The sequence below is a fragment of the Sphingomonas sp. SFZ2018-12 genome (genome assembly GCF_022496715.1).
In the GTDB taxonomy this organism is placed as follows: Bacteria; Pseudomonadota; Alphaproteobacteria; order Sphingomonadales; family Sphingomonadaceae; genus Sphingomonas.
This window is the reverse complement of sequence record NZ_WTFM01000005.1, coordinates 60,001-115,481: the sequence shown is the minus strand read 5'-3', so window position 1 is coordinate 115,481 and position 55,481 is coordinate 60,001. Positions and strand designations below refer to the sequence as shown.

Annotated in this window: 56 protein-coding genes, 3 tRNA genes and 2 pseudogenes (2 of these 61 only partly in view); 35 read left to right on the top strand and 26 right to left on the bottom strand. The window is 66.7% G+C overall.

Annotation, left to right across the window (positions count from 1 at the left end):
* Positions 1–213 carry the 5' portion of a chorismate mutase gene (locus GO308_RS15915; protein WP_240886133.1) on the bottom strand. Its footprint begins 90 nt before the window's first position, so only the first 213 of its 303 coding nucleotides appear in the window; its start codon is at positions 211–213; its stop codon lies off the left edge, out of view.
* A gap of 245 nt (positions 214–458) precedes the next feature.
* On the opposite strand from GO308_RS15915, the gene rpsD reads away from it, so the two are divergent.
* Positions 459–1,073 (top strand): 30S ribosomal protein S4, encoded by a 615-nt coding sequence (gene rpsD, locus GO308_RS15910; RefSeq protein WP_066483737.1) that lies wholly within the window; start codon positions 459–461, stop codon positions 1,071–1,073.
* A 92-nt stretch (positions 1,074–1,165) separates the two neighbouring features.
* Here the strand turns inward: rpsD and GO308_RS15905 are convergent, their stop codons facing one another.
* Positions 1,166–2,197 (bottom strand): hypothetical protein, encoded by a 1,032-nt coding sequence (locus tag GO308_RS15905; RefSeq protein ID WP_240886132.1) that lies wholly within the window; start codon positions 2,195–2,197, stop codon positions 1,166–1,168.
* A gap of 63 nt (positions 2,198–2,260) precedes the next feature.
* Here GO308_RS15905 and GO308_RS15900 point away from each other — a divergent pair, with 63 nt between their 5' ends.
* Positions 2,261–3,232 (top strand): TauD/TfdA family dioxygenase, encoded by a 972-nt coding sequence (locus tag GO308_RS15900; RefSeq protein ID WP_240886131.1) that lies wholly within the window; start codon positions 2,261–2,263, stop codon positions 3,230–3,232.
* 39 nt (positions 3,233–3,271) lie between these two features.
* On the opposite strand, the gene GO308_RS15895 is transcribed toward GO308_RS15900, so the two are convergent.
* Entirely contained in the window at positions 3,272–5,242 is a 1,971-nt protein-coding gene (locus GO308_RS15895; protein WP_240886130.1) for a S9 family peptidase, read from the bottom strand.
* A gap of 210 nt (positions 5,243–5,452) precedes the next feature.
* Here GO308_RS15895 and GO308_RS15890 point away from each other — a divergent pair, with 210 nt between their 5' ends.
* The gene (locus tag GO308_RS15890; RefSeq protein WP_240886129.1) at positions 5,453–7,087 is read left to right on the top strand and encodes a M28 family peptidase; all 1,635 of its coding nucleotides are present in this window, start codon (positions 5,453–5,455) and stop codon (positions 7,085–7,087) included.
* 30 nt (positions 7,088–7,117) lie between these two features.
* Here GO308_RS15890 and GO308_RS15885 read toward each other — a convergent pair whose 3' ends face one another.
* A complete protein-coding gene (locus GO308_RS15885) occupies positions 7,118–9,139 on the bottom strand; it encodes a S9 family peptidase (RefSeq protein ID WP_240886128.1) in 2,022 nt (673 codons plus the stop codon).
* A 181-nt stretch (positions 9,140–9,320) separates the two neighbouring features.
* Here GO308_RS15885 and GO308_RS15880 point away from each other — a divergent pair, with 181 nt between their 5' ends.
* On the top strand, positions 9,321–10,298 hold the full coding sequence (locus GO308_RS15880) for an agmatine deiminase family protein (protein WP_066483745.1): 978 nt from the start codon (positions 9,321–9,323) through the stop codon (positions 10,296–10,298).
* On the top strand, positions 10,295–10,744 hold the full coding sequence (locus tag GO308_RS15875; protein ID WP_240886127.1) for an AAC(3)-I family aminoglycoside N-acetyltransferase: 450 nt from the start codon (positions 10,295–10,297) through the stop codon (positions 10,742–10,744). The genes GO308_RS15880 and GO308_RS15875 overlap by 4 nt, the downstream gene beginning before the upstream one ends.
* Before the next feature lie 25 nt (positions 10,745–10,769).
* Here GO308_RS15875 and GO308_RS15870 read toward each other — a convergent pair whose 3' ends face one another.
* Positions 10,770–11,168: a low affinity iron permease family protein gene (locus GO308_RS15870; RefSeq protein WP_240886172.1), complete on the bottom strand. Its 399-nt coding sequence runs from the start codon at positions 11,166–11,168 to the stop codon at positions 10,770–10,772.
* Between the two features lie 85 nt (positions 11,169–11,253).
* Here GO308_RS15870 and aguB point away from each other — a divergent pair, with 85 nt between their 5' ends.
* Entirely contained in the window at positions 11,254–12,108 is an 855-nt protein-coding gene (aguB, locus tag GO308_RS15865; protein ID WP_240886126.1) for an N-carbamoylputrescine amidase, read from the top strand.
* Positions 12,108–12,548, top strand: coding sequence for a VOC family protein (locus GO308_RS15860; protein WP_240886125.1), 441 nt, complete (start codon positions 12,108–12,110; stop codon positions 12,546–12,548). The genes aguB and GO308_RS15860 overlap by 1 nt, the downstream gene beginning before the upstream one ends.
* Before the next feature lie 4 nt (positions 12,549–12,552).
* On the opposite strand, the gene GO308_RS15855 is transcribed toward GO308_RS15860, so the two are convergent.
* Positions 12,553–12,789 (bottom strand): hypothetical protein, encoded by a 237-nt coding sequence (locus GO308_RS15855; RefSeq protein ID WP_240886124.1) that lies wholly within the window; start codon positions 12,787–12,789, stop codon positions 12,553–12,555.
* Positions 12,790–12,845: 56 nt separating this feature from the next.
* Positions 12,846–13,496 carry a uracil-DNA glycosylase gene (locus GO308_RS15850; protein ID WP_240886123.1) on the bottom strand — a complete coding sequence of 217 codons (651 nt, stop codon included), beginning with the start codon at positions 13,494–13,496 and terminating at the stop codon, positions 12,846–12,848.
* Positions 13,497–13,518: 22 nt separating this feature from the next.
* Between GO308_RS15850 and folK the strand changes: the two genes are divergently transcribed.
* The 7 genes from folK to GO308_RS15815 all read left to right on the top strand — a co-directional run bounded on the left by folK (position 13,519) and on the right by GO308_RS15815 (position 16,502).
* Positions 13,519–14,013, top strand: coding sequence for a 2-amino-4-hydroxy-6-hydroxymethyldihydropteridine diphosphokinase (folK, locus tag GO308_RS15845; protein ID WP_240886122.1), 495 nt, complete (start codon positions 13,519–13,521; stop codon positions 14,011–14,013).
* 15 nt (positions 14,014–14,028) lie between these two features.
* Positions 14,029–14,104 (top strand) — tRNA-Lys (locus GO308_RS15840).
* Positions 14,105–14,267: 163 nt separating this feature from the next.
* The gene (locus tag GO308_RS15835; RefSeq protein ID WP_240886171.1) at positions 14,268–14,765 is read left to right on the top strand and encodes a helix-turn-helix transcriptional regulator; all 498 of its coding nucleotides are present in this window, start codon (positions 14,268–14,270) and stop codon (positions 14,763–14,765) included.
* A gap of 52 nt (positions 14,766–14,817) precedes the next feature.
* Positions 14,818–15,138, top strand: a complete 321-nt coding sequence (locus GO308_RS15830) for a hypothetical protein (protein WP_240886121.1) — start codon at positions 14,818–14,820, stop codon at positions 15,136–15,138.
* A gap of 16 nt (positions 15,139–15,154) precedes the next feature.
* Positions 15,155–15,664: a hypothetical protein gene (locus GO308_RS15825; RefSeq protein ID WP_197418074.1), complete on the top strand. Its 510-nt coding sequence runs from the start codon at positions 15,155–15,157 to the stop codon at positions 15,662–15,664.
* Between the two features lie 8 nt (positions 15,665–15,672).
* On the top strand, positions 15,673–15,999 hold the full coding sequence (locus tag GO308_RS15820; protein ID WP_066478764.1) for a JAB domain-containing protein: 327 nt from the start codon (positions 15,673–15,675) through the stop codon (positions 15,997–15,999).
* Positions 15,996–16,502, top strand: a complete 507-nt coding sequence (locus GO308_RS15815; RefSeq protein WP_240886120.1) for a hypothetical protein — start codon at positions 15,996–15,998, stop codon at positions 16,500–16,502. Before GO308_RS15820 ends, GO308_RS15815 begins: the two co-directional genes overlap by 4 nt.
* Before the next feature lie 113 nt (positions 16,503–16,615).
* Here the strand turns inward: GO308_RS15815 and GO308_RS15810 are convergent, their stop codons facing one another.
* Together GO308_RS15810 and GO308_RS15805 are read right to left on the bottom strand one after the other, a co-directional pair.
* Positions 16,616–17,227, bottom strand: coding sequence for a hypothetical protein (locus tag GO308_RS15810; RefSeq protein WP_066478769.1), 612 nt, complete (start codon positions 17,225–17,227; stop codon positions 16,616–16,618).
* Positions 17,228–17,816: 589 nt separating this feature from the next.
* Complete coding sequence (locus tag GO308_RS15805) at positions 17,817–18,128, bottom strand: hypothetical protein (RefSeq protein ID WP_240886119.1); 312 nt, start codon at positions 18,126–18,128, stop codon at positions 17,817–17,819.
* Between the two features lie 262 nt (positions 18,129–18,390).
* On the opposite strand from GO308_RS15805, the pseudogene GO308_RS15800 reads away from it, so the two are divergent.
* Positions 18,391–18,618, top strand: a pseudogene (locus GO308_RS15800) (IS3 family transposase); the annotation flags it as partial.
* Here the strand turns inward: GO308_RS15800 and GO308_RS15795 are convergent.
* The 4 genes from GO308_RS15795 to GO308_RS15780 form a co-directional block, all read right to left on the bottom strand.
* Positions 18,580–18,786 carry a hypothetical protein gene (locus tag GO308_RS15795; protein WP_197417206.1) on the bottom strand — a complete coding sequence of 69 codons (207 nt, stop codon included), beginning with the start codon at positions 18,784–18,786 and terminating at the stop codon, positions 18,580–18,582. The pseudogene GO308_RS15800 and the gene GO308_RS15795 overlap by 39 nt on opposite strands.
* A gap of 143 nt (positions 18,787–18,929) precedes the next feature.
* On the bottom strand, positions 18,930–20,876 hold the full coding sequence (locus GO308_RS15790; protein WP_240886118.1) for a prolyl oligopeptidase family serine peptidase: 1,947 nt from the start codon (positions 20,874–20,876) through the stop codon (positions 18,930–18,932).
* 76 nt (positions 20,877–20,952) lie between these two features.
* Positions 20,953–21,750 carry an ATP-binding cassette domain-containing protein gene (locus GO308_RS15785; protein WP_240886117.1) on the bottom strand — a complete coding sequence of 266 codons (798 nt, stop codon included), beginning with the start codon at positions 21,748–21,750 and terminating at the stop codon, positions 20,953–20,955.
* A gap of 150 nt (positions 21,751–21,900) precedes the next feature.
* Positions 21,901–21,976 (bottom strand) — tRNA-Thr (locus GO308_RS15780).
* Between the two features lie 167 nt (positions 21,977–22,143).
* On the opposite strand from GO308_RS15780, the gene GO308_RS15775 reads away from it, so the two are divergent.
* Both GO308_RS15775 and GO308_RS15770 read left to right on the top strand, forming a co-directional pair.
* Positions 22,144–23,436 carry a hypothetical protein gene (locus GO308_RS15775; protein WP_240886116.1) on the top strand — a complete coding sequence of 431 codons (1,293 nt, stop codon included), beginning with the start codon at positions 22,144–22,146 and terminating at the stop codon, positions 23,434–23,436.
* 70 nt (positions 23,437–23,506) lie between these two features.
* The gene (locus GO308_RS15770) at positions 23,507–28,138 is read left to right on the top strand and encodes an NAD-glutamate dehydrogenase domain-containing protein (RefSeq protein WP_240886115.1); all 4,632 of its coding nucleotides are present in this window, start codon (positions 23,507–23,509) and stop codon (positions 28,136–28,138) included.
* 25 nt (positions 28,139–28,163) lie between these two features.
* On the opposite strand, the gene GO308_RS15765 is transcribed toward GO308_RS15770, so the two are convergent.
* From GO308_RS15765 to GO308_RS15735, 7 genes are all read right to left on the bottom strand, one after another.
* On the bottom strand, positions 28,164–30,344 hold the full coding sequence (locus tag GO308_RS15765; RefSeq protein WP_240886114.1) for a hypothetical protein: 2,181 nt from the start codon (positions 30,342–30,344) through the stop codon (positions 28,164–28,166).
* Between the two features lie 137 nt (positions 30,345–30,481).
* Positions 30,482–30,748 (bottom strand): ribbon-helix-helix domain-containing protein, encoded by a 267-nt coding sequence (locus GO308_RS15760; protein ID WP_197417205.1) that lies wholly within the window; start codon positions 30,746–30,748, stop codon positions 30,482–30,484.
* Between the two features lie 4 nt (positions 30,749–30,752).
* Positions 30,753–32,585 carry a cobaltochelatase subunit CobT gene (gene cobT, locus GO308_RS15755; protein ID WP_240886113.1) on the bottom strand — a complete coding sequence of 611 codons (1,833 nt, stop codon included), beginning with the start codon at positions 32,583–32,585 and terminating at the stop codon, positions 30,753–30,755.
* A complete protein-coding gene (locus GO308_RS15750) occupies positions 32,585–32,971 on the bottom strand; it encodes a type II toxin-antitoxin system VapC family toxin (RefSeq protein ID WP_276616616.1) in 387 nt (128 codons plus the stop codon). The genes cobT and GO308_RS15750 overlap by 1 nt, the downstream gene beginning before the upstream one ends.
* Before the next feature lie 3 nt (positions 32,972–32,974).
* Positions 32,975–33,253: a type II toxin-antitoxin system prevent-host-death family antitoxin gene (locus tag GO308_RS15745; RefSeq protein ID WP_066478793.1), complete on the bottom strand. Its 279-nt coding sequence runs from the start codon at positions 33,251–33,253 to the stop codon at positions 32,975–32,977.
* A gap of 49 nt (positions 33,254–33,302) precedes the next feature.
* Positions 33,303–34,307 (bottom strand): cobaltochelatase subunit CobS, encoded by a 1,005-nt coding sequence (cobS, locus tag GO308_RS15740; RefSeq protein ID WP_240886111.1) that lies wholly within the window; start codon positions 34,305–34,307, stop codon positions 33,303–33,305.
* A gap of 82 nt (positions 34,308–34,389) precedes the next feature.
* A complete protein-coding gene (locus GO308_RS15735; RefSeq protein WP_240886110.1) occupies positions 34,390–35,046 on the bottom strand; it encodes a winged helix-turn-helix transcriptional regulator in 657 nt (218 codons plus the stop codon).
* A 363-nt stretch (positions 35,047–35,409) separates the two neighbouring features.
* Between GO308_RS15735 and GO308_RS15730 the strand changes: the two genes are divergently transcribed.
* The 6 genes and pseudogenes from GO308_RS15730 (at position 35,410) to GO308_RS15705 (ending at position 38,613) form a co-directional block, all read left to right on the top strand.
* Complete coding sequence (locus GO308_RS15730) at positions 35,410–36,078, top strand: glutathione S-transferase family protein (RefSeq protein ID WP_240886109.1); 669 nt, start codon at positions 35,410–35,412, stop codon at positions 36,076–36,078.
* Positions 35,969–36,403: pseudogene (locus GO308_RS15725) on the top strand (DUF1428 domain-containing protein); the annotation flags it as partial. The gene GO308_RS15730 and the pseudogene GO308_RS15725, both read left to right, overlap by 110 nt.
* Before the next feature lie 18 nt (positions 36,404–36,421).
* Positions 36,422–36,823: a DUF1428 domain-containing protein gene (locus tag GO308_RS15720; RefSeq protein WP_240886170.1), complete on the top strand. Its 402-nt coding sequence runs from the start codon at positions 36,422–36,424 to the stop codon at positions 36,821–36,823.
* Positions 36,824–36,837: 14 nt separating this feature from the next.
* Positions 36,838–37,644 (top strand): VOC family protein, encoded by an 807-nt coding sequence (locus tag GO308_RS15715; protein ID WP_240886108.1) that lies wholly within the window; start codon positions 36,838–36,840, stop codon positions 37,642–37,644.
* Between the two features lie 3 nt (positions 37,645–37,647).
* A complete protein-coding gene (locus GO308_RS15710) occupies positions 37,648–38,127 on the top strand; it encodes a VOC family protein (protein WP_240886107.1) in 480 nt (159 codons plus the stop codon).
* A 12-nt stretch (positions 38,128–38,139) separates the two neighbouring features.
* Positions 38,140–38,613 carry an SRPBCC domain-containing protein gene (locus GO308_RS15705; RefSeq protein WP_066478817.1) on the top strand — a complete coding sequence of 158 codons (474 nt, stop codon included), beginning with the start codon at positions 38,140–38,142 and terminating at the stop codon, positions 38,611–38,613.
* Here the strand turns inward: GO308_RS15705 and GO308_RS15700 are convergent.
* Positions 38,596–39,135, bottom strand: a complete 540-nt coding sequence (locus GO308_RS15700; RefSeq protein ID WP_240886106.1) for a J domain-containing protein — start codon at positions 39,133–39,135, stop codon at positions 38,596–38,598. The genes GO308_RS15705 and GO308_RS15700 overlap by 18 nt on opposite strands.
* A gap of 111 nt (positions 39,136–39,246) precedes the next feature.
* On the opposite strand from GO308_RS15700, the gene GO308_RS15695 reads away from it, so the two are divergent.
* The 9 genes from GO308_RS15695 (at position 39,247) to dacB (ending at position 47,632) form a co-directional block, all read left to right on the top strand.
* A complete protein-coding gene (locus GO308_RS15695) occupies positions 39,247–39,558 on the top strand; it encodes a BolA family protein (RefSeq protein WP_066479037.1) in 312 nt (103 codons plus the stop codon).
* An 18-nt stretch (positions 39,559–39,576) separates the two neighbouring features.
* A complete protein-coding gene (locus GO308_RS15690; RefSeq protein WP_240886105.1) occupies positions 39,577–40,476 on the top strand; it encodes a pirin family protein in 900 nt (299 codons plus the stop codon).
* Positions 40,477–40,556: 80 nt separating this feature from the next.
* A complete protein-coding gene (locus GO308_RS15685) occupies positions 40,557–41,438 on the top strand; it encodes an alpha/beta hydrolase (RefSeq protein WP_240886104.1) in 882 nt (293 codons plus the stop codon).
* On the top strand, positions 41,435–41,908 hold the full coding sequence (locus GO308_RS15680) for a DUF523 domain-containing protein (protein ID WP_240886103.1): 474 nt from the start codon (positions 41,435–41,437) through the stop codon (positions 41,906–41,908). The genes GO308_RS15685 and GO308_RS15680 overlap by 4 nt, the downstream gene beginning before the upstream one ends.
* Before the next feature lie 52 nt (positions 41,909–41,960).
* Positions 41,961–42,845 carry a LysR family transcriptional regulator gene (locus GO308_RS15675; RefSeq protein WP_066478834.1) on the top strand — a complete coding sequence of 295 codons (885 nt, stop codon included), beginning with the start codon at positions 41,961–41,963 and terminating at the stop codon, positions 42,843–42,845.
* A 68-nt stretch (positions 42,846–42,913) separates the two neighbouring features.
* On the top strand, positions 42,914–43,948 hold the full coding sequence (gene dgcN, locus GO308_RS15670; protein ID WP_066479040.1) for an N-acetyltransferase DgcN: 1,035 nt from the start codon (positions 42,914–42,916) through the stop codon (positions 43,946–43,948).
* Entirely contained in the window at positions 43,906–44,931 is a 1,026-nt protein-coding gene (dgcA, locus tag GO308_RS15665) for an N-acetyl-D-Glu racemase DgcA (protein ID WP_240886102.1), read from the top strand. The genes dgcN and dgcA overlap by 43 nt, the downstream gene beginning before the upstream one ends.
* On the top strand, positions 44,931–46,175 hold the full coding sequence (locus tag GO308_RS15660) for a dicarboxylate/amino acid:cation symporter (protein ID WP_240886101.1): 1,245 nt from the start codon (positions 44,931–44,933) through the stop codon (positions 46,173–46,175). The genes dgcA and GO308_RS15660 overlap by 1 nt, the downstream gene beginning before the upstream one ends.
* Positions 46,172–47,632, top strand: a complete 1,461-nt coding sequence (gene dacB / locus GO308_RS15655) for a D-alanyl-D-alanine carboxypeptidase/D-alanyl-D-alanine-endopeptidase (protein ID WP_240886100.1) — start codon at positions 46,172–46,174, stop codon at positions 47,630–47,632. Before GO308_RS15660 ends, dacB begins: the two co-directional genes overlap by 4 nt.
* 18 nt (positions 47,633–47,650) lie before the next feature.
* On the opposite strand, the gene GO308_RS15650 is transcribed toward dacB, so the two are convergent.
* Positions 47,651–48,670 carry a serine hydrolase gene (locus GO308_RS15650; RefSeq protein WP_240886099.1) on the bottom strand — a complete coding sequence of 340 codons (1,020 nt, stop codon included), beginning with the start codon at positions 48,668–48,670 and terminating at the stop codon, positions 47,651–47,653.
* Positions 48,667–50,190: a permease gene (locus GO308_RS15645; protein ID WP_240886098.1), complete on the bottom strand. Its 1,524-nt coding sequence runs from the start codon at positions 50,188–50,190 to the stop codon at positions 48,667–48,669. The genes GO308_RS15650 and GO308_RS15645 overlap by 4 nt, the downstream gene beginning before the upstream one ends.
* A gap of 328 nt (positions 50,191–50,518) precedes the next feature.
* Here GO308_RS15645 and GO308_RS15640 point away from each other — a divergent pair, with 328 nt between their 5' ends.
* A complete protein-coding gene (locus tag GO308_RS15640) occupies positions 50,519–51,730 on the top strand; it encodes a beta-lactamase family protein (protein ID WP_240886097.1) in 1,212 nt (403 codons plus the stop codon).
* 27 nt (positions 51,731–51,757) lie between these two features.
* Here GO308_RS15640 and GO308_RS15635 read toward each other — a convergent pair whose 3' ends face one another.
* Together GO308_RS15635 and GO308_RS15630 are read right to left on the bottom strand one after the other, a co-directional pair.
* Positions 51,758–52,942 (bottom strand): MFS transporter, encoded by a 1,185-nt coding sequence (locus tag GO308_RS15635; RefSeq protein ID WP_240886096.1) that lies wholly within the window; start codon positions 52,940–52,942, stop codon positions 51,758–51,760.
* Positions 52,943–52,992: 50 nt separating this feature from the next.
* Positions 52,993–53,469 (bottom strand): cupin domain-containing protein, encoded by a 477-nt coding sequence (locus tag GO308_RS15630; RefSeq protein WP_240886095.1) that lies wholly within the window; start codon positions 53,467–53,469, stop codon positions 52,993–52,995.
* A 171-nt stretch (positions 53,470–53,640) separates the two neighbouring features.
* On the opposite strand from GO308_RS15630, the gene GO308_RS15625 reads away from it, so the two are divergent.
* The gene (locus GO308_RS15625) at positions 53,641–54,822 is read left to right on the top strand and encodes a patatin-like phospholipase family protein (protein ID WP_240886094.1); all 1,182 of its coding nucleotides are present in this window, start codon (positions 53,641–53,643) and stop codon (positions 54,820–54,822) included.
* Positions 54,806–55,306 carry a DUF302 domain-containing protein gene (locus GO308_RS15620; protein ID WP_240886093.1) on the top strand — a complete coding sequence of 167 codons (501 nt, stop codon included), beginning with the start codon at positions 54,806–54,808 and terminating at the stop codon, positions 55,304–55,306. The genes GO308_RS15625 and GO308_RS15620 overlap by 17 nt, the downstream gene beginning before the upstream one ends.
* 169 nt (positions 55,307–55,475) lie before the next feature.
* Here the strand turns inward: GO308_RS15620 and GO308_RS15615 are convergent.
* A tRNA-Met gene (locus GO308_RS15615) sits at positions 55,476–55,481 on the bottom strand (it continues 71 nt past the right edge of the window).

Genomic DNA, 55,481 nt, shown 5'->3' with positions numbered 1-55,481 from the left:
TGCCGCCGCCGCGCTCGCCCGCGCGTTAGCGATGACTTCGGCCTTGCGCGCTTCGTCGCGGACGAGGGCGCGGTCGGGTTTGATGCGCGCGGCGGCGTCCATATAGCCGAACCGGCGGGCGAGCAGCGCAATGAGGTTGCGGTCGACCTGATCGACGCCGGCGCGCACCTGCGCCATCGTCGTGCAATCGGCCGGGTCGAGAATATCGGTCATGGTCGCCGCCCATGCCGCCCGGCGTGCGCGCTGTCCAGCGTCGGCGTTCGACTTGACTCGGTGGCGCACCCCCGCTAACCGCCCCACCTTCGCAATTGGCCCCGCACCCCGGTGAAGCGGCGGCCCTGCCCGATCGACCCGATCCTCGGTTCGATCGGCGTCAGGCGATGACCGGGATCGCGATCAGGGCAATCATTCGTGCCTGCCCCGGTCAACGTTGTTGGCAATTGAATTGAGGAATTATCATGTCGAAGCGCTCCAGCGCCAAGTACAAGCTCGACCGCCGGATGGGCGAAAACATCTGGGGTCGCCCGAAGAGCCCGGTCAACAAGCGTGAATATGGCCCCGGCCAGCACGGCCAGCGCCGCAAGGGCAAGATGTCGGACTTCGGCATCCAGCTGCGCGCGAAGCAGAAGCTGAAGGGCTATTATGGCGACGTGACCGAAAAGCAGTTCAAGCGCGCCTATGAAGAAGCGTCGCGCATGAAGGGCGACACCAGCCAGAACCTGATCGGCATTCTCGAGCAGCGGCTCGACATGATCGTCTATCGCGCCAAGTTCGCGCCGACGATCTTCGCCGCGCGCCAGCTGGTCAGCCACGGCCATGTCCGCGTCAATGGCGTCAAGTGCAACATCGCGTCGCGCCGGGTGAAGCCGGGCGAGGAAATCACGCTGAGCGACAAGGCCAAGGAAATGGCGCTGGTCATGGAAGCGCAGAGCCTGGCCGAGCGCGACATCCCCGACTATGTCGCGCCGGACGGCACGGCAAAGGTCACCTTCACCCGCGTGCCGACGCTCGATGAAGTGCCCTATCCGGTGAAGATGGAACCCAATCTGGTCGTCGAATTCTATTCGCGCTGATCGGACCCGATCCAGACCGACAAGAAGGGGGTGCCCGGCCGGGCGCCCCCTTTTTTCATGCACTGATCCGTTTTCGTTCTGGCAAACTGCAGTCAAAGCAGCGCGGGTGCATTGCCGCCGACCGGGCGGGGCAGCGCAGACGGCAGCGGAAATTGCGCAAGCCGTCCCGCCACGATCTCGTGCGCGCGCGCAATTTCGGTCGCGATTGCCGACCTGACCTGCGCTTCGCGATCGATGCGCATCGCATTGTCGAAGGCGACGCCCTCCTTCTTGGAATAAGTCGAGAATAGCGGACCGTTTACGACCGTCTCCGGAAAGCCCTTTCCCGGATCGATGCCGAAATGCTCGGCGATCATCGTCAGGCAAGGTGCCGGCGCAGCGAAGAAGTGCTGCGCGTCGAGCGACAGTGTCGCGGGGTGACGCACGAGCACATCGGCAAAGACACGCAGCTGAGCCAGCCACAGCATCGCGGCGCGGCCGACGACATCCAGCCAATCGAGCGGACCTGCGAGCGCCGCGATCGGCGCGGCCAGTTCGGCGGTGATGCGGCCGACCCATTGCCGGTGCCCTTCGCTGCGCAGGACGGCGGCGAGATAGGCGTCGAGCGGGAAGTAGAGCAGGATCGCGCGGCTGTCCGGCACGCGCATCAGATCGTCGATCACGAAGTTGACCGGGACATTCGCCTTGATGATCGTCGCGTGATCGTGCGGGTGGCGACGGGACACCAGACCCAGGACCGACCGCCTTAGCGGCGCAAATTGCGCCATGGCGGCGGCGCTCTGGGCCGATGCCGCTGCCACCTGGCGCAGTGCAAAGGGTTCGCGCAGAACCAATGGGCCGTGGTCGACATCGAGCGCGCGAGCCAGCAGGGTCGACCCGCAATGCGCGATATGAAAGATCCAGCACACCCCCTCGGCCGGAGGCGAGTGATCGATCACTGCGTCGAGCTTCACCCGCGCCTGGCGGGGTGAGGCCGTCACGATCCGCTGATCCAGAAAGATCGACCGGCGGTACGTGTCGCGCGTCATCGGCGCGAACACCATCTCGTCGGCATCGATCGCCTGCGGATAATGGTCGGGAGAGGCCAGCATCGCCCGCAATGGGTCCGGAGAATAGGTCGGCATCGAGGCAGGCTTTCAACGGCGCCGCGGACGCGGCTAAGATATGGACAGAGCGCGGAGAATAGTGTGGCGAAACTCAGCCCGCCCGGAAAGGGCAAACCATGGGCGTTGATCGAACGGTCGGATGAAGGGTCGATCCTCGAGGTCTTGCCGGAAATGGTGCGGAGCGCCTACCGCGCGCATGGCGCGATCCTGTTACGCGGTTTCGCGGCCGATCTGGACGCATTCCGACGCTTCACCGGCCAGTTCATCGCAACCTCGGTTTTCAACGAAAGTCCCGATCGCAGGCTGCTCGAGCCGGGGGAGAATATCCAGACGGTGAACGGCGGGCAGGCCCCCTTCCCCCTGCATCCGGAATTGGCGCGTGAGCCGTGGAAGCCCGATGTCTGTTTTTTCCATTGCCTGACGCCGCCGCGGGCGCAGGGTCAGACCACGATCTGCGACGGAACCGCGATCGTCGATGCGCTGCCCGCATCGCTGGTTGCCGAGCTCGCGCGGCGACGGCTGCTTTACATTCGACCCGCAACACCGGAAACCCTCGGCTTCTGGCTAGGCACTGAGGACCCCCGCGACGACCAGCTTCGGTCGCCGCCGCCGCATGTCCCCTATCAGTTTCGGCGGACGCCACAGGGCATCCTGCGGATCTTCGTCCGGCCTGTTCTGCACGTCCCCATGTTCACGCCTGCGCTCGCTTTCGGCAATTTCCTGCTGTTCGCGCACGATTATCTGGGGCTCGACCGCTACCCGGTCCTGGACGACGGCAGCACCTTTCCGGCCCCCTGGCTCGACCAGATCCGCGTCGTCGGTCAGCGATTGAGCGTCGCGTTGGCGTGGCAGGCCGGGGACCTGCTGATGATCGACAACACCCGCTTCATGCACGGCCGAACCGCCATCGTCGATCCCGACGACCGGCTGATCGCAACCTGTTTCGGCTATCTCGATTTCGCCGAGACCAGTGGATGGGAACGCGACCACGCGCCCTGGCGGCGCGCGAATTTCCGCCCGCCCCAGCCCCGACACGCAAGGTCGGAAGGATGATCGGTCCACGGCGCATATCCGGCGCCGCGGACCCCGCGATCACTCCTTCAAGGTGCGCTCGAGGAACGCGTCGGCGCGGTTGAGCATGTCGATGCGAACCGCGGAATCCGCCAGCTGGTGCGCGATGTCGGGATAAACCACCAGCTCCACCGGCTTGCCCGCCCGTTTCAGCGCCCTTTCCATCGCGCGTGCCTCGTCCACGCGCACGTTAATGTCCTTGTCGCCGTGGAACAGCAGCACCGGCGCCTTGAATGCGGCCGCGAAGCGCGTCGGCGAACCTTCCTGGAGCTGCGGCCCTTCGCCGATATAGTCCTGAAGCAGGCGGGTGTTGACGAAGCCGGTCTGCTCAGACCGCAGCATTTCGAGATCGGTCACGGGCGCGATGGCGACCACCGCCTTGAACAGGTCCGGCGCCAGCACATTCGACTGGAGCGCCGCATAACCGCCATAGGACCAGCCGACGATCGCCAGCCGGGCGGGATCGGCAATCCCCTGCTTGACCAGCCAGCGGCCGGCGTCGTTGACGTCGCCGATCGCGACCTTCCACGATCGGAAGCCGTTCTCCTGGAACCAGCCTTCGCCATAGCCGGACGATCCGCGATAGTTCGGCTGAAGCACCGCATAGCCGCGGTTGACGAAGAACTGGGCGAGCCAGTCAAAGCCCCATTCGTCGCGCGCCGCGGGGCCGCCATGGGGCAGCACGATGGCCGGCAGGTTCTTTGCCGGCACGCCCACCGGAAGCGTCAGATAACCCGGCACCTGCGTGCCGTCGGCGGCGGGATAGACGATCGACTTCTGCTCGCTGATCGCGACGTCGGCGAGCTGCGGCCGTTCGTCGGCGATCTGAAACAGCTGGCGCTTGTCCTGATCGAAGAAGAAGAAACGGCCGGGATCGGTGTCGCTCGCTGCAAAGACCAGGTGCTTGCGTTCGTCCGCGCTTGAATCGACGATCCGGATCAGCGGTGTCCGCGGCAGTGCCCGCGCCAGCTTCGCCGCCAGGTCGGCATATTCCGCATCGAAGAAATGGGTTTCGGTCCGATCGAGCGTGTACTGCGCGCCGACGATACGACCCTGGCGACCGACCCGAACGATGCCGCTGACATCCACCTTTGGGTGCGCGAATGCAACCTCGGTCTTCATCGACCCGTCGAGCGCGACGCGGTACAGCGCCTCGCGGCCATCGAGCTTTTTCAACGCATAGGCGACGTTGGCCTTGCCATCGACGGCAATGGGATAGAGCCCTTCGTCGGTCGACGAATCATAGGTCGAGAACGGCGCCCACTGCTTGCTTCCCGGGCGGCGATAGAAAAAGGCGCGCTTGCCCTTCGATTCGAAGTTGAGCTTGAGCGATGGATCATTCCCCATGATCCGAACCGCTCCAGTCCCGTCGCTCAGATAGGTCGATACGGTCGAATCGGCGCTTTCGACATGCTCGACCTTACCTGTGATCGTATCGAGCAGGTCGACCCCCAGCCCTTGCGCGAGCGAACCGATCGAATTGAGGCGGGTCTTGGTCGGCACATAATTACGCGCAAGCAGCACCTTGCTGCTCGTGCCGTCGCGCCAGTCGATGACATAGCCGTCGGATTGCTGGATATATTGCTGATTTCGCTCGGTCGCCGACAGCGAACGAACATTCTTGCCGTCCGCGTCGAGTGCAATCAGCCGCTGATAGCCGAGCAGCGGGCCGTTATAATTGGCGACGCCATAAAGCGTGCACAGCAGGCGCTTGTCCGACGCCCAGCCGCATCCACCCAGCGTCATCGGCTTGCCGTCGGCGAAATTCACCGGCGTTGCGACATTGGTCGCCAGGTCGAGGACCTGGACCACCGTCGACTGCTCGGGCCCGGGCGAGACCAGCGCGATCCGCGTGCCATCGGGCGAGATGCTGGCGTCGAGCACGCGCTCGCGTGCGCCGAACGCGCTCGCCGCCTGTTCCCGGGACAGCGTCTGTGCTGTGCTTTGGGCAAAGGACGCGGTCGGCGCACAAGCCAGCACGGTGCCCAGCAATAAGGATGAACGAAGCAACGGACGACCCCATGTCTTTTGTCCTGCGCAGGCGATGCCCCGGCAGCCATCCTACCCTGCGGGGCAGCCCGACAATTCGCAAGTCCCTGTCGCAGTGCCGTTTATCGCCGGGACCTCGCGGTCGCGCAATTGCAGAAGGGGCGGCAAGCTGGCACAGCACGGCACGATGCCATGTCACACGAGTGTCTGCCGATGATCCGCCCGCTTGCCGCCTTGACCCTCATCGCAGCGCCGCTTCCCGCGCTTGCCCAGACCCCCGCCCCGCCGTCGGTCGACACGATGCGCGAAGTGACGCGCACGCTGTCGTCCGACGCGTTCGAAGGGCGCGCGCCGGGCACGGCGGGCGAGGAAAGGACGATCGCCTATCTGATCGAGCAGTTTCAGAAAGCGGGGCTGAAGCCTGGCAACAACGGCCAGTGGACGCAAGACGTGCCGCTGGTTGAATTGCAGGCGAAGAATGTCAGCCCGCTGACCTTCACCGTCGGCGGCAAGACGATGGCGCTGGCCTATGGCCCGGAAATGGTCGTCGGCACCTATCAGGTCACGCCGCGCATCGACGTCGCCAATTCCGACGTCGTGTTCGTCGGCTATGGCATCAACGCGCCCGAACGCGGCTGGAACGACTATGCCGGCGTCGACGTGCGCGGCAAGACGGTGCTGATCCTGGTCAACGATCCCGATTACCGCACCCCGACGCTCGACGGCCCGTTCGGCGGGCGCGCGATGACCTATTATGGCCGCTGGACCTACAAATATGAGGAAGCGGCGCGCCAGGGCGCGGCCGCGGCGATCATCATCCACCAGACCGAACCCGCCGCCTATGGCTGGAACGTCGTCCAGTCGAGCTGGACGGGCGCGCAGCAGGTGCCCGACGCCGCAAACGGTCATATGGACCAGTCGAAGGCGATCGGCTGGATCCAGCTCGATCAGGCGAGAGCGCTGTTCGCCGCTGCGGGGATGGACTTTGCCGAGGCCGAGCGCGCGGCCGGGATCAAGGGGTTCCGGGCGATGCCGCTGAAGGGCGCGAAGGCGTCGGTCAGCTTCGACAATGCGGTGCGCAAGCATGCGTCGAAGAACGTCATCGCGATCCTGCCGGGCAGCCAGCGCCCCGACGAGATCGTGCTGCATTCGGCTCATTGGGATCATCTCGGGCGCTGCGAGGCGGCGCCCGACGGCGATGACATCTGCAACGGCGCGGTCGACAATGCGACCGGCACCGCGGCGCTGGTGGCGCTGGCCGAGGCACATGCCAAGGCCGGCCCGGCCCCGCGAACGCTGGCCTTCGTTGCGGTGACGGCGGAGGAATCGGGGCTGCTCGGTTCGGCCTATTACGGCGCCAATCCGGTCTTTCCGCTGGGCAAGACGGTGGGCGGCGTCAACATGGACGCGCTGTCGATGGCGGGGCCGGCGAAGAACGTCGTGGTGATCGGCCGGGGCAAGTCCGAACTCGACGGCTATCTCGACCGTGCTCTCGCCGCACAAGGCCGGGTCGCGACCAACGAACCCACGCCCGAGAAAGGCTTCTACTATCGCTCCGACCATTTCAGCCTGGCAAAATACGGCGTGCCGATGCTGTATTTTGAAGGCGGCGACGACCTCGTGAAGGGCGGGGTCGCGGCGGGAGAGGCGGCCGCCAAGGATTATGAAACCAACCGTTATCACGGCCCCAAGGACGAGTTCGATCCCGCCTGGGACTGGACCGGCGCGATGCGCGACGTCCAGCTCTATTACGATGTCGGCCGCGCGCTGGCGACGACCGACGCCTGGCCCAACTGGGTCGCGGGCGACGAGTTCCGCGCCATCCGCGACCGGAGCCGCACGCGGTAATTCGCGCCCGCCCCCGGCGCGCCGCGGTGCCTAGCGCTTGAACGCGGCTTCGAGGAACGTGGCGCTCTTTGCGAGCATCTTCGTGCGAGCGCTGCTGTCGTCGAGATAGTGGTCGAGCCCGTCATAGACGACGAGTTCCGACCGAGCTCCGGCGGATTCTAGCCGCGACTGCATCAATCGCGCCTGCGAAATCGCGACGTTGCGATCGAGATCACCGTGGAACATGAGGACGGGCACCTTGATCCGGTCGGCGTGGCGCGCCGGCGAGCCCGCGTCGATATGCGGCCCGCTGCCGACAAATTGCGACACCATCCTGTAGTCGCTCCAGCCGCGGCGATCCTCCTTCAGCCGTTCCAGATCGGTGACCGGCGCGACGGCGACGATCGCCTTGAACAAGTCGGGCGCGACCACGCCCGATTGCAGCGCCGCATAGCCGCCATAGGACCAGCCGAAAATCGCCAGGCGCTTGGGATCCGCGATCCCCTGCGCAATCAACCAGCGACCGCCATCGGTCACATCACCGATCGCGATTTCCCAATTCTGGAATCCGTTCCGCTGAAACCAGGCATCGCCATAGCCGGTCGATCCGCGAAAATTGGGCTGAAGCACGGCATAGCCCTGGCTCGCGAAATATTGCGCCAGCCAGTCGAAACCCCAGACGTCGCGCGAACCAGGGCCGCCATGCGGCATCACCAGCGTCGGCAGGCTGCGCGCCGCACCGCCCGGCGGCAGCGTCAGATAGCCCGGAATCATCGTGCCGTCGGCGGCCGGATAGCTGACCGGCTTAACGGTCGCGAGCGGCAGCTTGGACAGCATCGGTCGCGCCAGCATCAATTCCTCGAGCTTGCGGGCGTCCCGGTTGAACAGGTAGTAGCGGCCGGGATCGGTATCGCTGCCTGCCCAGATCAGCAGTTTGCGCTCATCCTCGCTGCTGTCGACAAACCGGATCAGCGGCAGGTTGCCCAACGCCTTGGTCAGCGACGCGTGAAGTTTGTCGAGCGCGGGATCGATATACTGGACCTGCGACACGTCGGTCACGTACCGCACGCCAATGACACGCGAGCGGCGCCCGACACGGGTAAAGCCGGAGACGTCGACTTGCGGGTGGGCGAACAGCAGCTTTTCCGCGCCCGACCCGTCCAGCGCGACGCTGAACGCCGCCAGCCGGCCTTCGTGGCGCTTCAGGCCATAGGCGACGTTGAGGTCGGGGTCGACGACGTGGGGATCAAACCCCTTCCCGTCAGCGGTGACGGTGCTGAGCGGTTTCCACTCGCGCGAATCGATCGTGCGGTAGAAATAGCGCGTTTCACCGGTGGGTAACCCGGACGCGCTGTCGACGATCCTTCGACCCTTGACGCGCACAACGCCGCGCCCGTCGGTGATGAATTCACTTGCGTCACGGTCGGCGCGTTCGCGGACCTTTGACACAAGCGTATCGGTGCGGACAAGGTCGACGCCCAGGCCCTCGTCGGTCTGCGCCAGCCGCGTACCCGTCGTCGATTCCGGGATCGATTCGCGGATCATCAGTACGGCGTTCTCCTCGCCCGGATTCCAGTCGATCACGCTGCCGCCGTAGAGTGAGTAGCCGAGCCGGTCGCCCGACCCCCGCCGGTTGCCGAGCAACTTGACGTCGGAACCGTCGGTATCGAGCGCGACCATCCGCGTGGCATAGGTGACATCGCCCTCCACGCGCACGATCCCGAACATCGTGCAGAACAGCCGGGCGTTGCCGACCCACCGACAGCCGCTCAGCCGCTCGGGATCGCCGGTGCTGCGGATGATCGCCTTCGGCTCGCCGCCCGCGACTAGGTCTGCGATCATGATGGCAGACGCCTGTCCACCGGCGGGCGTCAGATAGGCCAGCTTCGTGCCATCCGGAGAAAGGCTGATCTGTTCGATCGCCTCGCGCGCGCCGAACAGCGGCGCCGCCTCCGCGGCCGACAGCTGCGCGGCGGCGCGGTCCTGCGACACCGCCGCCGGTTGCACGAGCACGAATGTCGCCAATGCCGTCAGCACCCCGCCGACGACGCGCCTCGCCTTCCCCACGCCCATCGTTCGACCCCTAACGCATTGACATCGGGCTGCAGAATCGCCCCCGCACATGTCGGAAACGCTATCGGCCCCGGTGCTGCAGGCAAGGCCCTGAACACCAAATTGATCCGAATCCGTGGCTTTACATGATTGGCCGGGGCCCGCTTTTCGTAATCGGCAACGCGCGCTAAAGCGTGCGTGCATGACCATTGCCCCGCCGCCCGAATGGGCACCGCACGACGCCGTCTGGATCGGCTTTCCCAGCCACCCCGAATTGTGGCTGGACGACCTGGAGCCCGCGCGCGCCGAAGTCGCCGCCTTTGCCCGGGCGGTGCATGCCGATGGCCGGGGCGAGCGCGTGATCCTCGTTGCTGCCGATGACGAGGCCGCCGACGCCGCCGTCCGGCATGCCGGCGACGCGGCGTCGGTGGTGGTCGAACCGTTTGGTGACATCTGGCTGCGCGATACCGGGCCGATCGTCGGCGCCAACGGGCGCGCGCACGATTTCGGCTTCAACGGCTGGGGCGGGAAATACGACCTGCCCGGCGACGAGGATATCGGGGCGCGGCTGGCGCGCCGCCGCCGGCTGCCGGTGATCGCGCACGACTGGGTGCTGGAGGGCGGCGCGATTGATTTCGACGGCACCGGGCGCGTGGTGACGACCGAGCAGTGCCTGCTCAACGCCAATCGCAATCCGCAGCTGTCCCAGGCGGCCATCGAGGCGCGGCTGGCGGACGAGCTGGGGCTGACCCGGGTGCTGTGGCTTGGTGCCGGCCTGGTCAACGACCATACCGACGGCCATGTCGACAATCTGGCGCGCTTCGTGGCGCCCGGCGTGCTGGCGATCCCGGATGCGACCGAGAACGACCCCAATTGGCGTGTCTATCAGGCCGCGGTCGAGCGCGCGCGCGGTTTTGCCGATATCGAGATCGTCCGCCTCCCCTCCCCCGGCCGCGTGCTCGACCATGAGGAGGAGATCATTCCGGCGAGCTACATGAACTTCTACATCGGCAATGCCGCCGTGGTCGTGCCGCAATATGGCCAGCCCAACGACGCGCATGCGGTGGAGGCGATCGGCGCGCTGTTCCCGGGCCGCCAGGCGCTGGGACTGCGTGCCGACCATATCCTGACCGGCGGCGGCAGCTTTCACTGCATCAGCCAGCAGGTGCCGAAGCTGTGAGCGCAGTGCGTCGCCTGGGCCCGGGCGACGTGACCGGCGTTCGGCGGCTCAACGCGCTGTTCGCCGAGGCATTCGAGGATGCCGAGCATTATGCCGCCGCGCCGCCGCCCGACGCGTGGCTCGATGCGCTGCTCGCCCGCGACGACGTGATCGCACTGGTCGCCGAGGCCGATGGCGCGGTGGTCGGCGGACTGGTTGCCTATGTCCTCGCCAAGTTCGAGCAGGCGCGCCGTGAAATCTATATTTACGACCTCGCCGTCGCGGAGGTGCATCGTCGCCAGGGTGTCGCCACCGCGCTGATCGCCGAGGTGCGGCGGATCGCGGGCGAAATCGGTGCCTCGACCGTGTTCGTCCAGGCCGATGTCGGCGACGATCCGGCGATCGCGCTCTATGCGGGGTTGGGCAGCCGGCTCGACGCGATCCATTTCGATATGGCGCCGCTTTAGGCGAAATTGCTCGACAGGCGCGGGCCTAGAGCCGCCCGAGCAGCCGCTCGATCGCTTCGTGATGGTGTGATTCACTGCCGAACTCGCGTTCGAGCACGCTGCGCAACGCCTCCAGCTCGCGCTGGGTCAGATGCTCGATGCCGATGAACTCGTTGCGCGCCGAATGGGTCGCGCGGATCAGCTCGTCCAGCTTGGCCTGGATCGCGCTGGCGTCGCGATTCTGGGCGTTCTGGATCAGGAACACCATCAGGAAGGTGACGATGGTGGTGCCGGTGTTGATGACCAGCTGCCAGGTGTCGGACCAGCCGAACACCGGCCCGCTGACGATCCACACCAGGATGGTCGCCAGCGCCAGCACGAAGGCGGCGGGCCGCCCGGCCCAGCTTGCCACGCCCTGAGCCACTCGTTCGAACGCGTGCTCCATGCCCTCATGCTCCAGTCCGGCTTTCACCCGGCCAAGCAATCGGCCTGCTGACTCGCGGCGTCAATTGCCGCTATGAGCGCGGCCCATGAGCACCATCACCGTCGCCGCGCTCCAGCTCGCCTTCGGGCCGGACATCGATGCCAACATCGCCAACGTCACGCGGCTGGTGCGCGAGGGCGCGGCCAGGGGTGCGCAGGTGATCCTGCCGCCCGAATTGTTCGAGGGCGAATATTTCTGCCGCGTCGAGGATGAGGGGCTGTTCGCGACCGCGATGCCGGTCGGTGAGCACGCGGCGGTGCGGGCAATGCAGGCGCTCGCCGCCGAATTGCGCGTTCATATCCCGACCAGTTTTTTCGAGAAGGACGGGCCGCATCATTACAACTCGCTGGCGATGATCGGCCCCGACGGCCGCGTCGCTGGCGTCTATCGCAAGAGCCACATCCCGGATGGGCCGGGCTATGAGGAGAAATTCTATTTCCGCCCCGGCAATACCGGGTTCAAGGTGTGGGACGGCCCGGCGCGCGACGCGACACTGGGCGTCGGCATCTGCTGGGACCAATGGTATCCGGAAACCGCGCGCGCGATGATGCTGATGGGCGCGGAAATCCTGTTCTATCCGACCGCCATCGGCAGCGAGCCGCATGACGAGGGGCTGGACACCGCCCGGCTGTGGCGGCGCGCAATGGTCGGCCATGCGGTGTCGAACGTCGTACCGGTGGTCGCCGCCAACCGCGTCGGGATCGAGCACGGCCAAACCTTCTACGGCACCAGCTTCATCGCCGACGAGCGCGGCGACATATTGGCCGAACTCGACCGCGAGGAAGAAGGCGTCATCACCGCAACGCTCGACCTCGACCGCGTGCGCCGCCACCGTGCCGCATTCGGCTTTTTCCGCGATCGCCGTCCCGAGCTGTACGGGCGGCTGGTGCAGGACATCTGATGCGTGCCTGGCTGGCCGCGCTGCTGGTGCTCGCCGCGCCGGTTGCCGCAGCTAAGGAAGGGGAGCGTGCCGTGAACCCGGTCGGCTATTTCGAGATCCCCGTCACCGATCTGGATCGCGCGGTCGCATTTTATCAGGCGGTGTTCGGCCATGTCCTCGCGCGCGAGCGCATCGACGGCTACGACATGGCGCTCTTTCCGGTCGATCGCGACGGCGCGGGAGCGAGCGGTGCGTTGGTAAAGGGCGATGTCTATATTCCCGCAAAAGCGGGGCCAATCCTGTATTTTTCGGTCGACAGCATCGACAGGACGATCGAACGCGCGGCCAAGGCCGGCGGGAAGACGCTTTATCCCAGAAAGGCGATTGGCGATCTCGGCTTCGTCGCCGAAATCGAGGACAGCGAGGGCAACCGGATCGCGCTGCACGAAGCGGCGGACTGACCCGTTACTGACCCACGTTGCGCCGTACGACGACCGGCTGGGTGCAGCCGCGTTCGTCGCGCCGCCAGACCGCCTTCTCTTCAACGGCCAGCGGCTGGCGCACGAGCGGTTCGACGGTCGTCGCGCCAGCCGTCCGGGCGTGTTCCATCGCGGGGCGCTCGCATTTGGCGGGGGCGGCATCCCGCACCGAACTGGCTTCGGCGTCCACTTCAACGCTCGCAAGGAAAAGCAACCAAAACATCGGCCTGCTCCCGTCCGTCTGCACACATCTTAACCCAATTCGGGCACCGTGCCCAGTCAGCGCAGCTCCATCGCGCGGGCGAACACCGCCTCGAACATCTCCGAGGTCAGCCGCCCGGTGTTCTGATTGTAGCGGCTGCAATGATAGCTATCGATCAGGATGCGCCCGTCCGGCATCCGGTGTTCGGCGAGATGACCGAAGCGCGCCTTGGGCAACCGCCCGCCCAGCACCTTGACCGCCGACTGGTGCGCGATCTGGCCGAGCGCGACGAACACCCGGGCGTTGGGCAGCACTGCCGCCTGTCCCTCCAGGAACGGGCGACAGGTGCGGATTTCCTCGGGCGTCGGTTTGTTCTCGGGCGGCAGGCACTTGACCGCGTTGATGATGATCGCGCCATCGAGCTGAAGCGTGTCATCGGGCCGTGCTTCATAGGTTCCGTGCGCCAGGCCGAACTTGGCGAGCGTCGCGAACAGCAGCTCGCCGGCATGGTCGCCGGTGAACGGCCGCCCGGTGCGGTTGGCGCCGTGCTTGCCGGGTGCCAGCCCGATGATCGCCAGCCACGCCTGCGCATCGCCAAACGCATTGACCGGCGCATTCCACCAGTCGGGATATTCCACCCGCAGCGCTTCGCGGAACGCGACCAGTCGGGGACAGCGCGGGCAATCGCGCGGCGGTTCGGTCGATGGAATTGGGCTGGGCGCGAACATGGCGCTGCGATAGGCGGGGGCGATGGCGACAACAAGCTATGTCATCGCGCTGGGATCGAACCGCTGGAGCCGCTTCGGCTCGCCCGCGCGCACGATCCGCGCCGCACTCGACCGGATCGGCGGCGTCGCCGCGGTCGCGCCGGTGATCGCGAGCGCCCCGGTCGGACCATCGCGCCGCCGCTTCGCCAATACCGCCGCGATCATCGCCACGGCCGAAACGCCACCCGAGCTGCTCGCGCGGCTCAAGGCGATCGAGCGCGATTTCGGGCGGCGGCGCGGCCGGCGCTGGGCCGCGCGCTCGATCGACCTCGACATCATTCTCTGGTCCGGCGGCTGCTGGGCGGATTCCGGGCTGATCGTGCCGCATCGCGATTTTCGCGCACGCGCCTTCGTGCTCGCGCCGCTGTCGCGCATCGCCGCCAACTGGCGCGATCCCGTCAGCGGGCGCACGATCCGGCAACTGACCGCGCGCCGCGCGCGTGCGCGCAAGGTTGACCCCGCACCGCGCGGGCACTAGGTGCGCGGCTGGTGCGGGTCCGTAGCTCAGTCGGTAGAGCAAGCGACTTTTAATCGAGAGGTCCCGGGTTCGAATCCCGGCGGACCCACCACCTGTCCCGATCTACAAGCGCTGCGGCACGATATGGTCGTCACGGTCGCTATGCGATGCGGAAATTCACCGCGTCGCCCGGCGCCAACCGGGCCTCGCACGGCGGCGGACATCGCCAGCCCCACTCGACCCCGTCGCGATTCTGGCATAGCAGTTAAGGGGTGATGAATGGCGCTTCTTCTCGAGGGGTTTCCTCGCCTCTTTCCACGAAGGAGGTCGAAGTCCTGCATTTCGTCGCACGGCAGTTCACCAACAAGGAAATCGCCCGGGAACTGGATATCAGCTGCAGGGCAGTCGAAGAGCGATTGAAATCCGCGCGCGACAAGCTCGGCGCGCCCGACCGTCGCTCGGCCGCCCGGGCATTCCTGGCCCTTTCCGACACCTGTGATCCTACCACATGTGGATTGGACACAGTGGAAGTTTCATCCCTTCTGCCCGTAACTCCGCATCAGGAAATGGCGGCGTCCCAACGGTTCTTTCTCGCGGACGTCGGAAGTGGCGACTTCGAAGTCGGGATCACGGCGCCGACATTTCTCGAGACCTATGATGTCAGGTTTGGCCCGATGGGTCGGCTTTATGCGGTCGTTGGCCTGGCGGCGCTCGTCGGGCTGCTGATGATCGCGGCAGTCGCCATAGCCGTGGTGGCCCGAATGCTCACCTGACCCATAGCGATCTCACTTCTGGAAGCAGCGCGATTGCGCAGAAGGGGGCGTGATGAGAAAGGTGGATGCAGCGGCTTTGCGGATCAGCAGAGCCATTCACGAGGTGGAAGATCAGCTTGATCGGCTGATCGGAACAAGCGGGGCCTTGCTGGCGGATGTAGCGGCAATCCGCATCGATCTGGACATCAACGCATGTGATGGCCAGCGCCCGTTGCAGCGCCTGATCGAGATGCAGGTCAAACTGGCGGAGGCGCGCACGAAGGCGACTGGCGCGCATTCCGACCTGAAGCGGCTTGCGGAAACACGTGCGGACGTGCCCGTCGGGTGCCCGGATCCAAAAACGGGGTTTTTGCGCGAAGCCAGCGCCGCGTGAGCGACGCGGAGACACGGTGGCGAAGTTGAATTTACCGCTTTCGGTTTGGGTATTCTGGGCACTGTATCTGCCTTCCATTGCCCTTGGGCTGTGGAAGGGCGGACTACCCGAACGAATCGGCGCTGCCGTGCTTGTCGCAATCCCGGCGGTTCAGTTCGCGGGGTACGCGTTCTTTCTGCCGAATTATGACGCCATAGACCCGGTTTCCTTGGCCGCCGATTGCGTCGGCATTCTCGGCTTCGGGTATCTGGCCCTGAACGCTCAAAGGTTCTGGCCCATATGCGCATGCTCTTTCCAGCTACTGGCCGTAAGCGGCCATTTCGCCCGCTCGATCGAGATATCGGGACATCCGGTGATTTATTCGTGGATGAAGTCGACGCCGACGCTGATCGCTGCGCTCTGCGTTCTGGCGGGCACGATCATGCATCAACGCAAGCGCCAGGCGATCCCTCGAAACGACTCCTGGGTCGACTGGGCGCGCGTCCGTTCTTCCGGGTCCGATCGAAAGCGACATCCCGGGCTCTGATCAGCGCGATGGCCGGCCCCCTTGAGCGGCTCCGGGTCATTCTGCTCGATGAAAAGGACGGTTACATTCACGACGAGGAGATCGCGATGGGCGACGCGAACTCCTTATCCGCCGACTTCCGGTCGGTATTCAAGATCGCGTTCAATTACGGCGCATCGGGTATCGCGCTGGTTCACAATCATCCCTCGGGCAATTGCGAACCTAGCTCAAAGGACATCGAGGCGACCCGTCGCATCAACAGTCTCGCGCATATCCTGGGATTTCGGCTGGTCGACCACATCATCGTCGGGGGCGACGCAGCGCATTCAATCAAGACGGGAGCTCGACTCAAATGAAGCAATTCCCCTCTTTAGTTCCCGTCCGCATCCGGGACGCCGGCAATGCCTCATCCCGCAACGCCGGATCCAAGGTCTTTGACCAGCGCCGGCTGAGGGAATGGGCGGATCACACCCTGCCACCAAAGGCCTTCTCATCACAGGATCATCTGGACTTTGAATTCGACCTGAAGGCGCTCTCCGAACGCGCGGTGTACATCTACGAGATGCGCCGGATTCGATCGAAACATTTCGACCAGGACCTCTTCGGCGAACCCGGCTGGGACATCCTGCTCGATCTTTTCATCGCGTTCGCAAATCGGGAGCGGATTTCAACGACGAGTTGCTGCATCGCGTCGGCGGCGCCCGCCTCGACCGCGCTGCGATGGATCGGAGAACCGGTCGAAACGGGGCTCGTCAAGCGGGAGCCGTCCCTGACCGACCGACGCTCGAGCTACGTTTCCCTCACGCAAGAGGGGGCGCTCAAGATGGCGCGCTTCCTCACCTCGCTCGGCGACTGGTGAGCTTGGCGACGCGCTGACCGTTGAAAGCGCGATTGCGTTTCGCCTGGTTTTCAGCGCGCGTTGCAAATGAGGCCTCGACATGACGCCTCAGCTGTGGAGATCGACCGTGCGGTCTAATGCGCCTCGCCCATCAGACCACTGGCAGTTCCCGGAAGACGACGGCGATTTCCGTCATCATCGGGGTCGCGCTTGCGGCCGTTGCAGGTCGGTCGACCGTCACTCCAATAACCGCTCGCCTTGGCGAGCCAGGTCAGGCAGTTCCGGCAGGGGTTCTTGGGCCTGTTTCCATCCGGATAGAAGGTGATGAAAAACAGCTCGTGTACCGGGACGTTGCATTCCTGGGCCAGTTGCAGGGCCCTGGCCTCTGCACAATTACAGATCGGGCGATTTTCGACATTGTTGGAGCTGAACACCTGATCGTAGGAGCTTCCGATCGCCTCCGCGAAATTGTCGATGCGTCGGCGTGACCCGTCATCGAGCTCTCGATAACGAGCGCCCCTGTATGATGCCCCGGTCAAGCCGCCGGACAGGCCCGAATATCCGACGAAATCCTCGTCTCCGGTCAGGTTGATGGCGTAGCAGAGGTCGGACATCCGCCTGACGCCGAAGCGGCCCGCCATGTCCCGGTTCCGCAACAGTTCCTCATCACGCGCCCGACGCCGCAGGGCGCGCTCCATCATGTAACGCAGAAACTCTTCGTCCGAGTCCTTCCACGGCGCACACATGGGCAGCTCCCCCCAGCCAAATGAGATACCGGGGAAGGCAAACAGATCGGTCGTGCAAATTCAAATCAAATCCCGCCCGTTTTGAATGCTTCGGGCAAACGGGTTTCGACGGCGCGGGGTGACCATAGAAATCAGGCTGACAGCAAATCTTTATGGCATGGCATCGCATCTCACGAAGGTCCGACGGCGGAGCCGAACCTGTACGGTCATACTCGGCCGCGAAGTCGCCGCCGTCATACAGGGATCGGGTCGCACCCCATCCGCCGCTCACCTGGACCAGCCGCCCCAGCGGGTCCCAGGTCAGCAACGCGGTCCGCGCCCCGCTCGCGCTGACCAGCCGGTTCTCGACGTCGTAATTGTAGGTCGTGCTGACGTCGTTGGTCGGGTTGCCGCGACACGTGAAAAGGGCCCGGCAACACACATGGTCGCCCCGTGCCACTCCTCAATGCTCAGCAGAAGCGGTAGTGCCCCATAGAGGACACAGCTGGGCACTCAAATCACCGGAGAATTTCCATCAGTCGCGGCCATAAGAAAGACTTCGGCCTTTAGTTTGTGCTTCACTCCCAACGCCCGCTGACATTGCCGGTGTTCAGTTTCGCGCTTCGCGCAAGGCCTCCAACTCGGCCAGCCTGACAGGATCGTCTGCTGCCAACGCCTCTTCGAGATAGAAACTATGCGCGATGTTTCGCACGACCTCTTTGGCTTCGCCGCTATATTCTTCAGCGATAACTGCAAAAGCGTCAACTAATTCTCGAAGAAATCCCTTATCCATCTCGTCGAGTCGTGCGGCGAGATTTTCCATCATCTCAACAGATGTATCAAGATTTAGCTCGTCTTCATCAGTGAGCGATAGGAATATAACAAAATCGGCGACAATACGCGCAACTTGCTCAGCGATCATGGCTTGACAACCCTCACACGTATATTGGTTACGTTCATTCTCTTGAACAACTTTAGTGCCTTGATATTCTGGGTGGATGTCGGAACTTACCATATCCCAATAAGGCGATGCTGTGCCAATACGTCAGACTGCCGCAGCAGCTGATCGCGCGCATGTGGTGCATCGACCACTTTCAATTCCGATCGATGACATATTCGCCACGGAATCCATCGAACTTGACGGGCCGTTTCGAGCCGTCTTGCAATATCCGCGTCAGTGTCGGCGCTTGAACCGCACGATCAAGGAGACAACGGTCAAGCGTTACCATTACGACAGCCACGCACAGCTGACCGCGCACCTCCACGACTTCGTTAATGCCTACAATTATGGTCGTCGGCTCAAAACCCTGCGCGGCCTCACACCCTACGAATACATCTGCAAATGCTGAACATCCGAGCCCCAACGGTTCACGTCAAACCCGCACCACCAAATGCCGGGACCAAACACCTAGAACCAACGGTTTGGTGAAGTCCGGCTCGTCGTTGCTCTTCTGCACCTCGCCCTCTTCGAGCGGCGAAAGTGCGATATCGGCGATACGCCCGAGATGCACCTTGACGAACAGATCCTGCGGATCACGACCAGCCAGCAGCTGGTCCAGAACGCCCTTTTCGATTGCCATATCGATGGTCCTTTCCATTCCACTCCATCCTATGGCTTCTCGCACAAAATTCCTGACAGTCCCTGCGCGCCTCGCTCACGGCCGCGAACGCGAACTGGCCGACCCGGTCAATGTGCTCAACTATAAAACGCTGAGCGTCGTGATCAGCGCGGCGAGCCGATCTGTTCCATTATGACCTGGGTCAGAGCTGGTGCGTCTATGTCGCCGTGCGACGCGCCTTCGGTTGTCAATAGTCCCGCCCTGTAGCCGAGAGATTGAGCATATACCTGAAAATTCTGCGAATTTGCGAGAAGCGTGCGCTCGTCGCCCTTGTCGTGTACCAGTATAAAAATGGGTGCCTGCTTGGCAGGCGCGCGAACACCCCCATACCAGCGCGGAAAACCCCCTTCGGCCGAGCCGAACTCCGCGAGGTTGGGGTCCCGCCCCGCGGCAAGCACCTGAAGATCCAACGCTCCCGAAAGCAGCACCGCCGCCCTAAACAGGTCCGGCCGGCGCAGCGCCGCTTTAGCCGCGACGAATGCGCCCGCGCTCGCGCCCGATACGGTTACCAGCCCGCCTCCGCCAATACCACGGCGACGAACATCCTCCACCACGGCTAAAAGGTCGTCGACTGTGCGCGTTTTTAGGTTGCCTCGCCCCTGAGCTGCCCACGCCGCATCGCGCCCCCCGTCGCCGCGCAGCACAGGCACGATCACCACGCCCCCCTGCTCGATCCAAGCCTTCTCTAAGCTGTTGGTCAGCCACTCTCGAGCGGGCTCGCCATAAGCGCCATATGCCCTCACCAGCGCCCGCCCGCCCTGTGAAGGATCGCCCAGCACGGCGTAGCTGACGGTCTGACCATCTGGCGCACGCGCCTCGTGCCGGACAATGGCGGGCCCCCGGCGCTCTTGCGTTTGCGTCTTCGTTCCTGTGCTTGCTTGGTTTAAGGTAGGTGCGCGCTCACCACATGGCGCAAACGGGTCGGCGCCGGTCCGTTCGGACTCGAAGCGGATGACCCACTGCGCCAACTGGCCGTCAGGTCGCGCCACATTAAGTATGCCTTCCGCGCCGGCACCCGCCATTAGGCCGATGGCGGCAGCGTCATCACCTAACTCACGCACGGTGACGGCTGTTAAGTCACCACTTTGTCGACATAGCTCCACCAAACGCGTGTGGCCCGCTTGGTCGGCCACCGCGAGCGCGCGACCTCCGAAAAAGGCCAAGGAAGCCCCCACGTCGTTCAATTCGCGACGAGTATGTTGGGAGCGTAGCGGCGGACCATGGACGTCGGCGACGTACATCGGGCTCCAACCAGTCGTTCCGCCCAGTGCCGTCGTGAACGGAAGGTGGAGTAGCGATCCAGCCGGCAGAACTCGCCCGCTCCGGCTGCGAAGGTCCGCACGGGAGATCGCAAAAGCCGTCGTGCCGTGTGCAGTGACGAATCCGTCGGTTCCGAAACCCGCGAAGAGCGTTCGCCCTGTCACGTCGAGCAATGACAATTCTTTGTCGGCGACAAGTATGTGATGACCTCCGTCCATTTGCACAAACCAACCGCGTGGCAATTGTCCATCGTCGGTCATTCGGACGCGTCCGGCCACCGTCGGCGGCCCGCCCGCCTTGGTAACGTAGAGTCCGGACGGGAGATCACCCGGCTTGCGCTCGCTCAACGCCGTGGCCGACCATACCGCAATGCCGCCGGAAAAGCTGACAGCTTCAAGCGTTGCGTTCGTGATGCCGATTTCGGGCCAACCCGGTATCGAACGCCCAGTGGCGAGGTCGAGACTGCGCCACCGGGCGCGATCCGAGCCAGGCGGCGCGTAGCCGACAATGCAGCGGTCGACAGCCTTGCTGTCGCAAGTCAGGCGCTTGATGACCTGCGGCAAACCGTCCGGTGTGTCCGGTGTCGAGAAGACGACCTCCCCCGAGCGAGCGCCGTCGTGCCGTACTAACGTGTTTCCACTCCGCACCTCTAGGATCGACCCACCTACAGCAACGATGCGTGCATTAGCTTCGGCTCGGTTCGTCTCCGCATTTGTTTCGCTGTGCGCCCCAAATATGAAGAGAGCAGATAAAAAAGCGGTCAATGGACGCCGCCGAAAATATAACCACATCTTTAATCTCCAACGGCGCCCATGTCAGATTAGAACACTAAGCTATACTTAATAGCGACTGTCTGACCGGTGGTATCTACTCCGAATGCAATCTATTCGATACCATCGCTGATTCCGTATCGAGATTGGCGGTGCCTTCATCGAGGATGAGCATCTTGGGGTTTGGATAGAGCGCGCGCGCAAGCAGCACGCGCTGAAGCTGCCCTCCCGACAACACTGGCCCCATGTCGCCGACCAGCGTCTCATAGCCCATCGGCATGGCCTCGATCTCGGCATCAATCTGCGCCATTCTGGCGACCTCGCGCACACGCGCCATGTCGATATCGGGATCAAAGAACGCGATGTTCTCGGCCAGCGACCCGGGATAGAGCATGTCGCCTCGTGCGACCGAGCCGGTCGCGCGCCGATATTTGTCCTTGCGATACGAACCGATCGGCCGCTCGCCGAGACGCACCGCGCCGCTGCTCGGTTCGAACGGGCCCATCAGAACTTTCATCAACGTGGTCTTGCCGCCGACCGATGGACCGGTGATCGCGATGAACTCGCCCGGCTCGATCCGCAGGCTGACACCGTTCAGCACCATCGGTTCATTGGCGCCATAGCGGTAAAACACGCGGTCGAGAACCAACGGTTTGTTGAAGTCCGGCTCGTCGTTGCTCTTCTGCACCTCGCCCTCTTCGAGCGGCGAAAGTGCGATGTCGGCGAAACTTCCCAGCGAGAGCTTCCGTTCGATGCCGCAGCAGCGGTAGCGAAAACGCCAAAGCAGAGCTCCCGATGGCTGCACCAGCAAATACAAGCCATCGGTGTCAGCAACCTTATATGGGTATAGGCGCTCAGCCGGTTTGAGCGATCGAATCCGCATCACCGTAAGCATGGGGCCATGCCTCCTGCACCGTTCGTGGCCCCATGATTCGTGGCCCCTTTTAATTGGGCCACGGCGGAGCATAATGAGATTTCGCGAGACCGCCGAACGCCAATTTACCGCAGTTTTCTGCGGTTTTCTAGCCTTGTTCACGGTATGTGCTGGTGCCGCCTACAGGACTCGAACCTGTGACCCCCGCATTACGAATGCGATGCTCTACCAACTGAGCTAAGGCGGCGGCGGGGCGTGGACCCCGTCGGGACGCGGCGCATATCAGGCCATGGGCGGCCTGACAAGCATCGCCTCGCGCCCCTGCTTTAGCGCGAAGCCCTTTACGCAACGTTTACCACGCAGCGTGCAAAAGAGCGGCGACGGCGGCGCGTCGTCGCCCCAGGGGAGCCTTCAATGGATACCGTTCGCGGACTCGACGACCCAATCGAACACGGCCAGGACGAGCTGCTGGACGATCATGGTCAGGACAGTCCCGTCGACATCGGCAGCGACGAGCGGCGGATGCATGTCCGCGCCTATAATCACTGGGTGTCGCTGCTCAATGGGCGCCCCTTCCCGCTGATCAGCGATCTCGAGCCCGAGAATATCGCGGATTTCGGCCCGAACAGCGTGCTGATCGATTTCAGCCACGGCCTTGACGATCCGACCATCCAGTTCCTGGGTTCGCTGCTGCGCGAGGAGTGCGGCATCACCGGCGACCTTCAGCGCATCGTCGACGTGCCCAGCCGCTCGCTCCTGTCGCGGCTGACCGACCATTATCTCCAGATCATCGCGAATCGCGCGCCGATCGGCTTCGAAGCCGAATTCGTCAGCCAGCGCGGCTACAACACCTTTTATCGCGGCATCCTGATGCCCTTCTCGTCGACGGGCGAGGCGATCGATTTCATCTATGGCGTCATCAACTGGAAGGAAGTGCTGGACGACGCGGCGCAGGCGGTGATCCACGCCGCGCTCGATGCCGTCCGCCAGTCCGGGCCGCGCTCGAACATGTCCGCGCCGATCTGGGCCGACGGTCCGGGCGCCGGGCTGGGCGAAGATGCGGACGCGGATGAGGACGACGCGCTGCTGCTCGGCGCGGAACTCGAAGCCCCGTTCGAGGTCGCCGGGCTGGCCGACCAGCTGGTGCTGGCGCGCGAGACCGCGGAGCTGGCGCGCGTCGCCGATACCCGGTCGCGTGCCGCGCTGTACCGCGCGCTCGGCCGTGCGCACGATTTCGCGCTCGCCACGCTGGACAGCCCGGAGGATTATGCCGAGCTGCTCGCCGACGCCGGCATCACCGTCCAGGCGCGCGCGCCGATGACCGCGGTGGTCAAGCTGGTCTTCGGCGGGGATTACGACAAGGCGCGCGTCACCGAATTCGCCGCTGTCCTCGCCTATGCCCGGCGTACCGGGCTCGCCGCCGGCCAGCTGGTCGCCGCGATCGAGGCGATGCCGGGGGGGATGAAGGCGATGGTGCAGGCCGAGCGCGCGCACCGCCGCCCCGCCCCGCGTGCCGCCGCGGAGGCCGAGCTGATGACCGCGCTGCGCGCTCGCCCGACAATCGCCAGCGTGCCGATCGCCGCCGACGGCGCGGAATTCGTGCTGTTGCTCGCCCGCGCCAACGATGCGGGCGCGCTGGATGTGGTCGGGCGCGTCGATGCCGATGAAAAGCTGACGCGCCAGGCCGTCCGGCATCTTGCGGAATAACGCAGCAAGGCCGCGCATTCGCCGCGACTAAGGCTTGAGCCGCGCGCGGGGCGGGCGCATAGCCGCGCACATGACGACGACGATCGACGCGACGCTGGTCACCGAGCTTGCCGCCCGGCTGATCGAGGGAGCATTGCCGGGCGAGCTGGAGGGGTTCGACCCGGATGCACGACGGGAGGCCGCCGCCTTCATGGTGCTGGCCGCGCAATCCCGCCCACCCGGCGGATCGGGGATCGTCATCGAACCGTTGCGCAGCGACGGGCCGGCCAGGATGCGCCTTGCCGTCGTCAATGACGACATGCCGTTCCTGGTCGATTCGATCGCTGCCGCAATCGGCGCGCACGACATCGCGGTCGACCGGATCATCCACCCCGTGCTGCCGGTGCGGCGCGACGCCGACGGACGGTTGGTCGCGATCGACAGCGGCGGCGCCCCGGAATCGATGATCTATATCGAGATGGAGCGCGCCGAATCCCGCGTCCGTCGCCAGCTCCACGACGATATCGCGCGCGTGCTCGGCCATGTTCGCCACGCGGTCGGCGACTGGCCGGCATTGCAGGCGGCGATGCTGCACGATGCAAGCGCGTTGCGCGACCGTGAGGCCGCCGCGCTGCTCCACTGGTTCCTCGATCGCAACTTCACGCTGCTGGCGCACGAACGCTGGCATCCGGACGGAACGGCGTCGGGCCAGCTCGGCCTGGCGCGCGGCGAGCTCGACGTGCCGATCCTGGCCGAGCCGTCGCGCCAGCTGGCGCGCGAATGGTTTGCGGAGGGCGGGCGCGTGCCCCTGCTGCTCAAGTCCAACTGCATCTCGCCCGTGCATCGCCGCGCGCCGCTCGACCTGGTGCTGCTGCCGGTGCTGCGCGACGGCGCGGTCGAGGGCCTGTCGATCCATGCCGGGCTCTGGACGAGCGCCGCGCTCAATGCCGATCCGGAGGATGTACCACTCCTGCGCCGGCATCTGGAACGGCTGCAACAGAAGTTCGGTTTCGATCCGCGCGGTCACACCGGCAAGGCGATGGCGCACATGCTGAGCGCGCTGCCCCACGACCTGACCACCGCCTTCTCGCCCGAGGCGCTCGAGGACGTCACGCTGACCGCGATGTCGATCGCCGATCGCCCGCGGTCGAAGCTCGCGCTGGTGCGCAGCACGCTGGGGCGCCACCTGTTCGCCTTTGTCTGGCTGCCGCGCGACGAGCTGACCACCGCCCGGCGGGTGGCGATCGGCGACATGCTGGCGAGTGCCGCCAATGCGCATGTGCTCAACTGGACGATCAACCTCGACGACGGGGTCGCGGCGCTGATCCGCTATACGCTCGATTTGCGCGGCGAGGGGCGGATGCCCGACGCGGTTGCGCTCGATGCACGCATCCGCCGGATGGTACGCGGCTGGCGGCCGGCGGTGAGCGCGGCGCTCGAGGAACTGGTCGGGACGCGCGCGACCCGGCTGGCGTTGCGCTTCGCCAACTGCTTCCCCGCCAATTACCGCAACCTCCACACGCCTGAGGACGCGGCGCAGGACATCCTGCGCTTCGCCGCACTTCAGAGCGCGGAAGACCGATCGGTCCGGATCATCCCGGGCGACGACGCGGCCGGCGGGCCGCTGCGCATCAAGGTCTATTGCATCGGCGGCGCGCTGGCGCTGTCCGACGCGGTGCCGGTGTTCGAGAATTTCGGCTTCCGCGTGATCGAGGAAGTCCCGACCCGGCTTGCTGGTGATTCGGGCGCCTTCGTCCACGACTTCCTGGTCGAGCTGACCGGTGCGCACGATTCGCGCGCATTGCCCTTCGACGTCGGCGTGGTGGAGCGCGCCATCGCCGCCGTGCTGGAAGGGCGGGCGGAAAATGACGGTTTCAACCGGCTGGTGGTCGAAACCGGCATGGCCCCGCAGTCGGCGGTGCTGTTCCGCGCCTGGTTCCGATACCTGCGCCAGACCGGGATGAGCTATGGCCTGGTTACCGTCGTCGATGCGCTGCGCCGCGCGCCGCACATCGCCCAGGCGTTGATCGCGCGGTTCAACGCGCGGCACAATCCCGCCGCACGCGATGACGCTGCCGCAACCGCCGCCGACGAAGCCATCGCGCAGGGGCTGACCAAGGTTTCCGCGATCGACGATGACCGCATCATTCGCGCCTTCCGCGGCGTGATCGACGCGATGCTGCGCACCAATGCCTTCGCCCCTGCGGCCGAGGAAGCATTGGCGTTCAAGCTCGACAGCGCGCGGGTGCCGGGCCTGCCCCAGCCGCTGCCGTGGCGCGAGATCTGGGTCTATTCGCCGCGGATCGAGGGCATTCACCTGCGCGCGGGACCGGTGGCGCGCGGCGGCCTGCGCTGGTCCGACCGGCGCGACGATTTCCGCACCGAGATCCTCGGCCTGATGAAGGCGCAGCGGGTCAAGAACGCGGTCATCGTGCCGACGGGCGCCAAGGGCGGCTTCTACCCCAAGCTGCTCCCCTCCCCCGCCACCGACCGCGACGCCTGGCTGGCCGAGGGGACGGAGAGCTACCGCATCTTCATCCGCTCGCTGCTGTCGGTCACCGACAACATCGTCGGCGGCAACGTCGTCCATCCGGCCGGCATCGTCGTCCATGACGGCGAGGACCCCTATTTCGTCGTCGCCGCGGACAAGGGCACCGCGACGTTCAGCGACGTCGCCAACGCGCTCGCGATCGAGCGCGACTTCTGGCTGGGCGACGCCTTCGCCAGCGGCGGATCGGTCGGCTATGACCACAAGGCGATGGGCATCACCGCCAAGGGCGCGTGGATTTCCGTCCAGCGCCACTTCCTCGAATCCGGCATCGACGTCCAGACCCAGCCGGTGCGCGTCGCCGGGTGCGGCGACATGTCGGGCGACGTGTTCGGCAACGGCATGTTGCTGAGCCGGGCGATCAAGCTGGTCGCCGCGTTCGACCACCGCCATATCTTCCTCGATCCCGATCCCGATCCGGCGGCAAGCTGGGCCGAGCGTTCGCGCCTGTTCGCGCTGCCGCGGTCGAGCTGGGCGGACTATGATGCGTCGCTGATCTCCAAGGGCGGCGGCATCTTCGCGCGGAGTGAAAAGAGCATCGCGCTCAGCCCGGAGGTGCGCGCGGCGCTGGGCATCGAGGCCGAGGCGCTCGAACCCGCCGCGCTCATTTCCGCGATCCTGACCGCACCGGTCGACCTGATCTGGTTCGGCGGCATCGGCACCTATGTGAAGGCTGCCGCAGAGAGCAATTCGGACGTCGGCGATCCCGCCAACGACCGGCTGCGCGTCAATGCGGAGGCGATGCGCGCGAACGTGATCGGCGAAGGCGCCAATCTGGGCGTGACCCAGGCCGCGCGCATCGCCTTTGCCGCCCGCGGGGGCCGCATCAACACCGATTTCATCGACAATGCCGCCGGCGTCGATTGTTCGGACAACGAGGTCAACATCAAGATCGCGCTCAACCGCGAGATGATCGAGGGGCGGCTGGCGTTCGAGGACCGCAACGTGCTCCTCGCGTCGATGACCGACGATGTCGCGCATCTGGTGCTTGAGGATAACCGGCTGCAGACGCTGGCCCTGTCCTTCATGGAGGGCGACGGCCCGGTCGCGCTGCCCAGCTATGTCCGCGTCATCGAAATCCTCGAAGCCGGCGGACGGCTCGACCGCGCGGTCGAGGGACTGGGCACCAATGAGGAGCTGTTGCGCCGCGCGCAGGAGGGCAAGGGGCTGACCCGGCCGGAACTGGCCGTGCTGCTCGCCACCGCAAAGCTGGCGCTGCAGGACGCGATCGAAACCCAGGCGCTCGGCAGCGATCCCGAGTTGCTGGGCGACCTTCATGCCGCCTTCCCGCACGCGATGCGTGAACGCTTCGGTCCGGCGATCGAGGCGCACAGGCTGCGCGGCGAAATCGTCGCGACCAAGCTTGCCAACCGGATCATCAATCGGCTGGGGGTGCTTCACCCGTTCGAGCTTGCCGAGGAGGAAGGCGCGTCGCTGGGCGACATCGCGGCGATGTTCGTCGTCGCCGAACGCCTGTTCGGGCTGCCCGAATTGTGGCGCGAGATCGAGACGGCATCGATCAGCGAGGCCGCGCGCCTTGCCCTGTTCGGCGAAGCCGCGGTCGCAATGCGGTCGCAGATGGCGGACCTGTTGCGCGTTTGCCCGCCGGGCACGGGGCCGGGCGCAGTCATTGCGCGCCTCGAACCCGGCATCGCCAATCTCGACCGGCGCACGCGCGAGCTGCTGCTGACCGAAGCGCAGCTGCAAAGCGACCGCATCGCGCAGCGCCTTCAGGAAACCGGCGCGCCGGCCGATCTGGTGCGCAAGGTGGTGCGGATCTTCGAGCTCGACGGCGCGGTCGGTCTTGCCGACCTCGGCGAACGTTCGGGTCTGGACGAAGCGGTCCTGACCCGCGCCTTCACTGGACTGGGCAACGCGCTTGGCCTCGACTGGGCACAGGCGACGGCGGCGCGGATCAACACCGGCGATCCGTGGGAACGGCTGTTGATTGCGGGATTGGCGCGCGATTTCCAGCAGCTGCGGCTCGACTGGCTGGCGCGCAATGCCGGCGGCGACCCGCAGGCAGCGGTCGAGGCCTGGGTCACGGCGAACCAGCCGCGTATCGACCAGTTCGTCGCGCTCATCGCCCGCGCGCGTCGTACCCAGGTGCCGGGCGCCGCGATGCTCGCCCAGATCGCGGGCCAGGCCCGCGTGCTGCTGGGGCGCGGCGGCTAGAGCCGCCGCGCGCCCGGTTCTCGGCTTAGATTACTTCGTCGATGCTGAGCGCGAACGGCTTGCCCTGCAGCGTGCGACCCGAGCCATATTGGAAAGGCTGGCGGGTGCGATCGTCGGGGCCGTCATGCGGCCATTGCTCGACCACCCAGCTGTCGAGCCGGCCCGGCTGATAGCGCGCGGGATAGTTGTCGATCCAGATGCCGTAGACGTGCACCGTCTTGCCCTCGTAATCGAGGACGGTCATGCCCTGGGAGCCGAGCGCGAGGTCGCGGCCGGCACCGCCGAACCCGGCCTGGTTGCCGGCGATCGTCAGGAACACCGGGTCTTTCAACCGCCGGTCGCGCAGCACCGCATAACGATCGCCCCGATAGCTATAGACGCCGATTTCGCGCGTGCCACGACTGACGATATAAAGATCGTCGGTGCGGACGGCGCCGGCAATCGGCGTCGTGACCTGGACCGGGTTACGGCCTACTCGCCATTCGCGCACCGCCATCGTCGGCATCTGCGACGCCCGCGCCGGATCGATCAGCGACGCGACGTCGTATTGTCGCACCGTCCCGTCCATCGACGCGATGGTCACCAGTGTCGACAGATAATTCCAGCTGAGCCGGTCCCAGCCGGACAGGGTGTTGGTACCTGTGCGGATCTGTCGCGCGTAGACCGCGGTGGGCTGTGCCACGTCCAGCGTGCCCAGCACCACCGGCCGCTGTTCCGGCCGGGTCGCAAAGCCATAGGGCCATTGGTCGTCGCGCGCGCCCTGATTGGAGTTAGCGGTCTCGTTCCAACGTGCCTGGGTCGTCAGATACTGGTCGCGATAGAAGCGCAGCAGCGGGCGCAGGTCGACGATCGCCACCTTGTTCTCCGCACGTGAGCCGACAACCGCATAGCCCGCCGACGCCAGCAGCTTCCAATATTCGGTCTGGGGAATAAACGCGTCGAACGCGAGGTTGCTGCGCGCGAACCAGCGATCGCGCTCCGCCTGGGTATTCAGGCCCCGGCCGCGCCAATCCTCGAAGCCGCGAAACTTCATTGTGCCGGTTGAAAGCGCCATGGCCACCGTGTTGGGTGCCGCCATCGGCAAGTCGACAAAGCCGAGCAGCTTCAGCCCACGCACACCCGGCCAGCTTTGCACGCCCCAGCCATGACGGCCAGTGTCGGTGTTGCCGATATTGGCGGGATCGTCCGCGCCCACGGCGATGACGCCCAACTGACCCTTGCGCGCGGCGGCGTCCCACACGGTCACCAGCAGAAACTCATTCATCGCGGACAGGGCAAGTGCGGTCGGCACCTTTCCGGCCGGCAGACGGATCGCGGTTTCGCAGGGCGTGCCAGTCGCAAAACCATTGCAATACTGGTCGTTGCCGGTGCCGGCGGCGGCGATCACCCCGTTCTGGAACGCAAGGAACCCGGTGATCGATGTCTGAATCTCGCCACGCGTCGCGGCGATAGCGGGCAGGGGCAGCGTAGGGTCCTGCTCCCGCAACCGCGCAACCGCGGGCGTCGTTGGCGTGGAGACGTTGTTGCGGTTCCACCAGTCGCCATACCAGGATGCGTTCATGCGCATGCACAGCGCCTGGGTCGAACCGTCGCTGGCGCGTGCGGCACGGGCACCGTCAAAGGCACGGGCGTTGGCGACGCCGGCGCGCAGGTTCGCGGGCGCGTCGGTATCGGGTGAAAACAGCATCTGGCCCGACATGATCCAGCCGCCACCGCCGCCAAAGCCATTGCCATAACCGTCCGGCGCATCGCTTTGGATCAGCCGGTCCGACGTCTGGCAGAAGCGGTCCGCGAGCGTGCGGTTCAGCCCGCCCTTCCACAAACCGTTCGGCTCGGGCTGGTAGATCGTGTTGGCGGGCTCGGCCTCGCCATAGTCGACCGCGCTCGGCCCCAGCCGGTATCGCACCATTTCCGCCGTGTGGTAATTGGCGGCAACCCGGCCATATTCGGTCCAGTTGATGCTGCCATCGGCATTCAGGATCAGTTCGCGCCACTGCCCGATCTGACTTGGGCTTTGGCCGGTTGCCGCGGGCGTTGGCGTAGGGCTGGGGGTTGGCGCCGGGGCAACCGCAACGCCGCCGGCACTTGTGCCTTCACCGCCGCCGCCGCCGCCGCCGCCTCCGCCGCATGCGCTCAACGCGCCCAGCGTCGCGACCGCAGCCCACCGTCGCGAACGCACGGCCACGATGGCCACCAATCCTGGCATCGATCTACTCCCCGACTCCCATATTCGCGAAGCGATGCCACGCCGGTCGTTAACGCGCTGTAGTGGTCGCTACGATAATCGCAATATCGAGAAAGCCAGCAGATAGATCGTGTGAAGCGCGCGCCGGATGGTTAGGACTATCGAGCCGACAGCGCCGCTGAATGCCCATGCAGCCAGCTACGGATCGCGCTCGCCAGGTTGGGCGGATCATTCGCCTGAATACGCAGCGCATCGATTTCAGCGATCAGTGCATTGAGCGGCAGCGCGCGCACGGCGGCGGCGTGTTCCAGCGCGTCCCAGAACAAGGGTTCGAGCGCGATCGACGTTTCATGCCCGGCAATGGTGACCGATCGCTTGACCGCGGGACGAAACCCGCCGGGCGGCGGCTGGATCGCGCCAGTCACGCGATCAATCGGTATCGAACAGGCTGGCGAGCTGTTCGACCATCGTACCCGCTAGCTGTTCGGCATCCATGATTGTCACCGCTTTGGAATACCAGCGGGTCACGTCGTGGCCAATTCCGATCGCCACCAGCTCCACGGGCGAGCGCCCTTCGATCCAGCCGATCACCTGGCGCAGATGGCGTTCCAGATAGCTGCCCGAATTGACCGACAGCGTGCTGTCGTCGACCGGCGCACCGTCCGAAATCACCATCAGGATCTTGCGATCCTCCGCCCGGGCGATCAGACGGGCGTGCGCCCAGAGCAGCGCCTCGCCATCGATATTTTCCTTGAGCAGCCCCTCGCGCATCATCAGCCCGAGCGACTTCTTGGCGCGCCGCCACGGCTCGTCGGCCTGCTTGTAGACGATGTGGCGAATGTCGTTCAGCCGCCCCGGCTGTGGCGGACGTCCGGCCGCCAGCCATGCCTCGCGCGCCTGCCCGCCCTTCCACGCGCGCGTGGTGAAGCCCAGGATCTCGGTCTTGACCCCCACCCGCTCCAGCGTGCGCGCCAGGATGTCGGCGCTGATCGCCGCGATGCTGATCGGCCGGCCGCGCATCGATCCCGAATTGTCGATCAACAATGTGACGACCGTGTCCTTGAACTCGGTATCGCGCTCGATCTTGTAGCTCAACGACTGCATCGGGTTGACCACCACCCGCGCCAGCCGCGCCGCGTCGAGCAGCCCTTCGTCTTGGTCGAAGTCCCAGCTGCGGTTCTGCTGCGCCATCAATCGGCGCTGCAGCCGGTTGGCGAGCTTGGTCACCGCGCCCTGCAGATGGACGAGCTGCTGGTCGAGATAGGCGCGCAGCCGGCTCAGCTCCTCCTCGTCGCACAGCTCGGTCGCGGCGACGACTTCGTCGAAACGGGTGGTGAAGGGCCGGTATTCGAATTGCGGCGGCAGGTCGGACCACGGCCGGTTGGGCCGCACCGGCATCATCCCCTCTTCGCCTTCGTCCCCCGGCTCGCCCTCGGCATCGTCCATGCCGTCTTGTTGCTGCTCGGCGGTTTCGCCGTCCTGATCCTCGCCCGATTGCTGTTCGGGGCGCTGCTCGAACTCGCCCTGCCCCTCGGCCCCCGAATCCTGGTCCTGTTCGGCCTCGTCGGTGTCGTCGCCTTCCTCGCCGCCCTCCTGGTCGTCGCCCTGGTCCTCGGCATCGTCGGGCTTCAGCTCGCCCTCGGTCAGCTCCAGGTCTTCGAGCAATTGCCCGATCAGCTTGGCGAACATCGCCTGGTCGTCGATCGCCAGCGCCAGCGCATCCAGGTCCGCCGCGCCCTTGCCCTCGATCCACTCGTCGACCAGCGCCATGCCGGGCACCGCGGCGATGGGGGGCAGCTTGCCGGTCAGCCGATGGCGGACCTTCAGCCCGATCGCGGTCGACAGCGGCACCTCGTCGCGGCTGCGCGCGCGGGCGATCGGGTCCGATTTCAGCCGCATGGCCAGCGCCTGGTCGAGATTTTCCGAAACGCCCGCATAGCCGCGCGATCCCAGCGCCTCGACCCGCGCGGTCTCCACCGCATCGAACACCGCGCGCGCGACAGCCTCCTTCGGCGCGCCGCGCGCATGAAGCGCGGCGTCGTGGTGGCGAAGGCGCAGCGCAAAGCTGTCCGCGAACCCGCGCGCCTCGGCGACCTGATCGGCGGGCAGTTGCCGCGCCGGCATCGGCACGCGCAGATTGCGCCCCGACTGGCTCGGCGCGTCGGCGGTAAAGGCCAGCTCGACCTCCGCATCGCGCGCAATCGCCCGCGCAGTGCCGGTCAGCACCGATTTGAAGTCATCGAGCTGGGTTTTCTGCGACATTACCAAAGCACCTTGCAGCCGAGCGCCGCGATCTGCGGGTCACGGGTGATGACGGTCAGCCCCTCGATCTGGCCCTGCGCCGCAATCATTCGATCAAACGGATCACGATGCCGCCCCGGCAGCAAACCTGCCAGCCGGGCATGATCGTAACGAAGGGGAAGATGCACGAAACGGTCCTCCTGTGTCGCCGTCTCGAATTGCTCCAGCGTGTCGATCATCGACCGCAACTGTCCGGCCTGAACCTTCAATGCAATCTCGTAGGCCGAAATCGCGCTGACGAGAATGTCTTCGTCGCGTGACTCGATCAGTGCCCGCGCGCGCGACGACAACATGGGATCTTCGAGCCACCACCAGATCAGCGCGTGCGTATCGAGGAGGAACCGCAACGCTCACGCGTCCCCGAGCTTGCGTTCGAACCCGTCCAGCTCCTCGTCGGTAAAGGTCGGCTCGAACCAGATGTCGCTGGGCACATCCTTCAGCAGATGCCGGAAGCGACCGGGTTTACGGGGCGGATGCCGCTCAGGCTCGAGCGGCATGAGCCGCGCATAGGGCTTGCCCGCCTTGGCGATGATGATTTCCTCGCCCGCATTGGCGCGATCGATCAGGCGCGACAGGTTCGTCTTCGCGTCGTGCACATTGTAGATCTTGTGCGGATCGGCTTCGGACATACGGCACCTCTTACTCAGTGGACTAAGTTAGTCCAGTCAGGCTCCGCGCTCAACCCTTCCCCACCACGCTCTCCGGCAAATCCTTGCCGAACACGCGCTGATAATATTCGGCCACCAGCGCGCGCTCGGCCTCGTCGCACTTGTTGAGGAAGCTCAGCCGGAAGGCGAAGCCGATGTCGCCGAAGATGAGCGTGTTCTGCGCCCAGGTGATGACGGTGCGCGGGCTCATCACGGTCGAGATGTCGCCGTTGATGAAGCCGCGACGCGTCAGATCGGCGACGCGGACCATGTTCTGCACCGTCTCCTTGCCGCCGGGCTTGTCATATTCGCCCGACTTGGCGAGCACGATCTGCGCTTCGGTGGCGGCGGGCAGGTAATTGAGCGTGACCACGATGTTCCAGCGGTCCATCTGGCCCTGGTTGATCTGTTGCGTGCCGTGATACAGCCCGCTGGTGTCGCCGAGGCCCACCGTATTGGCGGTGGCGAACAGGCGGAACCACGGATTGGGCCGGATCACCCGATTCTGGTCGAGCAGGGTCAGCTTGCCCTCGGTTTCCAGCACGCGCTGGATCACGAACATCACGTCGGGCCGGCCGGCATCATATTCGTCGAAGACGAGCGCGGTCGGGGTCTGCAGCGCCCAGGGCAACAGGCCCTCGCGGAACTCGGTGATCTGCTGGCCGTCCTTGAGCACGATCGCGTCGCGACCGATCAGGTCGATGCGGCTGATATGCGCGTCCAGGTTGATGCGGATGCACGGCCAGTTCAACCGCGCTGCGACCTGTTCGATGTGCGACGACTTGCCGGTTCCGTGATAGCCCTGGATCATCACGCGGCGGTTGTGGGCAAAGCCCGCCAGCACCGCCAGCGTCGTGTCGGGATCGAACACATAAGCGGGGTCGAGGTCGGGCACGCGCTCGTCCGCTTCGCTGAACGCCGGCACTTCCATGTCGGTGTCGATGCCGAACAGGTCGCGCGCCTTCACCATCTTGTCGGGCGCGTCGAGCACCGTGGTGGCGCGGCTGTCGGGCTGGGTATTGGGAATCGTCGACATGGGAGTTTCCTGATGGGCGGTCTGATGCCGGGCTATGGCTGCAGGTAGCCACTCGATCCGGCAGCCGCAACGGGGCCGTTGGTCAGCGATGCTTGGCGGGCAGCGGAAACCAGGTGATGAAACGCGCGAGCAGGTCGCGGTCTCCCGCTACGGAAAGCTGGCCTGCGGCTTCAGCATCGTCGACCGGACGGCCGCCATAGACGATGGACGCAATCGTCACCGGATCGCCGGTCAGGACCAGATCAGCGCCATCGGGATCGCCGCGCCCGCTGTCCAGCCTCCCGTCGGCGATGCGGATGACGAACGATTCGGGGCCGATCCGAAACCCCAAGGTGGCGCGCGTGCTGCCAGCGCGGGCGGCATCGAACATCGTACGGAACGACATCATGACCGACGCGGCCGATATGGGCAGCGTCGGATCGTGGAGCGGCGACCGCACCGCCCAGCGCCCCAGCTCCTGCACGAGGACCTCGGCTTGGTACCCCCATTCGGTAAGCTCATAGACCTGGACCGACGCGGGTGGCGGCAGGCGATGGCGTTTCACGACGGCCAATGCCTCCAGTCCCTCCAGCCGCTGGGTCAGCACGTTGGCGCTGATGCCGGGCAGCCCGGCGCGCAGCTCGCTGAAACGGCGCGGCCCGAACATCAGCTCGCGCAGGATCAAGAGCGACCAACGCTCACCGATCAGCTCAAGCCCCAGCGCGGTACCGCAGGCATCGTCATACCACCGGCCGTGCACCCCTGATCCACTTTGAGTTATCTTTTCTGACTTCACAGTTGCTTTTTGTAACGCGCGCGCGCACAAAGCTCAAGCGGCCGATTCGCCCGGACCGCGGTCGAGGGAGAATGGCGATGAACCGAATGATTGCCGTCGGCCGGCACGTGACCGCACCCGAGGGATCGGGTGCAGCCGATCCACCCGCCCCTTCCCGCTCGCCCACAGGCCGTCCGCCCGCAACGTACCGCGCCGCGGTGCGTGCATGCACGACGGCCGGACCCGGGCACGCCTGACGACGATCGCGGCCGAACCGCCCCCGCATTCGGGACCAAAGGCCGGCCAAGCCGGGTTAACCCGGACGACACCCCCTGCCGGAGAATGATGATGCCCGTCGACCCTGAAGCCCGCGTTTCGATCACCGCCTTCGACTGGGTCCCCGCCTTCGCGCGCGGCCAGGTCCGCGACCTGCGGGTGCGCTGGGCATTGGAGGAGGCCGGCATCCCCTATTCGGTGCGGCTGATGTCGCCGCGCGGCGAGCGGCCCGCCGACTATTTCGCCGATCAGCCCTTTGGCCAGGTGCCATGTTACCGCGATGACGACGTCGTGCTGTTCGAAACAGGCGCGATCCTGCTCTATCTCGGCGACGGGTGCGAGGCGCTGCTGCCGCGCGACCGCGTCGGCAGAGCGCGGGCGACGAGCTGGCTGATCGCCGCGCTGAACAGCGTCGAGCCGGTGATCCAGCAGCTGACCGCGATCGACCTGTTCCACGCTGGCGAGGACTGGACTGCGGCGCGACGCCCGCAAGTCGTCGAAATGGTCGAACGCCGCCTGATGCGGCTCGCCGCGCATCTGGGCCAGCGCGACTATCTGGAGGACCGCTTCACCGCCGGCGACTTGATGATGACGAGCGTGCTGCGCATCCTGAACGGCACCGGGCTGGTCGATGCGCACCCCAATCTGGTCGCCTATCGCGATCGCTGCGCCGCGCGCCCGGCATTTGCCGCGGCGCTGGCCGCCCAGCTGGCGGATTTTCGCGAACCGACGGCCGCCTGAACGGCCGCGAAGGTGGAGGGAGAGTGAAATGACCTATGTGGAAGGCTTTGTCCTGGCGGTGCCTGCGGAAAACAAGGACGCGTATCTCACGCACGCGCAAGAAGCGTCGGCGATGATCCTCGATGCCGGCGTCGCCCGGATGGTCGAATGTTGGGAAGACGATGTCCCCGATGGCACCCACACCGACTTTCGTCGCGCCGTAAAGGCGCAGCCGGACGAAAAGATCATCTTCAGCTGGTTCGAGTATCCCGACCGCGCCGCCCGCGATGCCGCCGGCGCGAAGATGATGGCCGATCCGCGCATGGAAGACATGAGCAAGTCGATGCCGTTCGACGGCCGGCGCATGATCTATGGCGGGTTCAGCTCGCTGCTCGACCTTGGCGACAGCAAGGGCAGCTATACCGACGGGTTCCTGGTCGCCGTGCCGACCGCCAATCGCGATGCCTATCTGGATCTCGCACGTCAGGCCGCCGAAGTGTTTATCGAATACGGCGCCAACCGTGTGGTCGAAGCCTGGGGCGACGACGTGCCCGACGGCAAGGTGACCGACTATCGCATGGCGGTGCAGGCTGGCACGGACGAGAACGTCGTCTATTCCTGGATCGAATGGCCGTCGAAGGCGCATCGCGACACCGCCTGGGAACAGGTGATGGCCGATCCGCGGATGCAGCCCGATCCTGAAAACCGCCCGTTCGACGGCAAGCGCATGATCTACGGCGGCTTCACCCCCATCCTCGATCGCTGAACGGGAGACAGGCGATGGCAAACCTTCATGGCGACTTCATCTGGTACGAACTGATCACGCCCGACGCCGACTCGGCGCAGGCCTTCTATGCCCCTCTGCTCGGCTGGGCGGTGCGCAGCGCGGGCATGCCCGACATGGACTACCGGCTGGCGGCGACCGCCGATGGCGATGTCGCCGGGCTGATGCGGATGCCCGACGGGATGGCGATGCCGCCCGCGTGGCTCGGCTATGTCGGCGTCGATGATGTCGACGCGATGGCTGACGCGTTCAGGCAGGGCGGCGGCGCGGTCCACCAGCCGCCGTGGGACATTCCCGGCGTCGGCCGCATGGCCCTGGTTGCCGACCCGCAGGGCGCGCCGCTCTACGTGATGAAGGGCGCGGTCGAAGGCGGCGAGAGTGTGGCCTTTTCCTACGACAAACCGCGCCCCGGCCATTGCGCGTGGAACGAGCTGTCGACGAGCGATCCCGCCGCGGCCAAGGCCTTTTACGGCGCGCGCTTCGGCTGGGTGAAGGACGGCGAGATGGCGCTGGGCGACATGGGAACATACGAGTTCCTGCGCCACACCGGCCATGCCCCGGACGGATCGCCGATGGGCCGGGGGATTCTCGGCGCGGTGATGCCGATGATGCCCGGCGTGCCGATGCCGCACTGGACCTTCTACTTCCGCGTGCCCGACATCGACGCCGCCGCCGCGCTGATCGGTGCGAGCGGGGGCGGGATCGTCCAGCCGCCGATCGAGATTCCAAGCGGTGACTATTCGCTCGTCGCCACCGATCCCGCCGGCGCCGTCTTCGGCCTGGTCGGCAGCAGGAAGGGTTGAGCCATGGGCCAGCTGGTCAACTGCCTGTGGTATGATCGCGGCGAGGCGCGCAGGGCCGCCGAGTTCTACGCCAGCGTCTTTCCCGACAGCCGGGTCGGCCGCGCCAGCGTCCAGCCGTCCGATTCGCCGGGCGGCAGCGCCGGCGACGAGATGACGGTCGAGTTCACCGTGTGCGGGCGCGATTTCATCGGCCTGAATGGCGGCGATCTGTTCAAGCCCAACGAAGCGGTTAGCTTCATGGTGCTGACCGCCGACCAGGCGGAAACCGACCGCTACTGGGATGCCATCGTGAGCAACGGCGGACAGGAAAGCGCCTGCGGCTGGTGCAAGGACCGCTGGGGTCATTCGTGGCAGATCACGCCCCGCGTGCTGATGGACGCAATCACCCATGACGACCCGGCCGTCGCCAAGCGCGCCTTCGACGCGATGGCACAAATGGGCAGGATCGATGTCGCCGCGATCGAAGCCGCGATTGCGGGTTGAGGAAGGAAGACGATGACGGCAACCGCAGAAAATAGCTGGCAAATGGGCGTCACGCGCTTCATCGCCGCGCCGCCCGAACGGGTATGGGATGCGATGACCCGGCGCCAGACCGAATGGTGGTGTCCGCTGCCCTGGCGGGTCGAGATCGTCGAGCAGGACTGGCGCGCGGGCGGGCGCACCCTGACGGTCATGCACGGTCCGGACGGAGAGGTGCACCCGCACGAGGGCATTTTCCTGGAGGTGGTGCCGGGCGTGCGCTTCGTGTCGACCGACGCCTTCGTGCTCGCCCCCGACGGCAGCTACATGCCGGCAGGTCCCTTCATGCTCGGATCCTGGGAAATCGCGCCCGAGGGCGACGGCACACGCTATACCGCAACCGCGCGTCACTGGGACGAGGACACGGCCCGGCGCCACGCCGAAATGGGGTTCGAGCAGGGCTGGGGCGTGTGCGCGGACCAGCTCAAGGCGCTATGCGAAAGCGGGTGAGCCCTTGAGCCGCTGATACGCCTCGATCACCGCCTGCAGCGCGCGTTCGTGGCTGCGGTCGCCGCCATTGCGGTCGGGATGGAACTTGCGGACGAGCTCGCTGTACCGCTGGCGCAGCGCGCGGCGGTCGCAATCGGCGTCTAGGCCCAGGATCTTGAGTGCGGATCGCTCCTGCGGGGTCAGGGGCCTGCCGTCGCTGCGCGCGCGCGCGTTGGCCAGCCCGTCGCGGAACCGCGCGCCGATCGCGTCGATCGGGTCGGAATAATCCGCCCAGCGCGGCGGGCGATCGGCGCCGCCGGTCGCCGCAAAGGCGCGCGTTTCGCGCTCCCACCCGGCATAGGGCCGCTGGGCGTCGTGGATTTCCTCCGCGGTCATTCCAGCGAAATAATTGTAGCCGGCATTGAAGGCGCGGACATGCTCCAGGCACAGCCAGCGGTAACGCCCCGGCTGATCGCCCGGCAGGCCATCGGCCAGCGGCGCACGAAACTCGCCGGGCTGGTCGCAACCCGGATGCGCGCACATCCTTCCGTTCGCCTCGACCCGGCCGTGAAACCGGGTGCCCGGCCGTTCCCTGCGCTCATCCCGCGCCACGCCTGACCCTCACATTCTGCAAAAATGGCTTATATAGGCGCGATGACCGATGCCGCCACCGCCCCCGCCGCAATTCCCGACGCGATCCCACTGGCCGACACGATCGCCCGGCGCCTGACCGCCGCGCTCGACCCGACACGGCTGCATGTCAGCAACGACAGCGCGCAGCACGCCGGCCACATGGGCGATGACGGCAGCGGGGAGAGCCATTTTTCGGTGACGATCGAAAGCCCCGCCTTTGCCGGCAAATCGCGCGTCGAACGCCAGCGCATGGTCAATCACGCGCTCGCCGACCTGCTCGCAACGCGCATCCACGCGCTCGCCATCCGTGCCACCGCCCCCGCCGACGCGTGAAGCCCGAAAGGAATTGCCGTGACTGAGGACCCGGTCATCCACGTCATCCATCCGACCACGCACGACCTGGGCGGGTTCAAGGTGCATCGCACCCTGCCCTCACGGCCGCGCACCATGGTCGGGCCGTTCATCTTCTTCGACCAGATGGGCCCGGCGCACCTGGCGGTCGGCGAGGGAATCGACGTGCGTCCCCACCCGCATATCAACCTGGCCACCGTCACCTATCTGTTCGACGGGGCGATCGACCATCGCGATTCGCTGGGCACAGTGGCGCGGATCGATCCCGGTGCGGTCAATCTGATGACCGCCGGTCATGGCATCGTCCATTCCGAACGGTCGCCGGCCGACCAGCGCGCGCAGGGGCCCGCGCTGTCGGGCATCCAGACCTGGATCGCGCTGCCCGAACGCTTCGAGGAAATGGACCCGGCGTTCGAGCATGTCGGTGCCGACGATCTGCCGATCGTGACCGGTGCCGGGGTGAGCGCGCGCGTGATCATGGGCAGCCTGTGGGGCACGCCGGCGCCGACCACCACCTATGCCGGGACCATCTATGCCGATATCGAGCTGGACGCGGGCGGCGTGGTGCCGATTGACGCCGATGCGGACGAACGCGCGGTCTATGTCGCGATGGGCGACGCCACGCTCGACGGCATGACGCTGGAGCCGCAGACGCTGTACGTCCTGCGGCCGGGTGCGGCGATGACGCTGCGCTCCGAACGGGGCGGACGCGTCATGCTTTGCGGGGGTGAGGCGTTCGCGACGCCGCGTCACGTCTGGTGGAATTTCGTGTCGTCGAGCCGCGACCGGATCAATCAGGCCAAAGAGGACTGGAAGGCCGACCGCTTTCCAAAGGTTCCGGGCGACGATCAGGAATTCATCCCGGTCCCCGAAGTGCCCAAGACCGTCAGCTATCCCTGATCCCCCCCGACCGCGCTTGCCGGAGAGCCCGGGCGTCGGCATAGCGTGCGGCGTCGAACATGGCCGTCGGGGGAAATGGGATGTCCGAGTTAAAGCACGACCGTATCGCACTGCCGACCGGCGTCGCGCTCGACGTGTGGACCGGCGGCGATCCGGCACATCCGGCGATGATCTTCCTGCACGGCTTTCCCGAATCGCACCGCACCTGGCGGCACCAGCTGCCCGAATTCGCGCGCGACCATTTCGTGATCGCGCCGGATCAGCGCGGCTTTGCGCGATCGGATAAGCCGGCCGAGATCAGCGCCTATGCCCCCGACAAGGTCGTCGCCGACCTGATCGCGCTGGCCGACCATTTCGGCCTCGATCGCTTCACGCTCGTCGGCCACGACTGGGGCGGCGCGGCCTCGTGGATGGCTGCACTCAAGCGGCCGGACCGGGTGAGCCAGCTCATCATCCTGAACGCACCCCATCCGCTCATTTTCCAGCGCACGCTGATCCACGACCCGGCGCAGCGCGCCGCCAGCCAGTATATCCGCGCATTCCGCAATGCCAGCCTGGAAGCGCACATCGAAGGCATCGGCCTGGATGCGTTCTTCGACACGTCCTTCGCGCGTCATGCCGACCTTGCCCGGCTCGCCCCCGAAAAGGCCGCATATCTCGACGAATGGTCGCAACCCGGCGCGATCACCGCCATGCTCAACTGGTATCGCGCCAGCGCGCTCGAAGTCCCGGCGACCGACGAGCAATGCGACGGGCCGGCCTTTCTCCACGCCCCCTTCCCGCCGGTCACCCAGCGCACGCTGGTCATCTGGGGTGTCCGCGACGCGGCGCTGCTGCCCGTCCAGCTCGACGGGCTGGAGGCGCTGGTCCCCGACCTGACGCTGGTGCGCGTGGATGCGGGCCACTTCATACCATGGGAGGCCCCCGACGAGGTCAACCGGGCGATCCGCGACTGGCTGTGACCGCGCCGCCCCCGCGCATCCTGGTGTCGGCCTGCCTGCTCGGCCAGCCGGTGCGGTATGACGGCGCGGCGAAGACGGTCGACGACCCCCGGATCGAGCGCTGGCGGCGCGAAGGGCGGCTGGTGACGATCTGCCCCGAACTGGCCGGGGGGCTCGGCGTGCCGCGCCGCCCCGCCGAGCGGCAAGGCGAGCGCGTGGTCGATGATGCCGGCGACGACGTGACCGGCGCGTTCGATGCCGGTGCGCACGCGGCGCTCGTGCTTGCGCGCAGCCGGGGCTGTCGGTTCGCATTGCTGAAGCAGGGGAGCCCGTCCTGCGGGTCCGTTCAGATCGGTGATGGCAGCTTCACCGGGCGGCGGGTTCCGGGCATGGGGATCACCGCCGAACTGTTGTCCGCCAACGGTATCCGCGTGTTCGGCGAGGACCAGATCGATGCCCTGGACGCTGCCCTTGCCGCGACGCCGCGCTGACACCCCGCCGCACGGAAATTGCGCATCGTGCAAAGCACGATAGGGTGGCAGCATGAACCTGCGCCACATCGAGATTTTTCACGCGGTCTATGTCAACGGGTCGGTCAGCGCGGCGGCGCGCGCGCTCAACGTGTCGCAGCCATCGGTGTCGAAGACGCTGCGCCACGCCGAATCGCTGCTCGGTTTTCCGTTGTTTCAGCGGACCAACGGCCGGCTGGTGGCGACCGAGGATGCGCACAGCCTGTTCGTCGAAGTGGGCGAGATTCAGGATCGCGTTCACGCGCTGCGTGAGGCGGGGCGCAACCTGAAACGTGGCGTGTCGGGCATGCTGCGCGTGTCGGCCCTGCCTTCGCTGGCGTTGGATGCGTTGCCGAACGCCGTCACCGAATTCCTGCGCCGCCATCCCAATGTGAAGTTCGACCTGCAGACGATCCATCACGACGATCTGCTGCGCAAGCTCTATGAGCGCGAGAGCGACCTCGCCATCGCGTTCGAGGTGCCGCCCGCCGCGCCGATCGGCAGCCGGCGGCTCGGCGAGGGCTCGCTGGTCGTGCTCTATCGTGAACAGGACATGCCCGACGCGCCCGAGGAAATCGAACTGCAGCAGCTCAGCGGCCGCCCGTTCATCAGCCTGGCGTCGAGCGGTCCGATCGGGCTGCGCTTCACCCATGAGGTCGAGCGGCTGGGGCTCGAGCTCAACGAAGTGATTTCGGCGCGGACCTTCTACATCGCCACCGCACTGGTCCGCCGTGGCGTCGGGATCACGGTGGTCGACAGCTTCACCGCGCGCGCGGCGATGGCGCCGGGGCTGGCGATGCGGCCGTTGAAGCCGAGCATCGGCTTTGATGTCCACGCGATGTTTCTGCAGAACCGCCCGCCGACCGCGCTCGCGACCGAATTCCTGAAAACCGTCGCTCAGGTCATGGTCGCCCCATAACATCAATCTATGGCACGCGTGCACTTGCTATAATGCGCCCGCCGGTCCCGATGTTACGTCAATTCGCGATGATCCCGGCACCCTATCTCCTCTATCTCGGTCACAGCACCGATCCCGTCGGGATCAAGACGTCGCGGGGGCTGGCCACGTTTCGCCCCGAGGATTGCGTCGGCGAATTCCGCCACGACGACTGTCCGCTGACGCTGGGGCTGCCCCGCCTGAACATGATCGAAGCCGCGATGGCGGGCGCGCGCACGCTGGTGCTGGGCGTGGCCAATGCCGGCGGCCGGATGGACGCCGCGCTGGTCGAAGATGCCGCGGCAGCGCTCGAGGTGGGGATGAACGTCGCATCGGGCCTGCACCACCGCCTGCGCGACGAACCCCGACTGGCGGCGCTCGCGGCCGAGCGTGGCCTCGCGCTGTTCGATGTGCGCGATCCGCCGCCGGGCCTGCCGGTCGGTACCGGTGAGGCGCGGGCGGGCCACCGGCTGCTGACCGTCGGCACCGATTGTTCGGTCGGCAAGATGTATGCCTCGCTCGCGCTGACCCAGGCGCTTCGCGAACGCGGCCTGCCCGCCGATTTCCGCGCGACCGGCCAGACCGGCATCCTGATCGCGGGCGCGGGTGTCCCGGTCGATGCCGTGGTCGCCGATTTCATCGCCGGCGCGATCGAGCAGCTGGCACCCGCGCGCGACGATGACGGCTGGGACGTGATCGAGGGCCAGGGCTCGCTGTTCCACCCGTCCTTTGCCGGGGTTTCGACGGGCCTGCTCCACGGCGCGCAGCCCGAGGCGATCGTGATGTGCCACGATCCGTCGCGCCCGTTCATGCGCGGATTGCCCGGCCGCGCGCTGCCGGACCTGGCCGAATGCCTCGCCGCCAACCTCAACGTCGCGCGCCTGACCAGCCCGGCGGTGCGCGCGGTCGGCATCTGTCTCAACACCTCGGCGATGGACCGTGGCGAGGCGCAACGCCTGTGCCACGCGACCGCGGATCGCATCGGCCTGCCCTGCACCGACCCGATCGCTTTCGGGGTCGACGCGATCATCGACGAGCTCCTATGCCACGCATCCTACGCGCGCAGCACGATCGCTTCGCGCTAGCCCGGCCCTTCCGCATCGCCCGCGGGGTCAAGACCGTCGCCGAAGTCGTGACGGTCTCGGTGCGTGACGGCAGCCATGTCGGGCGTGGCGAGGGGGTGCCCTATGCCCGCTACGGCGAATCGATCGACGCCGCGCTCGCCGCGATCGACCGTGTCCGGCCGGCGATCGAGGCAGGCGCAGGCCCGCATGACCTGCTGGCATTGATGCCGCCGGGCGCGGCGCGAAATGCGGTCGATTGCGCGCTCTGGGACCTCGAGGCCCGCGCTCGCGGTCGATCCGTCGCCGAGCTGACGGGCGTGGCACCGCCGGGGCCGACCGCCAGCGCGCTCACCATCGGGATCGACACGCCCGACGCGATGGCCGCCGCCGCCGCCAAGGTCGCCGGCGCGCCGCTGATCAAGGTCAAGGTGGACGCCGATGATCCGGTCGCGCGATTGCGCGCCGTGCGCGCCGCTGCACCGGGCCCGCGGCTGATCGTCGACCCCAACGAAAGCTGGGACGAGGAACTGCTCCGCGCGATGCAGCTGCCGTTGGTCGAACTCGGTACCGATCTCGTCGAACAGCCGGTGGCGGCGGATGCCGACGCCTGGCTCGCGGGCTTCACGCCGGCCGTGCCGATCTGTGCCGACGAAGCAGTGCACGTCGCCGACGATCTCGACCGGATCGCCGGGCGGTATCAGGCGGTCAACATCAAGCTGGACAAGACCGGCGGATTGACCGCTGCAATCGCGCTGGCCGACGCGGCGCAGGCACGGGGCCTGACGCTGATGACCGGGTGCATGATCTCGTCCTCGCTGTCGATCGCGCCTGCGCTGCACATTGCGGGACGCTGTGCGTTCGTCGACCTTGACGGGCCGGTCTGGCTCCGGGAGGATCGGCCCGGCGGCGTCACCGACCGGCACGGGATCATGCTGCCGCCGCAACCGGGCTTCTGGGGGGACGGAATGACCGAAACGGACGCGGCGAACGGCATCGCGACCTGATGGCGCGTGCGTGGTTCGCCATCCCCCTGTGGCAACGCGTGCTCGGCGCGCTGGTGCTGGGCGTCGCCTTTGCCCTGATCTGGCCCGCAGGCACGCCAGCGGTCGCGTTCATCGGCGAGCTGTTCGTCCGCGCCATCCGGATGCTGGTCGCGCCGATCGTCCTGATCACCATCGCTGCCGGCATCACGTCGCTGGCCGATCCCAAGCGGCTGGGTGGGCTGGGTGGTCGCACCATCGCCCTGTTCGCGATGACGACCGCCATCGCCGTTTCGGTCGGAATGCTGGTCGCCAGCCTGATCGGGCCGGGGATCGGCGCGCCGATCGGGCGGGCCACGGCCCATGCGCTGGGTGATCCGGTCACGCCCTATCAGCAGCTGATCGGGATCATCCCGGTCAATATCGTCGACGCGCTGGCAAAGGGCGACATGCTGGCGCTGATCTTCGTCGCGATCCTGACCGGGGTCGGCACCGTCGTCGCGGGTGCGCCCGGCAAGCCATTCGCCGACCTGCTCCAGTCGCTGTCGGCGGTGCTGCTGCGCATCGTCGGCATCGTCATGGAGGCGACGCCGTTCGGGGTCTTCGCGCTGATCGCGAATGCGGTCGCCGCGAATGGCGCGGCGGTGTTCGTCAATGTCGGCTGGCTGGCGCTGGCAGTGGTCGCGGGCTCCGCGATCCAGCTGCTGATCGTCCACAGCCTGATCCTGCGGGTGATCGCGCGCCTGCCCGTGCTGCCCTTCTATCGCGGCATCGTCGACGCGCTGGTCGTCGCCTTCTCGACCGCGTCGAGCTCGGCCACGCTGCCCGTCGCGATGCGGGTGGCCGAACGCAATCTGGGCATCGCGCGGCCCGTCTTTTCGACCGTGCTGCCGCTGGGCGCCAGCATCGGCAAGGACGGCACAGCCATGTATGTGGGCCTGCTCAGCATGTTCGCGCTGCAGGCGCTCGGCACGCCGCTGACCCCGGAAACCTATGGCGTCGTGCTGCTGACCGGTGCGCTGGCCGCGTTCGGCACCGCGCCGGTGCCGTCGGCATCGCTGTTCATGCTGGCGGCGGTCCTGTCGGCGGCGGGCGTCGCACCTGAACAGACCGCACTGGTCGTCGGCTTCGTGCTCCCGTTCGACCGGCTGCTCGACATGACACGCACCGTGCCGAGCGCGAGCGCCAATCTGGTCGTCGCGACCACCGTCGCGCGCTGGGAGGGCGAGCTGGACGCCGATATCTACCGCGCGGCGAACGCGGCATGAGGGGCGGCCGCGGCCTGCTGATCATCGGCGTGCTGGCCATGACCGGCGTGGCGGTCGCGCAGGACCCGCCGCCGCTGACCGTGCAGGTCGAACGCGTGTTCGCCGGGGCGCCGCCCGGTACCCGCTTCGGCCTGCTCGTGGTTGACCCGGACGGGCGTGAGATCGTGGCGATCAACGCCGGCCAGCGTTTCATCCCGGCGTCCAATACCAAGATCGTGACCACCGCCGCCGCCTTTGCGACCTTGCCCGCCATCGACCGCGCCGACCAGGCGGCGGGCACGCGGGTGCGCCTGTCGCCGCGCGCTGGCGGGATCAGTGACGTCGTGCTGGAGGGGCGCGGCGATCCGTTCCTGTCCGGCGCGCCCGACTGCACGCGCGCGTGCCTGAGCGAACTGGCCGATGCGGTCGCGGCGCGCGCTCGCATCGTCGGCGACGTGGTCGGCGACGCCAGCTATTTCCCCGACGAACGCTGGTCGCCGGGGATGAGCTGGAACAACATCCCGACGCGCTCGGGCACGGGAATCGCCGCGCTGGGCATCGACGACCATGAAACCGCGCTGAGCGTGACGCCCGGCGGGTCGGGTCAGCCGCCGGCGATCGGCGGATCGGGCTATTTCACGATCGACAACCGCGCCGTGACCGTTTCTGGCGATCAGGTCGATCTCAGCTATGACCGCGCGCCCAACCGGCGCGTCCTGCGCATCACCGGTACGATCGGCAGCGCCGCTGCGCCGGAGACGCTGCGGGTCGGGGTCGACGATCCCGCGCATTATGCGGCGTGGCGGCTGGCCGAAATGCTGAAGGCGCGTGGCGTGCGCATCACGGGCGAGATCGTGTCGCGCTATCGCCCCGCCGACGCTGGCGACGATCCGGCGCGACGCGGCAACGCGCCCCCGCCCCGCGCACCCGATCAGCCGGCTATCGCGGTCACCGCCCTGCCTCCGCTAACCGAGGATGCGACGACGATCAACAAGGTCAGCCAGAACGTCCATGCCGAGTTGATGCTGCGCCGGGTCGGGCGCGTCGCCGGCACCGGATCGATCGCCGACGGACAGGCGGCGGTGCGTGCGATGCTGGCCCGCGCGAGCGTGGCGGCGGATGCGATCGCGTTGTCCGATGGGTCGGGCATGTCGACCTATAACCGGATGACCCCGCGCGGCACCGTCGCGCTGCTGCGCTGGATCGAGGGGCAATCATGGGGTGCGACCTGGCGCGCGACGTTGCCCGTCGGCGGGGTCGACGGCACGCTGGCACGCCGGTTCAAGGGCACGCCGCTGGAAGGACGCGTTTTTGCCAAGACAGGGTCGCTCAACGCGACATGGGCGCTGTCGGGCTATCTGGTCGCGCGCAGCGGCCGGATGCTGACGTTCGCGCTCTTCGCCAACGACGTGCCGGCGGGCGGAAGCGCGACCCCGGCAATGGATGCCGCACTGGTGGCGATCGCCGAGGCGAACTGAACAAGGATCAGCGACGACCTAGACCGCGTCGTCCCACGCCGCGATCAGCGCATCGCCCGTCGCCGGGCGCAGCGTGAAGATGCCGCTGTCGACATGGCGCGACGGGTGCACGCGATTGGTCAGCAGTGTCCAAGCGAGCCCGCGATCGAAGTCGATCCAGAGGCCAGTGCCGGTAAAGCCGGTGTGCCCGATCGTCGCGTCCGAACAGGCATCACCCCCCGACCAGCCGGCAAAGCGCCGCTCCCAGCCGCAGGTGCGGTCCCCCGCTACGCGCGTGCGGATCGCGTCCAGCACGAAGGGCGACGCGCCCGTCCCGTCGAGCAGCCCGGCGGCGAAGTCGAGCACCCCGGCGACCGTGCCGAACAGCCCGGCATGGCCCGGCGCCCCCCCCAGTGCGGCGGCGTTCTCATCATGCACCTCGCCCTTCAGCATGCGGTCACGCCAGCGGCAATGCTCGGTCGCCACCGCCGGCCCCGGCGGCGGGCCGTAACTCAGCCCCTCGCCCAGCGGCCAGGCGGACAGCGGCGCGCCCGTCACCCGCTCGATCGCGATGCCGAGCAACAGGTAGTTGATGTCGGAATAGACCGCCGGGCCCTGCCGCCACTCGCGCTGGAGGATGAAGGCGCGCAGCCGGGCCGGATCGTCGCCATAGGTATAGATCGGCTCGACCGCGGGCAGGAAGGTGCGGTGCGAGAGACAATCGCGGAAGGTCAGCCGGCGTTCCGCGGCATGGGCGACGTCGTACTGGCGCAGATCGGGAATCGCATCGGTCAGCGGCCGGTCGAGGTCGATCCGCCCCTGTTCGGCGAGCGAGAGGATCATCATCGTCGTCGCGATCACCTTGCTGACCGACGCAAGGTCGAACCAGTGGTCGATCGTCAGCGCCTCCGGTTCGGGCACCCGCGCCGCGAGCCCGGTCAGGCGCACCGCGCGGCGACCGTCGGCGCTGACGATGCCCAGGGTCGCGCCGGGAATACGCCCTGCCTCCACGCTGGCGCGGGCGGGCGCGAACGCCGCATCGGCAAGCTGCGCGATCACCCGGCCACCGCCTCCGGATGGTCGTCGGGCCGGGGGCGAAGGCGCGTGATCACCGGCAGGAAGGCGATGGCAGCCAGGCTGACCGCCCCGGACAATGCGAAGAAGTTGTTGTAGCCGATCGACTGGACCATGCCGCCCCCCGCACCCGCGAGCAGGCGCGGCAGCAGAAAGGTAAAGCCTGACAGGAACGCATATTGCGCGCCGGGGTAGCGCGGGTTGACCAGCAGCGAGAGGTAAACGACGTACACCGCGCCGGCCATGCCGTTGCCGAACTGGTCGGCGGCGGTGGCCAGATACAGCATCGGCTCGGTCGGGACCTGATATGCCAGCCAGACAAAACCGAAATTGCCGAGCGCCGCGAATACCGCGCCGATCGCGAGCGACTGTCCCATCGGCCAGCGCGTCACCATCCACCCGCCAAGCCCGACCCCGATCATGCTGGCGAGGAGCGCGACGATGCTGTCGGCCCGGCCGATCTCGCTCAACGAATAGCCGAGCCCCCGGATCATCGGCTTGGAAAGCTGCAACGCCAGCACGTCGCCCATCCGATAGATCGAGACGAACGCCATGAGGACGATCGCGCCATAGGCATAGCGCCAGAAGAAATCGACATAGGGCCCGATCACCGCCGATCGTCGCGCCGGATGGCTGAACGGCAATTGGCGAAGGCGCGGCACCGCCAGCGCCATCGCTACGAACGGCAGCATGCAGATGGCCAGCACATAGGGAGTGACATTGGTGTCGGCGGTGATGCCGATCCCCGCCGCCGCGCCGAGCAACAGCCAGCCGATGCCGGCCGTCACGACGCACGCGATCGCGAGGATCACGATGCTCGCCACCAGCCCCGCCACCAGCGCCGACCAGCGATTGCCCGCCTGTCGGCCACCTTCCTCGTCCGCACGCATGGCGACCAGCAGCGGGAAGGGAGCAAACGCCGCGACCGCAATCGCCAGATAGGCCGCCGTCCAGCCGGTGCCATCCGCGATGAGCAGCGCACCGCTGCCCGCCGCGACCATCGCGCTGCGATACCCCCAAAGATTGGCGGCGACGATCGGCCCCTGTTCATCCTGGGTGGGCGCGAGCTCGATACGCCAGGCATCGGCCGCAACCTCGAGCGTCGTCGTCCAGAAGGCGAGCAGCACCGCGAACAGCGCGGTGATGCCCAGGCTCGCATCGCCGGAGGTCAGCGCCATCGCCGCCATCGCGGTGAAGATGCCGAGCTGCGACAGCATGATCCAGCCCCGCCTTTTGCCCCAATAGCGCCCGAAGCCGGGCACGTCGTAACGATCGAGCAATGGCGCCCACAGGAACTTGAAGGTCGGGAGCAACGTCACCCAGGCGAAGAAGCCGATGACGACCAGCCCGACGCCATGTTCGGTCAGCCGCAGCGCGAGCACGGTCGAAAACATGTAGAAGGGCAGCCCGGCGGAAAAACCCAGCATGCCGTACAGCGCCATCCGGCGCAGCGGCACGCGGCCCGATGCCGTGGCAGGATCGGCGGTCAGCGCGTGATCGGTCACGTCTGGCTGTGCGAGGCAGGGGGCGTCATCATCGCCCGAAGAACCATTGTCTCGGGTGCGGGGTCAAGCACCGACCTTTGCGGCGCGAGCGCCGCCGAACCGCCTCGCCGCGCGCCGGGATTCGCGCACCGACCGCCAGGGCGTGCAAGATTTCCCGATTTCGCGCGCAGGCAGCAGGGTCCAGTGTCGGGAGAAGCGCGCCGAGCCCGGCCCGCGCGCCATGACGAGCGGTTATGGATCGCCAAACGGAAACGATCCCGCGCCTGGCCGCGACCCTGATGCGCAACGCCGATTGCCTGGGCGCGATGACGAGCTAAGCTGACGCATGATGCCCCTTTCCGCGATCGCCCTTCTCCGGACGCTGCCGGCCGCGCAGGTCGCCCCCGCTCCGGCCGAGGCCAGACATCCCGTGGCCACCGTACGGGTCACGTTCGACCGGAACGGCGAGAATGAGGTGACGACCAGCGGCTTCGCGGATCTCGCGACCCGGCGACCGGTGACGGCGGACGACCCGGTCCGCGTCGCGTCGATCTCGAAACTCGTCGTCGCGATCGCGGTGATGCGCCTGGTCGAGGCGGGCACGCTCGACCTCGACGCCGATGTCGACGACGTGCTGGGCTGGCGGGTGCGCAACCCCGCCTTTCCCGACCGGCCGGTGACGCTGCGCCTGCTGTTGTCGCATCGCGCCGGCATCACCGACGGGATCGATTATGTCCTGCCGCTCGACGCCGATTTGGCCTCCGTGCTCGCCGATCCCGGCGCCTGGGATGCCGCGCACCCGCCGGGCAGCTATTTCCGCTACGCCAATCTGAACTTTCCGGTCGTCGCCGCCGTGATGGAGCGCGCGACCGGAGAACGGTTCGACCGCCTGATGGACCGGCTCGTGCTCCGCCCGCTGGGTATCGACGGGTGCTACAACTGGGCCAGCTGCAGCGACGCGACGACGGCGCGCGCGGTCGTGCTGTACCGTGACCGCAAGCCGGTGCGCGACGATCATCAGGGCGGGCGGCCCGAATGCCCCGTTACACCGGCGCGCGACGGCAGCTGCGACCTGTCGCGCTGGCAGCCCGGGCGCAACGGCGCGATCTTCTCGCCCCAGGGGGGCCTGCGCATCTCGGCGCGCGGGCTGGCGCGGATCGGTCGACTCCTCCTCCGCCACGGCGAGGTCGAAGGCGTCAGGTTGCTCAGCGCGAAATCGGTGCGCGAGATGATCCGCCCGCAATGGATGCACGGGGCCGGCGAAGGGCTGACCGGCAGCGATACCGAGCCCGACGCCCCCGACAGCGGTTTCATGTGCAGCTATGGCCTGGCGGTCGCCACGCTCGCCACCCCTGCGCCCGGCTGTCGCGACGATCCGTTCGGCGACGGGGTGCGCCGGTTCGGGCATGCCGGCGATGCCTATGGGCTGTTGTCGGGGTTGTGGATCGATCCCGAAAATGATGACGGGGTCGTCTATTTCGTGACCGACGCGCCGCGCACCGCGGGCAAGCGTTCCGCCTATGCCGAGATCGAGGAGCAGCTCGCCCGTCCCGGCGACTGATCCAGCCAACCTCCCCTTGGAGCGCGTTCAGCCCATCTCCGGTGCGGCAGTCATCGTCCGCGAATCGACGAAGCGCAGCGCCCCGAGCGCAGCGATGACCAGCGCCACCGCCGATGACGCAATCACCGCGAGCCAGCCCGCCCGGGCATAGACCAGCCCCAGCAACAGCGTGCCGACCAGCCCCCCGGTAAAATAGGCGGCGAGATAGGCCCCGCTCGCCTGCGCGCGATTGGCGGCACCGACCCGCGCGACATGGCCGGTGGCGATCGCCTGCGCGCCGAAGGTGCCGACCGCGAACAGGGTCAGGCCCGCCATCAACGCGACGAACGTCTGGGGGATCATGAAGACCAGCCCGACCAGCGCCACCGCCAGCGCGACGATCATCGCACGGTCGACCCCGATGCGACCCGCCAGCTGCCCGAAACGCGTCGTCAGGAAAATCGACGGCACGAAGACCAGATAGACGAAGCTGGATTGCGCCATCGACAGCGCGAGATGCGGCTTGACCAGTTCAAAGCCGACAAAGGTGAACACGCCGATAAATGCGAACAGCAGCATGAACCCGACCAGCAGCGCGCAGAACAGTCGCGCGTCGCGCAGCAGCGACACCGACATCCCCGGCATTGCGGGGCCGACCGCCTCCGGCGCGCCGACCCGCTTCAGCATCTGCGCGACCCAGACCGCGCCGGCCAGGTTTACCGCGGCGAACAGGAGAAAACTGTTGTGCGATCCGAAAACGCTGACCCCGACCGACGCGGTGACGCGGCCCAGCAGGTTGCTGGCGATATTCCCGGTGACATAGGCCGCCATCGCGCCCGCCGTGCGCATGCCGCCCCAGCGTTCGCCCAGAAACGCGACCGCCAGGGCAAAGGCGATCGACATCAACACACCCTGTGCGATCCGCAACAGGCCGAATGCGACCAGATTGGGCGCGATCGCCAGCAACGCGGTCGGGATCGTGAGCAGCGCCAGCGCGATGACGACGCCGCGACGGCGATCAACCCGGTCGCCCAGCAGGCCGATCGCCAGTCCGCCGGCCGCCATGCCCAGCGTGCTGGCGTTGACGGCAATGCCCGCGGTCGCCGGCGCGACGGAAAATCGCGCCGCGATCGCGGGCAGGATCGCCTGCGTCGCAAACAGGTCGATCAGCGTGACGATCGCCATCCCGGCGATGAACCAGGACGGCACCTGGTCGCGCGACATCATCGGCATGACGATTTCCCCTGGATGGCGCGACGACCGGTTGCGGCCGCCGCCCGCGATCACATCGCCTTCGGATCGCCGTCGACCGGGAAGAAGTCGCTGGCAAGCAGCACGACCGGCACCTTGCCGGTGTTGCGCCACCAATGCGATGTCTTGTTGAGTTCGGCGACGCTCTCGCCGGCCTTGTGAACGATCGGCACCGCGCAGGTGCTGGCATATTCGGTGATCGTGCCCGAGACGACGTGGATGATCGCCGGCCGGTTGCCGTGGCTGTGATAGGGGACGACGCCGCCCGGCGCGACCGTCAGCCGGCGCAGCCGCAGCATCCGGCCATCGACGGCGACCGGCTCCTTTGCCAGATCAATCGACGACAGCACCGTGTCGGTGACGCCGCTCGCCGGTGCGTCCGACGGCTTCATCACGTCGATGCCCGCCTTGCCCGCCGGGCAGGTGCCGGCGACCGCCGGGGCCGCACCGAACCCGACCAGAAGTCCGGCGGTCATCGCGCCGCGCAGGCTCAAAAGCGTGAGTTTCATTGGAACCCTCCATTCCAGGCGGGGCGACATACCCCGCATCGCCGGCCAGAGTGCCGTCTACTTTGTGCGATGCACAATGCCATGATCGCATCGTTTCGATAGCTTTCGGATATTGGTGCTGCGAGTGCGAGCAGGAGTACGTTAATGGCTTGAAACGCGTGAGGGATGACCATGAAAACGCCCCATGATACTGCCGCGACCGCGGTGCCGCCCCACGGCCCGGTCCGCATCCCCGATGCCTGTGGCCAGGTGGTGCTGGTGCTTCAGGGCGGCGGCGCGCTCGGCGCGTACCAGGCGGGCGTGTATCAGGCGATGCACGAAGCCGGCATCGCGCCGGACTGGGTCATCGGCACATCGATCGGCGCGATCAACGCAGCCCTGATCGCTGGCAGCCCGCCCAGCGACCGGCTCGACCGGATCACCGAATTCTGGAAGCGGGTGCGCTATGGCCCGTGGACGGAAATGCTGAACGGCTGGCCGATGCTCGGCGCGCTTGGGGGTTATGCCGCCACCGTGACCGGGGGCCTGCCGGGCTTCTTCACGCCCAATCCGCTCGCATTCTTCGGCGCGCATACGCCGCTCGGGCCGGAGGATGCCGGCTATTATTCCACCGCGCCGCTTGCTGCGACGCTCAGTGAGCTGATCGACTTCGACCTGCTCAACCGCGGTGCCCCGCGCATCACGGTCGGCGCGGCGGCGGTGGCGACGGGGGTGATGCGCTATTTCGACAGCCGCGACACCCCGCTTGAGCTCAAGCACATCCTGGCATCGGGCGCGCTGCCGCCGGCGTTTCCGGCGATCCGCATCGACGGCGAGCTGTTCTGGGACGGCGGCATCGTATCCAATACCCCGGTCGAAGCGGTGTTCGACGATCATCCGCGACGCAGCAGCCTGGTCTTCGCGGTCCACATCTGGAATCCCCAGGGAACCGAGCCCGACACGATCTGGAAGGTCATCACCCGGCAGAAGGACATCCAATATGCCAGCCGGTCGGACGCGCACATTTTTCGCCAGCGCCAGATCCACAAGCTGCGCCATGTGATTTCCGACCTGGTCGACCGGCTTCCGCCCGATCAGCGCCAGACTCCCGAAGTGGCCGCACTCGCCGCCTATGGCTGCGTGACGCGGATGCACGTCGTCCGCCTGCTCGCGCCGCCGCTTTATGGCGAAGACCATTCCAAGGATATCGATTTCAGCGAAGCGTCGATTCGCGCGCGTTGGGAACGTGGCTATGCCGACACGATGCGCGTGCTGAACAAGCAGCCTTGGCACGAGGATGTCGATCCGCTCGAAGGGTTCATCCTGCACGAAGCGAGCGCGGGCGAGATGATGCCCGATGGCCACGCCCGTTGATCGTCGCGGGGCCGCGCGCGCCGGCGTCGGTGCGCTCGGCGCCCTGTTCGTGCTGACGGGGGCGGCGAACGACCGAACCGGGCGGCCCGAGGGCATCCGCGTGCTGGCAAGCACGCATGGCCATGACGCGACGGTCGGCGCAATCGAGCGCGAGGTGGCACGGCGCGGCATCCGCCTGTTCGCGACGATCGACCAGTCCGCGCTGGGGCCGGAGGCCGGGGTGCCGATCGCGCCGTCGACCCTGATCCTGTTCGGCAATCCCGCACATGGCCTGACATTCCTGGCAGCCGCGCCGCTCGCGGGACTAGATTGGCCGGTGCGGATGCTGGTCACGGACATCGACGGTCGGGTAACGATTGCCTGGCCCGATTTCGCGGCGATCGCGTCACGCTATGGCGCCATGGGCATCGCCGGCGAAGTTGCCATCGCCGATCGCACCGCTACGGCGATTGCGCACATTGCCGCCGGCGCGCCGCTACCCTGACGTGCCGGAGGGCACGCGACGCCCGCGGCCCCGTCATCCGCGAACCGCGTCACCGCCGAAACCTAAGGTCACAGGCCGGAAGGCAGATCACCACCTCGGCGATGTCGGGACGGCGCCCGCCGCAGACACAGAAAAGCCCGCCAAACCATGGGTTTGACGGGCTTTTGACTGGTTG

Excerpts from the sequence above, each read along its gene's own strand:
- GO308_RS15805 (WP_240886119.1), bottom strand. The coding sequence starts at position 18,128 with ATGATCGCTGAGCAAGTTGCGCGTATTGTCGCCGATTTTGTTATATTC.
- GO308_RS15905 (WP_240886132.1), bottom strand. The coding sequence starts at position 2,197 with ATGCCGACCTATTCTCCGGACCCATTGCGGGCGATGCTGGCCTCTCCC.
- GO308_RS15835 (WP_240886171.1), top strand. The coding sequence starts at position 14,268 with ATGAATGGCGCTTCTTCTCGAGGGGTTTCCTCGCCTCTTTCCACGAAG.
- GO308_RS15880 (WP_066483745.1), top strand. The coding sequence starts at position 9,321 with ATGACCATTGCCCCGCCGCCCGAATGGGCACCGCACGACGCCGTCTGG.
- GO308_RS15850 (WP_240886123.1), bottom strand. The coding sequence starts at position 13,496 with ATGTTCGCGCCCAGCCCAATTCCATCGACCGAACCGCCGCGCGATTGC.
- GO308_RS15820 (WP_066478764.1), top strand. The coding sequence starts at position 15,673 with ATGGCCGGCCCCCTTGAGCGGCTCCGGGTCATTCTGCTCGATGAAAAG.
- GO308_RS15775 (WP_240886116.1), top strand. The coding sequence starts at position 22,144 with ATGGATACCGTTCGCGGACTCGACGACCCAATCGAACACGGCCAGGAC.
- GO308_RS15720 (WP_240886170.1), top strand. The coding sequence starts at position 36,422 with ATGATCTATGGCGGGTTCAGCTCGCTGCTCGACCTTGGCGACAGCAAG.
- GO308_RS15860 (WP_240886125.1), top strand. The coding sequence starts at position 12,108 with ATGCGTGCCTGGCTGGCCGCGCTGCTGGTGCTCGCCGCGCCGGTTGCC.
- cobS (WP_240886111.1), bottom strand. The coding sequence starts at position 34,307 with ATGTCGACGATTCCCAATACCCAGCCCGACAGCCGCGCCACCACGGTG.
- GO308_RS15705 (WP_066478817.1), top strand. The coding sequence starts at position 38,140 with ATGACGGCAACCGCAGAAAATAGCTGGCAAATGGGCGTCACGCGCTTC.
- aguB (WP_240886126.1), top strand. The coding sequence starts at position 11,254 with ATGAGCACCATCACCGTCGCCGCGCTCCAGCTCGCCTTCGGGCCGGAC.
- GO308_RS15620 (WP_240886093.1), top strand. The coding sequence starts at position 54,806 with ATGGCCACGCCCGTTGATCGTCGCGGGGCCGCGCGCGCCGGCGTCGGT.
- GO308_RS15625 (WP_240886094.1), top strand. The coding sequence starts at position 53,641 with ATGAAAACGCCCCATGATACTGCCGCGACCGCGGTGCCGCCCCACGGC.
- GO308_RS15630 (WP_240886095.1), bottom strand. The coding sequence starts at position 53,469 with ATGAAACTCACGCTTTTGAGCCTGCGCGGCGCGATGACCGCCGGACTT.
- GO308_RS15885 (WP_240886128.1), bottom strand. The coding sequence starts at position 9,139 with ATGGGCGTGGGGAAGGCGAGGCGCGTCGTCGGCGGGGTGCTGACGGCA.
- dgcA (WP_240886102.1), top strand. The coding sequence starts at position 43,906 with ATGCCACGCATCCTACGCGCGCAGCACGATCGCTTCGCGCTAGCCCGG.
- folK (WP_240886122.1), top strand. The coding sequence starts at position 13,519 with ATGGCGACAACAAGCTATGTCATCGCGCTGGGATCGAACCGCTGGAGC.
- GO308_RS15675 (WP_066478834.1), top strand. The coding sequence starts at position 41,961 with ATGAACCTGCGCCACATCGAGATTTTTCACGCGGTCTATGTCAACGGG.
- GO308_RS15635 (WP_240886096.1), bottom strand. The coding sequence starts at position 52,942 with ATGCCGATGATGTCGCGCGACCAGGTGCCGTCCTGGTTCATCGCCGGG.
- GO308_RS15745 (WP_066478793.1), bottom strand. The coding sequence starts at position 33,253 with ATGTCCGAAGCCGATCCGCACAAGATCTACAATGTGCACGACGCGAAG.
- GO308_RS15870 (WP_240886172.1), bottom strand. The coding sequence starts at position 11,168 with ATGGAGCACGCGTTCGAACGAGTGGCTCAGGGCGTGGCAAGCTGGGCC.
- GO308_RS15855 (WP_240886124.1), bottom strand. The coding sequence starts at position 12,789 with ATGTTTTGGTTGCTTTTCCTTGCGAGCGTTGAAGTGGACGCCGAAGCC.
- GO308_RS15815 (WP_240886120.1), top strand. The coding sequence starts at position 15,996 with ATGAAGCAATTCCCCTCTTTAGTTCCCGTCCGCATCCGGGACGCCGGC.
- GO308_RS15695 (WP_066479037.1), top strand. The coding sequence starts at position 39,247 with ATGACCGATGCCGCCACCGCCCCCGCCGCAATTCCCGACGCGATCCCA.
- GO308_RS15685 (WP_240886104.1), top strand. The coding sequence starts at position 40,557 with ATGTCCGAGTTAAAGCACGACCGTATCGCACTGCCGACCGGCGTCGCG.
- GO308_RS15810 (WP_066478769.1), bottom strand. The coding sequence starts at position 17,227 with ATGTGTGCGCCGTGGAAGGACTCGGACGAAGAGTTTCTGCGTTACATG.
- GO308_RS15660 (WP_240886101.1), top strand. The coding sequence starts at position 44,931 with ATGGCGCGTGCGTGGTTCGCCATCCCCCTGTGGCAACGCGTGCTCGGC.
- GO308_RS15770 (WP_240886115.1), top strand. The coding sequence starts at position 23,507 with ATGACGACGACGATCGACGCGACGCTGGTCACCGAGCTTGCCGCCCGG.
- rpsD (WP_066483737.1), top strand. The coding sequence starts at position 459 with ATGTCGAAGCGCTCCAGCGCCAAGTACAAGCTCGACCGCCGGATGGGC.
- GO308_RS15765 (WP_240886114.1), bottom strand. The coding sequence starts at position 30,344 with ATGCCAGGATTGGTGGCCATCGTGGCCGTGCGTTCGCGACGGTGGGCT.
- GO308_RS15890 (WP_240886129.1), top strand. The coding sequence starts at position 5,453 with ATGATCCGCCCGCTTGCCGCCTTGACCCTCATCGCAGCGCCGCTTCCC.
- cobT (WP_240886113.1), bottom strand. The coding sequence starts at position 32,585 with ATGTCGCAGAAAACCCAGCTCGATGACTTCAAATCGGTGCTGACCGGC.
- dgcN (WP_066479040.1), top strand. The coding sequence starts at position 42,914 with ATGATCCCGGCACCCTATCTCCTCTATCTCGGTCACAGCACCGATCCC.
- GO308_RS15790 (WP_240886118.1), bottom strand. The coding sequence starts at position 20,876 with ATGTGGTTATATTTTCGGCGGCGTCCATTGACCGCTTTTTTATCTGCT.
- GO308_RS15700 (WP_240886106.1), bottom strand. The coding sequence starts at position 39,135 with ATGTGCGCGCATCCGGGTTGCGACCAGCCCGGCGAGTTTCGTGCGCCG.
- GO308_RS15715 (WP_240886108.1), top strand. The coding sequence starts at position 36,838 with ATGGCAAACCTTCATGGCGACTTCATCTGGTACGAACTGATCACGCCC.
- dacB (WP_240886100.1), top strand. The coding sequence starts at position 46,172 with ATGAGGGGCGGCCGCGGCCTGCTGATCATCGGCGTGCTGGCCATGACC.
- GO308_RS15710 (WP_240886107.1), top strand. The coding sequence starts at position 37,648 with ATGGGCCAGCTGGTCAACTGCCTGTGGTATGATCGCGGCGAGGCGCGC.
- GO308_RS15795 (WP_197417206.1), bottom strand. The coding sequence starts at position 18,786 with ATGGCAATCGAAAAGGGCGTTCTGGACCAGCTGCTGGCTGGTCGTGAT.
- GO308_RS15730 (WP_240886109.1), top strand. The coding sequence starts at position 35,410 with ATGCCCGTCGACCCTGAAGCCCGCGTTTCGATCACCGCCTTCGACTGG.
- GO308_RS15640 (WP_240886097.1), top strand. The coding sequence starts at position 50,519 with ATGCCCCTTTCCGCGATCGCCCTTCTCCGGACGCTGCCGGCCGCGCAG.
- GO308_RS15785 (WP_240886117.1), bottom strand. The coding sequence starts at position 21,750 with ATGCTTACGGTGATGCGGATTCGATCGCTCAAACCGGCTGAGCGCCTA.
- GO308_RS15830 (WP_240886121.1), top strand. The coding sequence starts at position 14,818 with ATGAGAAAGGTGGATGCAGCGGCTTTGCGGATCAGCAGAGCCATTCAC.